This is a genomic window from Oceanicoccus sp. (assembly GCF_029238675.1).
Classification (GTDB): Bacteria; Pseudomonadota; Gammaproteobacteria; order Pseudomonadales; family Dasaniaceae; genus Oceanicoccus.
This window is the reverse complement of the sequence record NZ_JAQWFR010000022.1, coordinates 1-57,671: the sequence shown is the minus strand read 5'-3', so window position 1 is coordinate 57,671 and position 57,671 is coordinate 1. Positions and strand designations below refer to the sequence as shown.

55 protein-coding genes, 2 tRNA genes and 1 pseudogene (1 of these 58 running past the window's edge) are annotated in these 57,671 nt (G+C 48.2%); 24 read left to right on the top strand and 34 right to left on the bottom strand.

Going from position 1 to position 57,671, the window contains the following annotated elements:
* The 9 genes from ftsW to mraZ all read right to left on the bottom strand — a co-directional run.
* A protein-coding gene (gene ftsW / locus P8H32_RS07075) for a putative lipid II flippase FtsW (RefSeq protein WP_297290971.1) crosses the window boundary here: on the bottom strand, nt 1–159 show its 5' portion. The gene continues 1,113 nt to the left of window position 1, outside the view; the window shows 159 of its 1,272 coding nt (coding positions 1–159); the start codon lies at nt 157–159; the stop codon falls past the left edge of the window.
* Complete coding sequence (murD, locus tag P8H32_RS07070) at nt 159–1,520, bottom strand: UDP-N-acetylmuramoyl-L-alanine--D-glutamate ligase (protein ID WP_301088922.1); 1,362 nt, start codon at nt 1,518–1,520, stop codon at nt 159–161. Before murD ends, ftsW begins: the two co-directional genes overlap by 1 nt.
* Before the next feature lie 21 nt (nt 1,521–1,541).
* Nucleotides 1,542–2,624, bottom strand: coding sequence for a phospho-N-acetylmuramoyl-pentapeptide-transferase (gene mraY, locus P8H32_RS07065; RefSeq protein WP_297290969.1), 1,083 nt, complete (start codon nt 2,622–2,624; stop codon nt 1,542–1,544).
* Nucleotides 2,624–3,991 (bottom strand): UDP-N-acetylmuramoyl-tripeptide--D-alanyl-D-alanine ligase, encoded by a 1,368-nt coding sequence (gene murF / locus P8H32_RS07060; protein ID WP_297290968.1) that lies wholly within the window; start codon nt 3,989–3,991, stop codon nt 2,624–2,626. Before murF ends, mraY begins: the two co-directional genes overlap by 1 nt.
* Nucleotides 3,988–5,502 carry a UDP-N-acetylmuramoyl-L-alanyl-D-glutamate--2,6-diaminopimelate ligase gene (murE, locus tag P8H32_RS07055; RefSeq protein ID WP_301088918.1) on the bottom strand — a complete coding sequence of 505 codons (1,515 nt, stop codon included), beginning with the start codon at nt 5,500–5,502 and terminating at the stop codon, nt 3,988–3,990. Before murE ends, murF begins: the two co-directional genes overlap by 4 nt.
* A complete protein-coding gene (locus P8H32_RS07050) occupies nt 5,502–7,244 on the bottom strand; it encodes a penicillin-binding protein 2 (RefSeq protein ID WP_297290966.1) in 1,743 nt (580 codons plus the stop codon). The genes murE and P8H32_RS07050 overlap by 1 nt, the downstream gene beginning before the upstream one ends.
* Before the next feature lie 15 nt (nt 7,245–7,259).
* Entirely contained in the window at nt 7,260–7,553 is a 294-nt protein-coding gene (ftsL, locus tag P8H32_RS07045; protein WP_297290965.1) for a cell division protein FtsL, read from the bottom strand.
* A gap of 141 nt (nt 7,554–7,694) precedes the next feature.
* Nucleotides 7,695–8,618, bottom strand: coding sequence for a 16S rRNA (cytosine(1402)-N(4))-methyltransferase RsmH (gene rsmH, locus P8H32_RS07040; RefSeq protein ID WP_301088917.1), 924 nt, complete (start codon nt 8,616–8,618; stop codon nt 7,695–7,697).
* Between the two features lie 3 nt (nt 8,619–8,621).
* Nucleotides 8,622–9,068, bottom strand: coding sequence for a division/cell wall cluster transcriptional repressor MraZ (gene mraZ / locus P8H32_RS07035; RefSeq protein ID WP_297290963.1), 447 nt, complete (start codon nt 9,066–9,068; stop codon nt 8,622–8,624).
* Nucleotides 9,069–9,478: 410 nt separating this feature from the next.
* On the opposite strand from mraZ, the gene P8H32_RS07030 reads away from it, so the two are divergent.
* The 3 genes from P8H32_RS07030 to P8H32_RS07020 all read left to right on the top strand — a co-directional run bounded on the left by P8H32_RS07030 (nt 9,479) and on the right by P8H32_RS07020 (nt 12,235).
* Complete coding sequence (locus tag P8H32_RS07030; protein ID WP_301088914.1) at nt 9,479–10,225, top strand: DUF3581 family protein; 747 nt, start codon at nt 9,479–9,481, stop codon at nt 10,223–10,225.
* A gap of 221 nt (nt 10,226–10,446) precedes the next feature.
* Nucleotides 10,447–10,791 carry a PilZ domain-containing protein gene (locus P8H32_RS07025; RefSeq protein ID WP_297292744.1) on the top strand — a complete coding sequence of 115 codons (345 nt, stop codon included), beginning with the start codon at nt 10,447–10,449 and terminating at the stop codon, nt 10,789–10,791.
* A gap of 148 nt (nt 10,792–10,939) precedes the next feature.
* On the top strand, nt 10,940–12,235 hold the full coding sequence (locus P8H32_RS07020) for an aminotransferase class I/II-fold pyridoxal phosphate-dependent enzyme (RefSeq protein ID WP_301088911.1): 1,296 nt from the start codon (nt 10,940–10,942) through the stop codon (nt 12,233–12,235).
* Between the two features lie 192 nt (nt 12,236–12,427).
* Here P8H32_RS07020 and P8H32_RS07015 read toward each other — a convergent pair whose 3' ends face one another.
* A complete protein-coding gene (locus P8H32_RS07015) occupies nt 12,428–12,775 on the bottom strand; it encodes a DUF1820 family protein (RefSeq protein ID WP_297291295.1) in 348 nt (115 codons plus the stop codon).
* A gap of 184 nt (nt 12,776–12,959) precedes the next feature.
* Between P8H32_RS07015 and miaB the strand changes: the two genes are divergently transcribed.
* From miaB to holA, 9 genes are all read left to right on the top strand, one after another.
* On the top strand, nt 12,960–14,342 hold the full coding sequence (gene miaB, locus P8H32_RS07010; RefSeq protein WP_297291296.1) for a tRNA (N6-isopentenyl adenosine(37)-C2)-methylthiotransferase MiaB: 1,383 nt from the start codon (nt 12,960–12,962) through the stop codon (nt 14,340–14,342).
* Between the two features lie 220 nt (nt 14,343–14,562).
* Nucleotides 14,563–15,585, top strand: a complete 1,023-nt coding sequence (locus P8H32_RS07005) for a PhoH family protein (RefSeq protein WP_297291297.1) — start codon at nt 14,563–14,565, stop codon at nt 15,583–15,585.
* A complete protein-coding gene (gene ybeY, locus P8H32_RS07000) occupies nt 15,582–16,073 on the top strand; it encodes an rRNA maturation RNase YbeY (protein WP_297291298.1) in 492 nt (163 codons plus the stop codon). Before P8H32_RS07005 ends, ybeY begins: the two co-directional genes overlap by 4 nt.
* A 19-nt stretch (nt 16,074–16,092) precedes the next feature.
* Nucleotides 16,093–16,938, top strand: a complete 846-nt coding sequence (locus tag P8H32_RS06995; RefSeq protein ID WP_297291299.1) for an HlyC/CorC family transporter — start codon at nt 16,093–16,095, stop codon at nt 16,936–16,938.
* Between the two features lie 20 nt (nt 16,939–16,958).
* Nucleotides 16,959–18,455 (top strand): apolipoprotein N-acyltransferase, encoded by a 1,497-nt coding sequence (gene lnt, locus P8H32_RS06990; protein ID WP_301088907.1) that lies wholly within the window; start codon nt 16,959–16,961, stop codon nt 18,453–18,455.
* Nucleotides 18,456–18,583: 128 nt separating this feature from the next.
* Entirely contained in the window at nt 18,584–18,949 is a 366-nt protein-coding gene (locus P8H32_RS06985) for a MarR family transcriptional regulator (RefSeq protein WP_297291301.1), read from the top strand.
* A 121-nt stretch (nt 18,950–19,070) separates the two neighbouring features.
* Entirely contained in the window at nt 19,071–21,548 is a 2,478-nt protein-coding gene (leuS, locus tag P8H32_RS06980; RefSeq protein ID WP_301088904.1) for a leucine--tRNA ligase, read from the top strand.
* Between the two features lie 12 nt (nt 21,549–21,560).
* A complete protein-coding gene (lptE, locus tag P8H32_RS06975) occupies nt 21,561–22,082 on the top strand; it encodes an LPS assembly lipoprotein LptE (RefSeq protein ID WP_297291303.1) in 522 nt (173 codons plus the stop codon).
* Nucleotides 22,083–22,091: 9 nt separating this feature from the next.
* Nucleotides 22,092–23,138 carry a DNA polymerase III subunit delta gene (gene holA, locus P8H32_RS06970; protein ID WP_301088903.1) on the top strand — a complete coding sequence of 349 codons (1,047 nt, stop codon included), beginning with the start codon at nt 22,092–22,094 and terminating at the stop codon, nt 23,136–23,138.
* Here the strand turns inward: holA and P8H32_RS06965 are convergent.
* From P8H32_RS06965 to P8H32_RS06905, 13 genes are all read right to left on the bottom strand, one after another.
* A complete protein-coding gene (locus tag P8H32_RS06965) occupies nt 23,135–24,178 on the bottom strand; it encodes a CNNM domain-containing protein (RefSeq protein ID WP_297291305.1) in 1,044 nt (347 codons plus the stop codon). The genes holA and P8H32_RS06965 overlap by 4 nt on opposite strands.
* Nucleotides 24,179–24,216: 38 nt before the next feature.
* Nucleotides 24,217–25,215: a lipoyl synthase gene (lipA, locus tag P8H32_RS06960; protein WP_297291306.1), complete on the bottom strand. Its 999-nt coding sequence runs from the start codon at nt 25,213–25,215 to the stop codon at nt 24,217–24,219.
* 13 nt (nt 25,216–25,228) lie between these two features.
* Nucleotides 25,229–25,897, bottom strand: a complete 669-nt coding sequence (lipB, locus tag P8H32_RS06955) for a lipoyl(octanoyl) transferase LipB (RefSeq protein ID WP_301088899.1) — start codon at nt 25,895–25,897, stop codon at nt 25,229–25,231.
* Between the two features lies 1 nt (nt 25,898).
* Nucleotides 25,899–26,168, bottom strand: a complete 270-nt coding sequence (locus P8H32_RS06950; protein ID WP_297291308.1) for a DUF493 domain-containing protein — start codon at nt 26,166–26,168, stop codon at nt 25,899–25,901.
* A 111-nt stretch (nt 26,169–26,279) separates the two neighbouring features.
* On the bottom strand, nt 26,280–27,440 hold the full coding sequence (locus P8H32_RS06945; protein WP_297291309.1) for a D-alanyl-D-alanine carboxypeptidase family protein: 1,161 nt from the start codon (nt 27,438–27,440) through the stop codon (nt 26,280–26,282).
* A gap of 110 nt (nt 27,441–27,550) precedes the next feature.
* Nucleotides 27,551–28,381, bottom strand: coding sequence for a septal ring lytic transglycosylase RlpA family protein (locus P8H32_RS06940; RefSeq protein ID WP_297291310.1), 831 nt, complete (start codon nt 28,379–28,381; stop codon nt 27,551–27,553).
* Between the two features lie 152 nt (nt 28,382–28,533).
* A complete protein-coding gene (gene mltB / locus P8H32_RS06935; RefSeq protein ID WP_301088990.1) occupies nt 28,534–29,514 on the bottom strand; it encodes a lytic murein transglycosylase B in 981 nt (326 codons plus the stop codon).
* Nucleotides 29,515–29,632: 118 nt separating this feature from the next.
* Complete coding sequence (rodA, locus tag P8H32_RS06930; RefSeq protein ID WP_297291311.1) at nt 29,633–30,775, bottom strand: rod shape-determining protein RodA; 1,143 nt, start codon at nt 30,773–30,775, stop codon at nt 29,633–29,635.
* Nucleotides 30,772–32,673 (bottom strand): penicillin-binding protein 2, encoded by a 1,902-nt coding sequence (gene mrdA / locus P8H32_RS06925; protein WP_297291312.1) that lies wholly within the window; start codon nt 32,671–32,673, stop codon nt 30,772–30,774. The genes rodA and mrdA overlap by 4 nt, the downstream gene beginning before the upstream one ends.
* 21 nt (nt 32,674–32,694) lie before the next feature.
* Entirely contained in the window at nt 32,695–33,162 is a 468-nt protein-coding gene (rlmH, locus tag P8H32_RS06920) for a 23S rRNA (pseudouridine(1915)-N(3))-methyltransferase RlmH (protein WP_301088896.1), read from the bottom strand.
* Between the two features lie 24 nt (nt 33,163–33,186).
* Entirely contained in the window at nt 33,187–33,534 is a 348-nt protein-coding gene (gene rsfS, locus P8H32_RS06915) for a ribosome silencing factor (RefSeq protein ID WP_297291314.1), read from the bottom strand.
* A gap of 40 nt (nt 33,535–33,574) precedes the next feature.
* Entirely contained in the window at nt 33,575–34,228 is a 654-nt protein-coding gene (nadD, locus tag P8H32_RS06910; RefSeq protein WP_297291315.1) for a nicotinate-nucleotide adenylyltransferase, read from the bottom strand.
* Nucleotides 34,229–34,234: 6 nt separating this feature from the next.
* Entirely contained in the window at nt 34,235–35,491 is a 1,257-nt protein-coding gene (locus P8H32_RS06905; RefSeq protein WP_297291316.1) for a glutamate-5-semialdehyde dehydrogenase, read from the bottom strand.
* Between the two features lie 119 nt (nt 35,492–35,610).
* Between P8H32_RS06905 and P8H32_RS06900 the strand changes: the two genes are divergently transcribed.
* Nucleotides 35,611–35,820 carry a cysteine-rich CWC family protein gene (locus tag P8H32_RS06900; protein WP_297291317.1) on the top strand — a complete coding sequence of 70 codons (210 nt, stop codon included), beginning with the start codon at nt 35,611–35,613 and terminating at the stop codon, nt 35,818–35,820.
* 11 nt (nt 35,821–35,831) lie between these two features.
* Entirely contained in the window at nt 35,832–36,584 is a 753-nt protein-coding gene (gene cysZ / locus P8H32_RS06895; RefSeq protein WP_301088893.1) for a sulfate transporter CysZ, read from the top strand.
* 145 nt (nt 36,585–36,729) lie between these two features.
* Here cysZ and rhlB read toward each other — a convergent pair whose 3' ends face one another.
* On the bottom strand, nt 36,730–38,127 hold the full coding sequence (gene rhlB, locus P8H32_RS06890; RefSeq protein WP_301088891.1) for an ATP-dependent RNA helicase RhlB: 1,398 nt from the start codon (nt 38,125–38,127) through the stop codon (nt 36,730–36,732).
* A 173-nt stretch (nt 38,128–38,300) separates the two neighbouring features.
* Here rhlB and P8H32_RS06885 point away from each other — a divergent pair, with 173 nt between their 5' ends.
* On the top strand, nt 38,301–41,618 hold the full coding sequence (locus tag P8H32_RS06885) for an EAL domain-containing protein (protein WP_301088890.1): 3,318 nt from the start codon (nt 38,301–38,303) through the stop codon (nt 41,616–41,618).
* Between the two features lie 31 nt (nt 41,619–41,649).
* On the opposite strand, the gene P8H32_RS06880 is transcribed toward P8H32_RS06885, so the two are convergent.
* The 5 genes from P8H32_RS06880 to hemA all read right to left on the bottom strand — a co-directional run bounded on the left by P8H32_RS06880 (nt 41,650) and on the right by hemA (nt 46,441).
* Entirely contained in the window at nt 41,650–42,300 is a 651-nt protein-coding gene (locus P8H32_RS06880; RefSeq protein WP_367279173.1) for a DoxX family protein, read from the bottom strand.
* A 119-nt stretch (nt 42,301–42,419) separates the two neighbouring features.
* On the bottom strand, nt 42,420–43,172 hold the full coding sequence (locus tag P8H32_RS06875) for a molybdopterin-synthase adenylyltransferase MoeB (RefSeq protein WP_297291070.1): 753 nt from the start codon (nt 43,170–43,172) through the stop codon (nt 42,420–42,422).
* A gap of 4 nt (nt 43,173–43,176) precedes the next feature.
* On the bottom strand, nt 43,177–44,031 hold the full coding sequence (gene prmC / locus P8H32_RS06870; RefSeq protein ID WP_297291069.1) for a peptide chain release factor N(5)-glutamine methyltransferase: 855 nt from the start codon (nt 44,029–44,031) through the stop codon (nt 43,177–43,179).
* Nucleotides 44,032–44,035: 4 nt separating this feature from the next.
* Nucleotides 44,036–45,121, bottom strand: coding sequence for a peptide chain release factor 1 (gene prfA, locus P8H32_RS06865; protein ID WP_297291068.1), 1,086 nt, complete (start codon nt 45,119–45,121; stop codon nt 44,036–44,038).
* Between the two features lie 12 nt (nt 45,122–45,133).
* Entirely contained in the window at nt 45,134–46,441 is a 1,308-nt protein-coding gene (hemA, locus tag P8H32_RS06860; RefSeq protein ID WP_301088888.1) for a glutamyl-tRNA reductase, read from the bottom strand.
* Nucleotides 46,442–46,663: 222 nt separating this feature from the next.
* On the opposite strand from hemA, the gene P8H32_RS06855 reads away from it, so the two are divergent.
* The 9 genes from P8H32_RS06855 (at nt 46,664) to P8H32_RS06815 (ending at nt 54,153) form a co-directional block, all read left to right on the top strand.
* The gene (locus P8H32_RS06855) at nt 46,664–48,430 is read left to right on the top strand and encodes a tetratricopeptide repeat protein (RefSeq protein ID WP_301088883.1); all 1,767 of its coding nucleotides are present in this window, start codon (nt 46,664–46,666) and stop codon (nt 48,428–48,430) included.
* A complete protein-coding gene (gene lolB, locus P8H32_RS06850; RefSeq protein WP_301088880.1) occupies nt 48,430–49,047 on the top strand; it encodes a lipoprotein insertase outer membrane protein LolB in 618 nt (205 codons plus the stop codon). Before P8H32_RS06855 ends, lolB begins: the two co-directional genes overlap by 1 nt.
* The gene (ispE, locus tag P8H32_RS06845; RefSeq protein ID WP_301088876.1) at nt 49,044–49,904 is read left to right on the top strand and encodes a 4-(cytidine 5'-diphospho)-2-C-methyl-D-erythritol kinase; all 861 of its coding nucleotides are present in this window, start codon (nt 49,044–49,046) and stop codon (nt 49,902–49,904) included. Before lolB ends, ispE begins: the two co-directional genes overlap by 4 nt.
* Nucleotides 49,905–49,917: 13 nt before the next feature.
* Nucleotides 49,918–49,992 (top strand) — tRNA-Gln (locus P8H32_RS06840).
* Nucleotides 49,993–50,360: 368 nt separating this feature from the next.
* Entirely contained in the window at nt 50,361–51,293 is a 933-nt protein-coding gene (locus P8H32_RS06835) for a ribose-phosphate pyrophosphokinase (protein ID WP_297292344.1), read from the top strand.
* Between the two features lie 125 nt (nt 51,294–51,418).
* On the top strand, nt 51,419–52,081 hold the full coding sequence (locus tag P8H32_RS06830) for a 50S ribosomal protein L25/general stress protein Ctc (protein ID WP_301088875.1): 663 nt from the start codon (nt 51,419–51,421) through the stop codon (nt 52,079–52,081).
* Nucleotides 52,082–52,204: 123 nt separating this feature from the next.
* Nucleotides 52,205–52,789 carry an aminoacyl-tRNA hydrolase gene (pth, locus tag P8H32_RS06825; RefSeq protein ID WP_297292341.1) on the top strand — a complete coding sequence of 195 codons (585 nt, stop codon included), beginning with the start codon at nt 52,205–52,207 and terminating at the stop codon, nt 52,787–52,789.
* Nucleotides 52,790–52,871: 82 nt separating this feature from the next.
* Nucleotides 52,872–53,963: a redox-regulated ATPase YchF gene (gene ychF / locus P8H32_RS06820; protein WP_297292342.1), complete on the top strand. Its 1,092-nt coding sequence runs from the start codon at nt 52,872–52,874 to the stop codon at nt 53,961–53,963.
* 113 nt (nt 53,964–54,076) lie between these two features.
* Nucleotides 54,077–54,153: transfer RNA gene (locus tag P8H32_RS06815), tRNA-Met, on the top strand.
* A gap of 338 nt (nt 54,154–54,491) precedes the next feature.
* Here the strand turns inward: P8H32_RS06815 and P8H32_RS06810 are convergent.
* From P8H32_RS06810 to P8H32_RS06790, 5 genes and pseudogenes are all read right to left on the bottom strand, one after another.
* Nucleotides 54,492–55,064, bottom strand: coding sequence for a hypothetical protein (locus P8H32_RS06810; RefSeq protein ID WP_297292343.1), 573 nt, complete (start codon nt 55,062–55,064; stop codon nt 54,492–54,494).
* Between the two features lie 85 nt (nt 55,065–55,149).
* Entirely contained in the window at nt 55,150–56,085 is a 936-nt protein-coding gene (locus P8H32_RS06805) for a hypothetical protein (RefSeq protein ID WP_301088872.1), read from the bottom strand.
* 339 nt (nt 56,086–56,424) lie between these two features.
* Complete coding sequence (locus P8H32_RS06800) at nt 56,425–56,832, bottom strand: type II toxin-antitoxin system MqsA family antitoxin (protein WP_297291906.1); 408 nt, start codon at nt 56,830–56,832, stop codon at nt 56,425–56,427.
* A 29-nt stretch (nt 56,833–56,861) separates the two neighbouring features.
* Complete coding sequence (locus P8H32_RS06795) at nt 56,862–57,164, bottom strand: type II toxin-antitoxin system MqsR family toxin (RefSeq protein WP_297291905.1); 303 nt, start codon at nt 57,162–57,164, stop codon at nt 56,862–56,864.
* Nucleotides 57,165–57,445: 281 nt separating this feature from the next.
* Nucleotides 57,446–57,671 (bottom strand): annotated as a pseudogene (locus P8H32_RS06790) (tripartite tricarboxylate transporter protein TctA); the annotation flags it as partial.

Below are 57,671 nucleotides of genomic sequence, written 5' to 3'. Positions count from 1 at the left end.
CGCCACAAAACCAATAACGATTAAGGCCATCGACAAGATCGCCAGTGCCATATCCAGGCTATTGGTTTTCTCCGTCGCAAAATTAACTGCCGATAAAGGCTTTGTTGCCCTTTGTAGCAAAGAGCTATTTAGCTTGGTATCGATCGCTACCGCGCCCATTAGCTAGCACTCTCTGTTGATAATTGTTGTACTGCGGCCACAAATACATCACCGCGATGCTGGTAGTTATTAAACATATCGAAACTGGCGCAGGCCGGAGATAGCAGAACCACATCACCCTCCGTAGCCAGTGAAGCTGCTTTGTTGACGGCAGATTCCATGGAGTCTGCTTTTACAACCTGCAGAACTTCTTTGCATAAATCTGTTAAGACCTGCGCCGCATTGCCAATAACAACCATGACGCTGACTACGCCTTTTAAGACGGGTAATAGCGGCGCGAAATCTGCGCCCTTGGCATCACCGCCGGCAATTAAAACGATATTGTTGGCGCTGTCTTTCAAACCGTTAATAGAAGCGATAGCTGCGCCAACATTGGTACCTTTTGAATCGTTATAAAAGCGAACACCGCGATGCTCGCCAGCGTACTGGCAGCGATGCTCCAAACCGTTAAATTCACGCAGCACATCCAGCATGGGGCCAACTTCAATACCTACCGCTCTGCATAAGGCCATCGCCGCCAAGGCATTTTCTATATTGTGCCGACCAACCATTTTTAATGCTGACACGGGCATTAGCGGCTTAAACTGATAGGCCAGACTTTCAATACCTTCATCATTGATTAAACCGAAGCCATTAATATCTGAATCATTTAAACCAAAAGTAAACACATCCACTTCTTCCGCCAGTAGCGGTCTTGATAAAGGGTCTGCCCGATTAATCACGACTTTTTTACAGCCTCGGAAAATTCGGTGTTTGGCTTGATGATAACTCAGTAGATTTTTATAGCGATCCATATGGTCGGCGCTAACATTCAGCACAGTTGCCACATCCACTGCCAGTTTTTCTGACCGCTCCAATTGAAAGCTTGATAGTTCCAGCACATAAATATCGGGGGTTTCTTCTGCCAGTAAATCCAATGCTGGCGTACCGATATTGCCACCCACCGCTACCCTTTTACCGGAGCGTTTAATCATTTCACCCACCAGGGTGGTAACAGTTGATTTGCCGTTGGAACCAGTAATAGCAATAACCGGCACATCAACAGCCCGGCAAAACAAATCAATATCACCGCAAACGTGGGCGCCCTTTGCCACCGCTTTAACTATCGCCGGTTCATCAATGGCAACACCGGGGCTTACCACTAATTCATCGGCACCGGCCAATGAAGCTTCGGTTATATCACCCAGCGTTAAATTAATATCAGGAAATTCAGCTCTAAATGCCTCAAGGCCCGGAGGGTTTTCACGGCTATCAACCACTGAAAAAGGCTTATTGTTAGCCGCCAGATAACGCACACAGGAAAGCCCGGTAACACCGAGCCCTATAACTACCTGCTTATTATCTGTTGCTATTAATTGCACGACTTACCTTTAACCCTTTCCTTAACGTAGCTTTAATGTTGCCAAACCGAACAACACCAACATCACGGTAATAATCCAAAACCGCACAATCACACGCGGCTCTGGCCAACCTTTTAATTCAAAATGATGATGAATAGGCGCCATTCTAAAAATTCTTCGTCCGGTTAATTTGAATGAAGCTACCTGTAAAATAACCGAAACAGTTTCGAGGACGAAAATCCCGCCCATAATGAAAAAAACGATTTCATGGCGAGTAATAACCGCCACCGTACCCAAGGCTGCACCCAGCGCCAACGCGCCAACATCACCCATAAAAATTTGTGCGGGGTAGGTGTTAAACCACAGAAAACCCAAGCCGGCCCCAGCTAGCGCGCCACAGAACACCGCTAACTCACCACTGCCTGCGATATAGGGAATAAATAAGTAATTGGCAAAGGAAACATTACCTGCAAGGTAGGCAATAATACCCAGCGCTGAACCCACCATGACGGAAGGCATAATCGCCAGGCCATCAAGACCATCAGTAAGATTGACGGCATTACTTGAACCCACAATAACGAAGTAGGTCAATACGATATAAAACACGCCCAGATCCAGTGCAAAGTCTTTTAGGAAGGGCAAAAACAACTGCGTCTCTGCCGGAATACTTGCCTGCGAATAAAGAAATATAGCGGCACCCAAGCCACCAACTGATTGCCAAAAGTATTTCCAACGTGCCGGCAGCCCCCGTGAGTTTTTTTCAATCACTTTGCGGTAGTCATCTACCCAACCGACCGCACCAAAAATAATGGTCACGATTAAAACCGTCCAAACATAGGAATTCTGCAGGTCACCCCACAGTAAGGTACTCAGGATAATGGAGACTAAAATCAAAGTGCCGCCCATGGTGGGGGTGCCTGATTTACTTAAGTGAGACTCAGGGCCATCATCACGAATAGCCTGGCCAATCTGGTGGTAGTTCAAGCGATTGATCATATAGGGACCAAACACCAAGCAAATACCTAATGCCGTCATAATGCCCAGAATGCCGCGAAAAGTAAGGTACTGAAATACCTGAAACGCACTTATATACTGAGACAGAAAATCTGCCAATAACAGTAGCATTACTGTTGTCTCCCATTGGTTGCCAGCAGTGCTTCCACTACTCGCTCCATCCGCGCACTGCGCGAACCTTTTATTAATATTGTTGTTGCTTTAATAGTTTCTAACACTGGCAACAACTCACTCATATCGTTATGTGCTACACAGCCGTGGCCAAAAGTTTGCGCGACTATTTCGGCGTACTCTCCGACAGCTAATACCTGCTCAACACCTTTTTCTTTTGCATACTCCGCCACTTCCTTATGTGAGCTGACCGTCATATCACCCATCTCACCCATAGTGCCCATAATTAAGCAGCGCATACCGGCAAAACCGACAAGCACGTCTATAGCCGCTTTCATTGAACCAGGGCTTGCGTTATAGGTATCGTCGATGACCGTTTGGCCACCCTGTGAATAGGCTTTTAAACGACCTGTTACTGGCTGAACTTTTTCCAAGCCATTTTTAACGTTTTCCAAACTTGCGCCTGCGGCTACAGCGGCGGCCGCGGCGGCCAATGCATTCATAACATTGTGTTCGCCCAGTACTGACAAGCTAATAGAGATAGCTGCTGATGATGTATGCAACACAAAAGAGGTCAAACCGGCAGGCTGCAAAGTAATATCACTGGCATAAAAATCGGCTTCGGTATTATTTTTACTAAAGGTTGTTATCGAAGATGATCCTGCTTGAGCACACCATTGCTGATAGAACTGATCATCTAAATTGATAATCGCTGTACCAGTGTCCGCCAAACCTTCGAAGATTTCGCCCTTGGTTTGACCAATAGTTTCCAGGCTGCCAAAGAACTCTATATGCACCGGCATAGCATTGGTTAACACTGAGATAGTGGGCTCAACAAATTGCATCAAGTAAGCAATATCCCCTTTATTACTCGCGCCCATTTCTACCACGGCATAATCATGGCCCGGCTCAAGCTGCAATAAAGTCTGCGGCACACCAATTTCGTTATTTAAGTTGCCGCGCGTTGCCAATACGTTGCCCATTTCAGACAAAATGCTCGCTACCATTTCTTTGGTAGAAGTTTTACCGGCGCTGCCAGTTAATCCAACTAATGGCCCGGTAAATTGTTCGCGATTGGCTTTGGCAATTAAACCCAAAGCCAGACGTGAATCTTCGACCTGTAAACAAGGGATAGAAGCCTCTGTCGCATCACTGACTACAGCAGCTACTGCGCCACTATTAGCAGCCTCGTTGACAAATAAATTGCCGTTAAAATTTTCGCCACTTAATGCGACAAACAAATCGCCTTTTTTGATACTGCGGGTATCTGTACAAACCCTGGAAAACGTTACATCTTGTGTAACATTTTGTTTAACCTTGCCACCGGTTTGTGCTGCAATCGTTGCCAGGGATAATGCCGACATCATTCAGCCACCCCCGCACGTTCTGCCAACGCCAAACGGGCTTGTTTTATATCGCTAAAGGGAATGCGCAAGTCGCCAACCTGCTGATAATCTTCGTGACCTTTACCTGCGATAAGCACACAGTCACCGGCCTTGGCATTGCTAATAGCAAACTCAATCGCGATAGCACGATCTTCTTCCACCAGCGAAGGACAATCTATACCACCTAGAATTTCATTAATAATATCGCTGGCTTGTTCATGGCGCGGGTTGTCACTGGTGACTACAATATGATCCGCATAACGCTGAACCATTTCACCCATCTGCGGACGTTTGCCCTGGTCGCGATCACCGCCGCAACCAAATACACACCAGACATCACCATCACTGTGCTGGCGTATTGCTACCAGGGCTTTTTCCAAAGCGTCGGGAGTGTGGGCATAATCTACAACAACATTAATATCCGCTGTGGCAGAGATTTTTTCCATACGGCCTGCAATGGTGCCCAGGGCTTTAAGGCTTTCAATAACCGTAGCAACGGGATAACCCTGCGCCCCTAAGCCACTTACAGCTGCTACAACATTGCTTAAATTAAAATCACCTAATAAGGGACTGTGCAATTCGAACTCGCCCCAGGGCGAATGGAATTGAGCACTAACTCCATCAGGGTGATAGGAAATATTCTCTACCCAAACATCAATACGCTTGGCGGCATCTTTGGCAGCATCAACACTGTAGCGAATGACTTCTACATCATCTGCGATAATATTGAGCAATGTTTCAGAGAAGCTATCATCGATATTAATCACAGCGCGCTTTAGGCCGGGCTGTTTAAACAAACGTGCCTTAGCTTCGGCATAGGCCTGCATGGAGCCGTGATAGTCGAGATGGTCGCGACTTAAATTGGTAAATAAGGCCAACTCAAATTGCAGTGCCTGCACCCTGCCCTGCTCTAAGCCGTGGGACGATACTTCCATCGCTACTGTGGAGATACCTTGCGCCAACCAAGTGGCTAATAATTTTTGAATAGCAACCGCACTGGGTGTGGTATTGATACCGGCTTCCATTGCACCATCAGCGCCAGTACCCAGCGTGCCAATAACGGCACAACTTTTATTCATGGCATTAAGTAATTGCATTAATAACTGGGTGCAACTGGTTTTGCCATTGGTGCCGGTAACCGCCAGCACTGGCAATTGCTTTGATGGGTGATCAAAGAACTGACCGGCAATGCCGCTGATTTTTTGTGATAGATTTTCAACGACCAATACGGGAACACCGTTGCGCTCTGAATAATTGGCCCACTGGTCGTTCTGCTCTGCTAATACGGCTACAGCACCAGCGGCAATAGCCTGGTCAATATAATCACGGCCATCAACAGCAAAACCGGCACAGGCTAAAAACATATCACCAGCGCTTACCTGACGACTATCCAGCTCTACACCTGAAACCTGAATAGCCGCAAGGGTTTGATCGCTAACTTCGATCAATTCACCTAACGGCTTTTGGTTATTTGATTCAGTGGCTGCCATCATTAAGCCGATTTACGCCTCCCTTTTACAGGCTTGCCATTAACCAAGCGATTAACGGGGAGCGCTTTATCCGGTGTTACATCTAAAATTCTTAGGGCATCGGTAACCACCCTTGAGAATACCGGCGCCGCTGATTCGCCGCCGTGATACTTGTCCAAATTAGGTTCATCAATCATCACCACAGTGACAATACGAGGCTCGGAGGCAGGGGCAAGGCCGGCAAACACTGCCATATAACGGTTATCAGCATAGCCACCCTTGTCACTGACTTTATGCACGGTGCCGGTTTTACCGGCAACTGAGTAGGAGGCAACCCGGGCACGTTTGGCGGTTCCATCTTCACCGGTAACCGTTTTCAGCATGTCTACTAACTGGCCAGCCACTTTTTCGCTAATGATTTGCTCACCCTTTTCCACCTGTTCCTGACGCAATAAAGTCGCGGGGCGAAGTACACCGCCACTGGCAAATACTGAGTAAGCTTGCGCCAACTGCAATGGGGTTACCGTCAGACCATAACCAAAGGCAAAATTAACCCGCTCGATGGGGCGCCAATTGGGGCGCCCCGGTAATAGACCGGCACTTTCACCCGGAAAACTGCTGCCAGTGCTAACACCTAAGCCAAAACGGCTAAACACTTCCCAGACAGATTGCTCATCCAGGTCCAGGGCTATTTTGCTGGTACCTACCTGGCTGGACTTGGTTAAAATACTGGTGACATCAATAGAACCGTAATTAACCGGGTCCACTAAGGTTTTTTTACCGACACGGATATAACCCGGACTGGTATTGATCACGGTATTTGGCTGGTAACGGCCTGACTCTAACGCTGCTACTACGGTGAGTGGTTTGACCGTAGAGCCGGGCTCAAACATATCGGTCATGGCGCGGTTGCGCATATGGGCAGGCTTTAAGGCACGACGGTTATTGGGGTTAAAGGATGGCTGGTTCACCATCGCCAACACTTCACCGGTCTGGCTATCTAACATAACCACTGAGCCGGACTTGGCCTCAACGCGCTTCATGGCTGCCTTTAATTCGCGGTAGGCCAAATACTGCAAACGCATATCAATGCTTAACATCAGGTCTTTGCCAGAGCTAGCGGAAACACCCTGACCGATATCGCGAAATACATTGCCATGTAAATCTTTGAGCACTCGCTTGCTGCCTGACTCACCCTTAAGCCAGCTTTCAAAAGCCAGCTCCATACCTTCCTGGCCCTGATCATCAATATTGGTAAAGCCAACGATATGGGAGGCCACTTCACCGGCAGGGTAATAACGCTTGTATTCGCGCTGTACGTTAACGCCTTTGATACGAAGCGCTAAAATCTCATCCGCTAACTGCGGAGAAAGATGGCGCCGCAGGTAAACAAAACCACGCCGGCTATTTTGGATGATTTTTTCTTTAAGCTTTTGGCGACTCATGCCAAGCACGCCAGCCAACTCGGCCCAGCGGTCAGATTCAGAAATAATATGCTTTGGATTGATCCAGATTGAAGCTACCGGAGTACTAATAGCCAGAGGCTCGCCATTGCGATCAGAAATAACACCACGGTAGGCTGGAATATGTTCGGTACGAACGGTACGCGCATCACCCTGACCACGAAGAAACTCATGGCCGCGCTCGGTATCCAGCACCTGCAGTGACAGCACTCGCCAAATTAATAGCGACGCCAAACATGCCAGTAATAAAATCACCAGAATAAAGCGCCATGCAGGTACTACTTGTCGTGTGACCTTAGCCATTGTTACTCATCACAGTCATCGCTTTACTACAATGATTGTTTCTGGTGCAGGTACTACCATTTTTAACTCGGATTTCGCCAGACGCTCTATACGCGCATGGGAGGCCCAAGTACTCTGCTCCAACAACAACCGTCCCCAATCTTCTTCTAACCGCATTGCTTCTCTGTTCTGCTGTTGCACCTCACTAAATAGCTGGCGACTTTTATAGGAGCTATAAATCACTCCCAGTGCCGACACGACTACCAACAACAAAACCAATAGGCTCACCGCTAACATTCTGGCTTGCCCTGTCTTTATGGAAGCACTCACAGCCGCTTCGCCTTTACTTGTATTAATGTTTTAGTGTTACTCATCGCGACTCAGTTTCATTGTTATTATCAGTCTTACGATTTAAACGGTGTTTGTGCACCATCCCAAATAAGTTCTGTTATTTTTCTATCACCTGCTCACTCAAGCAATTTTTTCAGCAACCCGCATAATGGCGCTTCTTGAACGCACATTACTTTCTACTTCTGTGGCATCCGCTTTAACCGCTTTGCCAATATTTTTTAACCGTCGATTTAACTGATCAACCGTTACTGGCACACCGGGCGGTAAATCATCACCCTTTACATGGCGCTTGATAAAACGCTTTACCATCCTGTCTTCCAGCGAGTGGAAGCTGATGATCGCCAATCTGCCACTTACTTCCAGCATATCCAGCGACTGAGCCAAAAACTGCTCTAAATCACCTAACTCGTTATTGATAAAAATCCGTATAGCCTGAAACGTTTTTGTCGCCGGATTTTTACCTTTCTCCCATGCGGGATGTGCATCTTTAATCACTTTTGCCAAATGCAGGGTTGTGGTTATTGGCTTTTCAGCACGCTCCTCCACCACCGCATTGGCCAGGCGCTTAGCATAACGTTCTTCACCAAACTCTTTTAACACTTGAGCAATTTCGCCAGCCTGCGCTACTGCCAGCCATTCGGCGGCACTTTGTCCCGCCTGCGGATTCATTCGCATATCCAGCGGGCCGTCGCGCATAAAACTAAAACCGCGCTCAGACTGATCTAACTGCGGGGATGACACCCCCAAATCCAGCAGCAGACCATCAACCCTTTCTATACCTCTGTCCGCCAGGGCGGCCTTGGTATCGGCAAAACTGCCCTGAACAATCTGGAAGCGCGAATCCCGCTCGGCTAACGCTTCACCTGTGGCAATGGCCTGGGGGTCTTTATCCACCCCTAGCAAACGACCTTTTTTATCAAGGCGCTTTAAAATTTCTTCACTATGACCGCCACGCCCAAAAGTGCCATCCACATAGACTCCGTCGGTGCGTGTGATCAAGCTATCAACGGCTTCGTGCAACAGTACTGTTTCGTGTGCACTCATCCGTTATAAAGACAACGACAGTACTTCAGGGGGTATCTCATCTTCGTCCCCCGCAGCATCAAGGTATTTGGCCCACTCTTCTTCGCCCCAGAGCTCCAGCTTTTTGCCCTGGCCGACCAGCATTAATTTTTTCTCTAACCCAGCGTACTCGCGCAGAGTAGGCGGCAATAAAATCCGGCCATTGGCTTCATCAACCTCTAAATTGGTGGCATAGCCCAATAGCACACGCTGCATCTTGGCGGCTTTGCGATTAATATTGGGGAGGCTTTCAATTTGAGGGAGTAGTTGTTGCCACTGCTGCTCGGGATAGACCAACAGACAGCGCTCTTCGGTATGGGCGGTAACAACAATCCGACCACCGCAATCAGACAATAGCGCATCCCGGACTTTCGCCGGAATCGCCAGACGCCCCTTGGCATCCATACTGATTGCATTACTACCGAGATACATGTTTTTGCCACTTTTTAGTATTAGTTTTCAATTAAAGGAAAAAATATCCACAAAAAGGCACTTTTTCACACTTTTTTCCACTTTGGCAACTATAGAGACTCCCCCTATATTGATCAAGGCTAAAAACGAGAAATGGTGGGTAATTTCGGTAAAAAAAACAGGAACTTGCAGGCATCTACTAAGAAGTTGCAGAGGCACAAAACACTAAAAACAATAAATACAAGACACTAGCGTATAAACTTAAAGTGCTACTTTAAGTTAAAGGCCGTTTGTTCATATAGGGAGCTTTAAAAAAGGGCAGAAAGGTTATAATTGATCGTTTTTTGATCAGATGATGCCAAACCCCCTTGGCACTGTTAGAATGCCGCGCATCATTGACCACAGACACCGCTTTCGAGGCACTAACAAACATGCTTATTGACCAGTACTACAACAAAGCCGATAACCAAGTGAGCTTTACCCGTCAACAGGCCAGCGATTTTGCCAAACAAATCGCCAACGACTTCAACCCCCTGCACGATATCGTTTCAAAACGTTTCTGCGTGCCCGGTGATTTATTGTTTGCCCTGGTGCTGGCTCAATATGGCGCCTCCAGGCATATGCACTTTACCTTCTCCGGCATGGTAACGGATGAGGTGACTTTAGTGCTGCCAGAAGATTCCGCTTCACTAACACTAAAGGGCAACAATGATAAAGAGTATTTAAGTATCGAACATAGCGGTGACAACTCCACCAACGCCACCCTGATCGATAACCTGACACAAAGCTATGTCACTTTTTCAGGTCACACCTTCCCCCACATTCTTATCCCGCTCATGGAAGAAAAAGGCGTAATGATCAATCCCGCCCGCCCAATGGTAATGTACCAAAGTATGCTGATCGATCTTGAGCGTTTAGACCTGGAAGATGTAGAGCTGGAATTGGATAAAGAAAAAACCACCTTCGACTGCAATGGCAAGCGCGGCAATGTTTGCCTGGCATTTAATTTAATCGCCAGTGGTGAAAACATAGGCCGTGGAGAAAAACATATGGTGGTCGGTGGCCTTAAGCCGTTTGAAAAAGCCGCGATAGATGGGGTTATTACCGAATATAACCAATGGAAAAAAGAGTATCACAGCATATCGTCACACCAGGAAGCCAACCATCAGCGCAAGTGATCGACAGCATTCAACAACTGTCTGGCTCGCTACCTGCACACCCCCTTCCTCAAAATTGCCGTGATTGACCAGAACTTTTTTGACCACCCGGATGCCCGCCGCATTCACCTGGCAGAAAAACGCGCCATGCAGGCCGCACAAGGTGAGAACAAAATAAACCAGACTAATGGTCTACACTAACATCATATAGAAGAACAACAACAGGCAGTAACAGGCAAGCTATGAAAGATATGATCGAAAGAAAGCACGAGCGCAAAGAACTCAACCAGTCTATCCCCATCGTCGATATGATCAACGGCGGCGAATTTGGCGAACTGGTTAATGTCACCGTTGAAGGTATTATGGTTATCACGGATAAAGAAATCCCTACCCAATCTATATACCAGCTGGCCCTGCAATTGCCGATTGAAATAGCTGGCAGCAATACCGTGGAACTGGGCGCCGATTGCCTCTGGTGCCGCAAAGTCGAAAACTTTCACCGCTACTGGTCTGGCTTTCATATTATTGATGCCTCTGATACCGCCATAGCCCAGCTTGAAGAACTGATTAAACACTACAGCAAGTAAATAGTACCGATCCCAGTACCCACCTTGCGCCGGTTTCAGGTATAATCTTCGCGCAAGGCCAGACCCTGCATAAACGGCATCACTAACCTGTGAATCGCCATTGCTAACATGTTGACTAATCAGCTACTAACTTAAAGAGGGCATTACGTTGCGTCTCAATCAAGCAACTCCGGAACAACTGCGCGAGTGGGAAACTACCCTGAGTGAGCAGTACCAAGCCATCCAGCAAGCAGGCCTAAGCCTGGACCTGACCCGCGGCAAACCCAGCAGCGACCAACTGGATCTATCCAATGAGTTGGACGGTATTTTAAATGGTAAATATACCGACAGCGCCGGTACCGACCTGCGTAACTACGGCGGCCTGGATGGTATTCCCGAAGCCAAAACCCTATTTGCAAATATGGTCGGTGTTAAACCTGAAGAAGTGATGATTGGTGGTAACGGCAGTCTTTCTTTGATGTATTTCAGTGTGCAAACAGCACTGCACCAGGGTGTTAGTGATGCTGACAGCGCCTGGTCCAACGAGGTACAGGCAAACGAAGGCCAGCCGGTTAAATTTCTGGCGCCTGTCCCCGGATACGATCGCCACTTTTCGGTGTGCGAGCACCTTGGCGTAGAACTGATCCCGGTGGCCATGGATGAAAATGGCCCGGACATGGATCAGGTTGAGCAATTAGTTCAGGCCGACTCCAGTATTAAAGGTATCTGGTGTGTACCTCGCTTTTCTAATCCAACCGGTGTGGTTTATTCCGATGAAGTGGTACAGCGTATTGCCCGGCTTGGCAAAATTGCTGGCCCTAACTTCCGTGTATTTTGGGATAACGCTTACGCGGTGCATGTATTAAAAGACAATGCCCAAGAGCTACCCAACCTAATGGATTACTGCCGCCAGGAAGGTACTGAAGATAGCGTCTATATTTTTGGCTCTACCTCCAAGATAACCTTTGCCGGTGCCGGTGTTGCGTTTATGGCCAGCTCCCCGGCTAATTTAGCGGTACTTAAAAAACATATGGGCTTTACCTCTATAGGCCCGGATAAAGTTAACCAACTGCGCCATGTCGCCTTCCTTAAAGATAGCGCCACCCTCAGTGAACATATGAGTCGTCATGCTGCGATTATGCAGCCGCGTTTTGATGCCGTGCTGTCTTCACTGCGCTCAGAACTGGGTGATACCGATATGGGAAGCTGGACTGAGCCTGAAGGGGGTTACTTTATTTCCTTCGATTCTCGCCCCGGGCTTGCCAGGGAGATTATTGCCTTAGCTGCTGGTGCCGGTGTAAAACTGACACCTGCAGGTGCCACCTTCCCTTATGGCAATGATCCAGAAGATAAAAACATTCGCCTGGCCCCAAGCTTTCCCACCATCAGTGAGATCGAAAAGGCCATGGAAGTATTTATCACTTGCGTTAAGCTGGCTTCGGTTAAGCAGGCATTGGCCCAATAACCGTCATTCCCGCGAAGGCGGGGACCCAGCCTGCAGGCTTATGCTGTTATTTCCGCTAAAGCGGAAATCTACAGTACTGGATTCCCGCCTTCGCGGGAATGACGCCAGCCCGTAGGGTGGATTGCAATCCACCAACCGCACGCAAAAAAAACGCCAGCTTTTAGCTGGCGTTTTTTATAACAGTAACAAGGATCAATCCACATCACCCGACAAAGGCCTGGCACTACCCGGCAATGGAAACGACGCCACATTATTACCATTAGCAGAGGCGTCCAACACCTTGCCCACTCCCTCTTTCTCCACCTCATCGATACGCACAATAGAGTGCATCGGCACATAAGAGCGATTAACCCCGGCAAACTCAGTTTTTAGCTTCTCTTCACCCGGGTCGACAATCATCTGGCTGCGCTCACCAAAGACAAACTCCTCCACCTCAACAAAACCATACAGCTCGCTTTGGTAAATCGCCTTGGCATACACTTCATAAACCTTGTTCTGGTTAAGGAAAATAACTTTATAAATAGGAGTACTTTCTGACATAGATGTTTATATCACCTTTGAACGGATTTTGATAAAAACGGCCTCCAAGGCCAAATCTCGGAATATTAAGCCAGAGAATACTAACATAGTGGCAGCATGGTGTGGTCATGAAATACCCGTATCCTATATAATCACCCGCCCTGTTGCAGTGTGTTTCAGGTTTACTTTTTTCAGGTCAAAAGCAATGAACGACGTTATCGCCAGCGATAAGCCAGCCAGCCCTTCTTCCAGCAGCGACCTGCCGGTGAAAAAGCTCTATATCAAAACCCATGGCTGCCAAATGAATGAGTACGATTCAGATCGCCTGCAAGACCTGCTGGGGGTCAGCCATCATCTGGAACCCACTGAAAACCCCGAAGAAGCTGACGTTATTATGCTAAATACCTGCTCCATCCGCGAGAAAGCGCAGGAAAAGGTGTTCCACCAACTAGGCCGCTGGAAAAACCTCAAAGACCAAAACCCCGATCTGGTAATCGGTGTGGGCGGCTGTGTTGCCAGCCAGGAAGGGGATGCCATAGCCAAGCGCGCTCCCTTTGTGGATGTCATCTTTGGGCCTCAAACCCTGCACCGCGTGCCAGAAATGATTGATGCTGCCAAACCCAATGGCCCGGTGATGGTTGATGTCACCTTCCCTGAAATTGAAAAATTTGATGCCCTGCCTGAACCTACAGTAGATGGCCCCAGCGCCTTTGTCTCTATTATGGAAGGCTGCTCTAAATACTGTACCTTCTGCGTGGTGCCCTATACCCGCGGTGAAGAAGTCAGTCGTCCGTTTGATGATGTAATTGCTGAAATCGCCCACCTGGCCACCGAAGGTGTAAAAGAAGTCAACTTGCTGGGCCAGAACGTCAATGCCTACCGCGGAGAAAACCACGAAGGAGAGATTGTCGACTTTGCCGAACTATTATCCTTTGTCGCCGCGGTACCCGGCATTGAGCGTATCCGTTATACCACCTCCCATCCGGTTGAATTTAGCGACGCCTTAATAGAAGCCTATAAAGATATCCCGGAACTGGTTAGCCACCTGCACCTGCCGGTTCAAAGTGGCTCTGACCGCATTTTGACCGCCATGAAACGGGGCCATAACCGCGACGAATATATCGCCAAAATGCAGCGCCTGCAGGCTATTCGCCCAAATATCAGCTTCTCATCAGACTTTATTATCGGCTTCCCCGGCGAAACCGATGAAGACTTTAATGACACCATGGACTTAATCGAACAGATTGGCTTCGATTTATCCTTTAGCTTTATCTACAGCGCCCGCCCCGGCACACCAGCAGCAGAACTTAGCGATGACACCCCGGACGCAGTGAAAAAAGAGCGTCTGCAAAAGCTGCAACAGCGCATTAACTCCCAGGCCCAGCAAATTAGCCGCCAAATGGTGGGCAATCAGGAAAAAATTCTGGTAACCGGTGTCTCCAAAAAAGACCCCGGCCAACTACAGGGCCGCACCGAAAACAACCGCGTGGTGAATTTTTCCTCAGATAATCAATCACTTATCGGAAATTTCGTTGACGTAGAAGTCACCGAAGCCCTGCCCAACTCACTACGAGGCAAACTCCTTTAGCACCCATGCCATTCCCGCGAAGGCGGGAATCCAGCGCTGTAGATTTCCGCTTTAGCGGAAATAACAGCATAAGCATGCAGGCTGGATTCCCGCCTTCGCGGGAATGACGGTGATACCCCGAACCCCAATTATGCTACAAGAATATCTATTGACTCATACCCCCATTCATCCCTATGCTTACACCATCTTAGGTGCCGCCCAGCGGCTTATATAAAACACATTGAATAAACCAGCCACATCCAAACAGGCTCTAACACTAGAGCCCAATGACTCCCAAGCCCTAGCCAGCCTCTGCGGCCAATTTGACGAGCACCTGCGTCAGATAGAACAGCGTCTGTCTGTTGAGATTCGCAATCGCGGCAACCGCTTTGAAGTCAGCGGCAGTCATGCCATTGCCGCCAGTGCCGTGTTAAAAGACCTCTACAAAGATGCCTGCGAAGGCGTAACCCTAAGCGCCGAAACTATTCACTTAAGCTTGCAGCAAGCCGGTATTGAAACCTTACACGAAGCCGGCGACCACAGCGTAGAACCCATTACCCTGATCCACACCAAAAAGGCGACCATCAAGCCCCGCGGATCAAACCAACAGGGCTATGTGCGTTCAGTACTAAATAACGATATAAATTTTGGTATTGGCCCCGCCGGTACCGGCAAAACCTATTTAGCCGTAGCCTGTGCCGTACAAGCGCTAATGAATGAAGAAGTTCAGCGTATTTTATTAGTACGCCCTGCGGTAGAAGCGGGAGAAAAACTCGGCTTTTTACCCGGTGACCTGGCGCAAAAAATCGACCCTTATTTGCGCCCACTCTACGATGCCCTGTATGAAATGATTGGCGTTGAAACCGTTACCAAAATGATTGAGCGCAACATTATTGAGATCGCGCCATTGGCTTATATGCGTGGCCGCACCTTGAATGATTCATTTATCATTCTCGACGAAAGCCAAAATACCACCAAGGAGCAAATGAAAATGTTCCTGACCCGTATTGGCTTTGGTTCTACCGCTGTCATTACTGGCGATGCTACCCAAATTGATTTACCCCGCGGCACCCAATCCGGCCTGACTCATGTGATTAATATCCTGGACGGCGTCGACGGCATCAGCTTCACCTACTTCCAGTCCAAAGATGTGGTGCGCCATCCACTGGTACAAAAAATTGTAGATGCCTATGACCGCCTGGAAAATAGCACCAAGCCTATAGAAGCCAAAACCACACCGGCCGGTGAGAAAAAAACGCAATGAATATCAGCGTAGACTTGCAAATCGCCGTAGAAGACGAAGACCAACCTCCCCCGGAACACATACAACAGTGGGTGGCTGCAGCACTAACACAAGCTCAACAGGCCGACTCACTGACAGCACCCGAGCTTACTATTCGCATAGTCGATGAAGCAGAAATCACTGCTTTAAACCGCGATTACCGCAACAAAGACCAAGCTACCAACGTTTTATCCTTCCCCGCAGACTTGCCCGACCCTATCGACTTACCCCTACTGGGTGACTTGGTGGTTTGTGCTGCCGTGGTTAAACGTGAAGCCGAACAACAACATAAAAACCTCAATGATCACTGGGCCCATATGGTGATCCACGGCACCTTACATCTATTAGGTTACGACCATATAGAAGACGAAGAAGCCGAAATAATGGAAGGCTTGGAAATTGATGCACTGGCAACATTGCAAATTGCCAATCCTTACATTCTGGAAATTAATAATGCAGTAAACCTCTAGGAGGGTTGCACCCAAAACTATGAACGAAGACCGAATCTCCGAGCCAGAAGAAAAATCCTGGCTCGAAAAAATTGCCCACGCCTTTTCATCCGAACCAAAATCCCGGGATGATTTGCTGGATGTTTTAAAAGTGGCGCAACAGAACGAAGTGATTGATAGCGACGCCCTAAAAATCATCGATGGCGCTATGCAAGTCACCGAAATGCAGGTGCGAGAAATTATGGTGCCGCGCACACAAATGACGGTAATTAAAGCCGAAGACCCTTTGAGCGAACTACTGCCACAAATTATTCAAACCGCTCACTCGCGCTATCCAGTAATCGGTGAAAACACTGATGAAGTCCTCGGTATTTTATTGGCCAAAGACTTATTACCGCTAGTACTCGAAAATGAAGCCGGCACTATCGATATTACCAGTATGCTTCGCCCCGCTACCGTTGTACCGGAAAGCAAGCGCCTGAATGTATTGCTACGTGAATTCCGTGAAAACAGAAACCATATGGCTATTGTTATCGACGAATACGGCGGTGTTGCCGGTCTGGTAACCATTGAAGATGTGTTAGAGGAAATCGTCGGTGAAATTGAAGATGAACACGATGTAGAACCCGACAGCTATATTAAAAAGCTTGCCGAAAATGATTACATCGTTAAAGCCCTCACTCCCATCGACGATTTTAACCAAACCTTTGAAGCAGAATTTAGCGACGAAGAATTCGACACCATAGGCGGTATTATCTTAAAGCAATTTGGCCACCTGCCACGCCGCAATGAAGTAGCCACCGTGGACGGTTATGAATTTAAAGTAATAAATGCCGACAGCCGTCAAGTACATTTGCTGCGCATGTCAGAAATTACCGCCAGCTAAGTACAAGGACAAAAGCCCCGGTGAAATCCATTACTCAAGGTTGGACTGGACATCTGCTGGCAGTTATCGCCGGTGCTTTGGTTACGCCTTCGCTGGCGCCCTTTAATCTTTGGCCTTTGGGCATTGCCAGTACTGCTTTACTGGTTTGGCTATTATCCGATCTCACCCCCAAACAAGCGGCCAGCCGCGGCTGGTTTTACGGTTTTGGCTTATTTGGTGTGGGCACCTCCTGGGTGTATGTCAGCATTCATGTTTACGGTTATGCCCCCATCCCCCTCGCCGCTTTTCTGACTTTAATTTTTAGTGCCGGCCTGGGTATTTTTACCAGCGTCACCTTTTATTGCTATGCCCGCTGGGTGCGTGATTGCGACAGTGGTCAACTGTTAGGCTTTGCCGCTGTATTTGTATTGGGTGAATGGTGGCGCAGCTGGTTTTTAACCGGCTTCCCCTGGCTGTATATGGGTTATGGCCATATCGATACCCCACTGGCAGGCTGGGCACCGGTTGGTGGTATTTATGCGCTGGGCTTTGTTGTTGCCCTTACTGGTGCAGTGATTAGTTATGGGCTGCAACGCCAAAAAATCATCCTAAGTCATCTTTTAATGGTGGCTGCATTATGGCTGGGCGGTTTTTTACTGAACACCATTAACTGGACTACACCCACCGACCAACCCGCCATTAAAGTCGCCATGGTACAGGCCAATATTCCGCAGGAAGTTAAATGGCGCCAGGATCAATACCAGGCCACCTTAAAACTTTACCGGGAAACCAGCGCCGCACTATGGGCAGAAAACGATATTGTTATCTGGCCAGAAGCTGCCATCCCTGCCTATTACCAATCCGCCAAACCGTTTCTTGGTTTAATGAGTAACAAAGCCAAACAACATAACACCACCCTGATTACCGGTATCCCTTTCCGCGAAAAAGACCCTGCAGGCAATACCCATCGCTATAACAGCATTATGGCCTTTGGTGCCGGCGACGGCCTTTATCACAAACAGCGCCTGGTACCTTTTGGTGAATACGTACCGCTGGAAAATAGTCTGCGTGGCTTGATTCAGTTTTTTGATATGCCTATGTCTAATTTTTCTGCTGGCGCGCAGTGGCAGGCAGGCATTAAAGCTGGCGACCTTACCCTGGCACCTTTTATCTGTTATGAAATTGTTTACCCGGGGCTGGTAACGCAATGGCTACCTAAAGCCGATATGCTTATCACCATCAGTAACGATGCCTGGTTTGGTCGCTCTATTGGGCCTCTGCAACATTTGGAAATGGCACAAATGAGAGCCCTGGAAAGTGGGCGCTATTTATTACGCGCCACCGGCAGCGGTGTTAGTGCCATTATTAACCAACGTGGTAAGATCCTCGCACGCGGTGACCAGTTTACCCGAGAGGTTATCTCCGGAGAGGCACTGGTATTTGGTGGGGCAACACCTTTTGCTATCACAGGGAGCTGGCCAGTATTAATTCTTTGTATGGCAATTATTGTTTTGGCTCGGTCACCACGACCGCAATAGGCCCTATTATTTTTTAATAAGCCACTGGCCAACATATCACTAGATGATATATCACAAGGACGCAACTATGGATAAAGCAATCAATGTAGATCAACCCAATCCATAGGGCATCAATAAGGAGATCAAACATGACCAAACTCGTCATAGGCATAGCATCCAGCGAATATATCAGGCAGCGTACAGTAGATATTGCAGCAGGCCGCTTAATCCCTAAAAAAACAGATCCAAAAATATGGGTAAGCTCCATGGAGTCCATCGGGCGGCTACTCAACAAAGATAACTGCGCCATGATAGAGGCCATCCGCCGGCATCATCCACAGACGGTTTCTGAACTGGCAAAGCTGGTGGGTCGCGAGCAGAGCAATGTATCCCGTACCCTGTCACGAATGGCTGACTTTCATCTGGTTGAGTTGGTGAAAGCCAACGGCAAAAAGCAGCCCCTGGTGAAATGGGATGAAATTAGGATTATTCCCGCGATAATTGCCGGGACCTAGCCCGCTATCGCTTAAACAATACCCCGCTACCGGTATCAGTCTGCCGCCAATTTCTGCTAAAATGCGCGCCTGATTTTCCTCTATAAATTCAAACCGATAAACCCAAAAACTGAAGCTGACAATGCAAGAGCAATACAACCCCAAAGAGATCGAACAACAGGCGCAACAATACTGGGCTGACAACGAGAGTTTTGTCGCCACCGTAGATACCGAAAAGGACAAATACTACTGCCTGGCCATGTTCCCCTACCCCAGCGGCAAGCTGCATATGGGCCATGTGCGCAACTACACCATTGCCGACGTGATCTCCCGCTACCAGCGCATGCTGGGCAAGAATGTGCTTCAGCCTATGGGGTGGGATGCCTTTGGCCTGCCGGCGGAAAATGCTGCAGTAAAAAATAACAGCGCCCCCGCCAAGTGGACCGATAGCAATATTGACTATATGCGCAAACAACTAAAACAGCTGGGCTTTGCCTACGATTGGTCCAAGGAACTGGCTACCTGCAAGCCGGACTACTACCGCTGGGAGCAATGGTTTTTTACCCGCCTGTATGAAAAAGGCCTGGTCTATAAAAAAATGTCCAGCGTTAACTGGGACCCGGTAGACCAAACCGTATTGGCCAATGAGCAGGTTATTGACGGCCGCGGCTGGCGTTCAGGCGCCTTAGTAGAACGCAAAGAAATCCCCCAGTGGTTTATTAAAATCACCGAGTATGCAGACCAACTGCTGGATGACCTGGACCAGCTGGACGGCTGGCCCGAGCAAGTTAAAACCATGCAGCGCAACTGGATTGGCCGCAGCCAGGGCGTGGAAATGCGCTTTGACCTGGCCGAAACCGTTGCCGGTATCGACAGCTTTGAGGTCTATACCACTCGCCCTGATACCTTAATGGGCGCCACTTACGTTAGCCTGGCCGCCGAGCACCCTATCAGCCTGGCACTGGCAGAGAATAACCCTGAGCTAAAAGATTTTATCGCTGAATGCAAAGCCAGTTCGGTTGCCGAAGCCGATATGGCCACCATGGAGAAAAAGGGTGTCTTTGCCGGTATCAATGCGGTTCACCCTATCACCGGTGAATCGGTACCCGTCTGGGTCGCTAACTATGTATTGATGGATTATGGCTCTGGCGCAGTGATGGCCGTACCTTCACACGATGAGCGCGACTTTGCCTTTGCCAATAAATACGACCTGCCTATTGTGCAAGTCATTGCCAGTAACGATAGCAACGATGAAGCCTTCGATAACAGCAACTGGCAGGACTGGTATGCCCGTAAAGGCAATACCACCACCATTAACTCTGGCGAGTTTGACGGTCTGGATTTTGAAACCGCTTTTGATGCCATTGCCGCCAAACTGGAAACACTGGACAAAGGCCGTAAAACCACTAATTACCGCCTGCGTGACTGGGGGGTTTCCCGTCAGCGCTACTGGGGTGCACCTATTCCTATTTTCAATTTACCGGATGGCGGTGAAATTGCGGTACCTGCTGACCGCCTGCCAATGCTATTACCGGAAGACGTTGAAATGGACGGCGTTACCTCGCCGATTAAAAGCGACCCTGAGTGGCGTAAAGATGAACTGAATGGCCAGGCGGTAGAGCGTGAAACCGATACCTTCGATACCTTTATGGAATCCTCCTGGTACTACGCCCGCTTTACCAGCGCCAATTATGAAGACGGCATGCTGGATAGCGATGCCGCCAATTACTGGCTACCGGTGGACCAATATGTTGGCGGTATTGAGCACGCCATACTGCACCTGTTATACGCCCGCTTCTTCCACAAATTAATGCGCGACGAAGGGCTAATTAATTGTGACGAGCCTTTTGACCAGTTGCTTTGTCAGGGCATGGTATTAAAAGACGGCACTAAAATGTCCAAGTCCAAGGGCAATACCGTTGACCCGCAGATGATGATCGAACAATACGGCGCCGATACTGTACGTTTATTTATTATGTTTGCCGCTCCTCCCGAACAATCGCTGGAGTGGTCGGACTCAGCCGTAGGTGGCGCGCATAAATTTTTAAATCGTTTATGGAATCGTATCCATAATCATTTACAGCAGGAGCAAGTTCCGGCACTGGATAAAGCCAAACTCAATAAAGAACAGCAAAACCTGCGCCGCAAATTACATGAAACCATTGGTAAAATCAGCGACGACTACGGCCGCCGCCTGACCTTTAATACCGCCATTGCTGCCATCATGGAATTGACTAACGATATTGCCAAGCTGCCGAATGATAACGAGCAAAGCCTTGCCGTTGAACGTGAAGCCTTACAAGCGATTGTGATTATGCTGTCGCCTATTGCCCCGCACTTCTGTCATGAACTCTGGGGAGTTCTGGGTAACAAAGGCGCAATGATTGATGCCGCATGGCCAACCATTGACGAAGCAGCCCTGGTGCGCGACTCAATTGAACTGGTAGTACAGGTCAATGGTAAAGTACGGGGTAAAATTGAAGTAGCCGCAGACGCTTCCCAGGAAGCTATTTTGGAATTGGCTTTTGCCGATGTTAATGTGCAAAAGTTTATTGAAGACAAAGAAATAAAAATGAGTAAAGTGATTCCCGGCAAGTTGGTTACCATCGCTGTTAAATAATCAGGATTTTACATGCTTAAAAAAACGTTTTTTCTGCCTTTACTACTAATCATGATGATTAGCGCAGGCTGCGGTTTTCAATTACGGGGCAAAGTAGAACTACCCGAAGGTGTAGAACCATTATTAATTGGCGGCATTCAATCCAGCGATCAATTGGCGATAGAGTTGCGTAACTTATTGGGTGCCTATGGTGTTGAGCTAACTGAAAACGCCAGCGCAGCCAACTTCCAAATTCATATACTGCAACAGAAAAAAGATAAGCGCAGTGCCACCCTTGGGCAGAAAGCCAAAGTAGCGGAATACCAACTCACAGAAGAAATCAGCTTTGAACTGCGTAACGCCAAAGGTCAGCGAGTACTAGGCCCCAACAGACTGACCGAACGCAAAATTATGCCAAACGACCCGAACAAAGTCGTCAGCACTCGCGACGAAGAAAATCTTTTGCGCCGTGAAATGTTGCAAAACCTCGCTGCAAAAATTGCCCGACAATTGCGTAACTTTGATTACGCATCACAGCCCGTTACCGAGCAATAAACCACTCTTATGCGCCTTCGCCCCGACCAGTTACAGCAGAATTTAAGCCAAGGCCTGCTACCGCTTTATATAGTTAGTGGCGATGAAAGTTTACTGGTTCAGGAATGCTGTGATGCTATTCGGCTCAATTGTCGCAAGCAGGGTTTTAGTCGCGAAGTGCTACATGTTGAAACCGGTTTTGACTGGAGCGAATTATTAGCCTCCGCCGCTGCTATGTCATTGTTTTCTGAACGCAAACTGATTGAGCTACGGATGCCAACCGGCAAACCCGGCGACGCGGGTGGTAAAGCCTTAACCGAATATGCCGCCAATGCTTCCCCCGATAATGTACTGCTAATTATTTGCAACAAACTCGAAGGCTCTTCAACTCGCACCAAATGGTATAAAAATGTAGAAGCCGCCGGCGCATCCATACAGTGCTGGCCGATTGATGCCAAACAACTCCCCCGCTGGATTAGCAACCGACTTAATAGTGTAGGTTTAAAAGCCGACAATGAAGCCATTCAAATGTTGGCCGAACGCGTTGAAGGTAATCTGTTAGCCGCTGTGCAGGAAATAGAAAAACTTCGCCTTTATACCAACGCCGATGTGATTGATGCTGACACAATTACTGCTGCGGTTGCTGACAACGCCCGTTACGATGTCTTTGGTCTGGTAGACCGCGCTCTTGAGGGCGATATCAAAGGCAGCCTGAGAATGCTGCAGGGCCTAAAAGCCGAAGGCACTGAGCCGCCGGTTTTACTGTGGGCACTCAGCCGTGAATTACGCACCCTATGCCAGTGCGCTGAACAAATTGAACAAGGCAATGGTATAGACAGGGTTTTACAAAACCAGCGGGTATGGGATAAGCGTAAGGCAGTGACGAGGAATGCCCTGCAACGACTAAGAAGCAAGCAGCTACAGCAGTTGATTAAAATCGCCAACCATATTGATCAGTCAGTCAAAGGCATGCGCAAAGATAATAGCTGGGATTTACTGGAGCAGCTGGTTGCGACTATGGCGGGTGCAAAGCTCGCCACCCTCACCCAGGGCAAGACCACAAGCGCTTCAGACTAACTATCAATCCCCATACGCTGGGCACGCTGCTTCCAGAGCTTACGAGCCTCTTCCTGCATATCGACAGCATCATCTTTTTCGTCGACAATCTCCAGGCCCAATAAAGTTTCCAGAATATCTTCCAGCGTCACAATACCTTCAATGCCACCATACTCATCCACCACCAGCAACATATGCATCCGCAGCTCAAGGAAATTATTAAAGGCAGTGGAGAGCGTGGTAGTCTCTGGTATAGCGGTAAGCTCACGGCGGTACTTTGATAAGGGCTTGCTATCATTACCGCGAGCTTTGGCTAGCAACAGATCACTGCGGAAAACAAAGCCGGTAATATTTTCCTGCTCACCCTGGTACACCGGGATACGGGAAAAAGGGATGTGGTCATATTTATGGAAAAACTCTTCTACGGTTACCGCATCAGACAAGGAAAACACCACGGTACGAGGCGTCATTGCCGCCGTGACTGCCGTAGCCCGTAGTAAAAATATATTTTTCAGTATGCGCGATTCCTGTTCGGCAATCTGTCCTTCCTGGCTGCTTAAATCTGCCATGGCCGCAAATTCCTGCCGACTAAAACCAGCCAGTGTTGGTCCATGGGTCAATCCACCCATTAGGGACTCTGACAATTTAACAAAGGGGTATAACACAATCACCAGGTACTTCAGCATATAAGCTGTGACCGGTGCTAGCTGACGCCAGTAATGAGCGCCCAATGTTTTAGGAATAATTTCAGAGAAGACTAAAATCAATAAAGTGAGTACCGCAGAGGCAACACCGACATAGGCACTACCAAACACCACCGCCGCCTGGGCACCGGCACCCGCCGCACCAATGGTATGGGCAATAGTATTTAAGGTAAGAATGGCGGCCAGTGGTTTATTGACATCCTCTTTCATCTTCCTGAGCAGCTCGCCAGCCTTTTTTTGCTGCTGCTCCATCAAGGCGATATGGGCATTACTCACACTGAGTAATACCGCTTCCGCTATAGAACAAAGAAAGGAAAAGCCCAGTGCTATAAAAACATAGCTAATCAGTAACCACATGGTTTACAACCCTTGGGGATTATTATCAGGTAATAACACTATTTCAACAGACTTAAGTCAACTTGCTTATCCGCATGATAGGAAGAGCGTACCAATGGGCCACTGGCCACGGATTTAAAACCCAGCTCTTGCGCTATACGGCCATACTCATCAAATTCTTCCGGAGTGACAAAACGCTCTACCGCTAAATGGTCACGGCTGGGTTGCAGGTACTGGCCCAGGGTAATCATATCGATATTATGCTGGCGCATATCCTTCATCACTTGAATCAGTTCTTCACGGGTTTCACCCAGGCCCAGCATCAAGCCGGATTTGGTCAGTACATCCGGACGACGCTCTTTGTATTTTTTTAACAGGTCCAGTGACCACTGGTAATCAGAACCGGGACGAATTTTTTTGTAGAGACTGGGCACAGATTCAAGGTTGTGGTTAAACACATCCGGTGCTTCATCCATCAAAATATCCAGCGCAATATCCATACGGCCACGGAAGTCAGGGACTAAGACTTCCACTTTAATTTCAGGGCTTAAGAGTCGAGTTTCACGGATACAGTCGGCGAAGTGCTGGGCACCACCGTCTTTTAAATCATCGCGGTCAACAGAAGTGACCACCACATATTTCAAACCCATATCGGCAATAGCTATAGCCAGTTCCCGGGGCTCGTTTTCATCCAGCGCATTGGGGCGACCGTGGGCCACATCACAGAACGGGCAACGGCGGGTACAGATTTCACCCATAATCATAAAGGTGGCAGTACCACCGCTAAAGCACTCGCCTAAGTTAGGGCACTGGGCTTCTTCACAGACTGAGGCCAGCTTATGCTTACGCAAGGTTTTTTTAATACGGGTAACTTCAGGACTAATGGGCATTTTTACCCGAATCCAGTCCGGCTTTTTAGGTAGCTCAACCGTGGGGATTACTTTTACCGGAATACGGGCTACTTTATCCGCGCCACGGAGCTTTTCGCCTTGCACCACTTTTTTGGGGCGGCGTTTTTCCGGTGCTGGGGTAGAGGTAAGGGTAGGGGTATCACTCATTACTATCTCTGCTTCATAGATGTTGCGTTAGCCCTGGCTGGCCATCGCTTATAGTCCGGCACTCAGTATACCCGAGATCACTGGCTAACTGCTCGATCAATTGCCCGGATAATTGCTCGTAGCTGGGGGGCTCAGCCAATTCAAGATGCATACTGGTGACCTCCATACCGGCATAACCACAGGGGTTGATACGCTGGAAGGGCTCCATGTCCATATCGCGATTAAGGCTAAGGCCATGAAAACTACAGCCTTTGCGCACCCGTAAACCCAATTGTGCAATTTTGGCGCCCTGCCCGGCCTGCACATAGACACCAGGGGCATCGGCCCTTGGGGCGGCTTCAATCTGGTACCCAGCCAATACGCTGGCAATGGCCTCTTCAATGGCAGTAACCAGATTTCTAACTCCCATGCCACTGCGACGCAAGTCGATCATCAAATAAGCGACCAGCTGGCCGGGGCCGTGATAAGTGACCTGGCCACCGCGGTCAACCTGGATAACCGGGATGCTACCGGGGGCTAGTATATGCTCGGCTTTGCCAGCCTGCCCCTGGGTAAATACAGCGGGATGTTCCAGCAGCCAAATTTCATCGGCGGTGGTTTCATCGCGGTTATCGGTAAAGTGTTGCATGGCTTGCCATACCGGCTCGTAAGCAGCCAAACCCAGGTCGCGAATAATAAGCAACTTATAACACCATCTGTACGACGCCGGTGGCTTTTAAGTCTTCAAAGATGGCATCGAGTTGAGGTTTGCCCGTGGCAGTAATGGTGACGGTAATAGACACAAAAGTACCTTTGCCGCTGGCGCGGTCTTTAATTTGCGCGTCACTAATATCGCCTGCGTGTTTACGCATAACCTCCAGTACAACTTCTTTAAAAGTAGGAGATTGCCGCCCCATAATTTTAATCGGGTATTCGCAGGGGAATTCTATTTTAGGGGGTTCTTGTTCGCTCATAGTGCGCTTCAATTTCCTATCGTGAGCCGTTAGCACCGGCAACAGGCTTCGGCAGCAATAACCCCCGTCATTCCCGCCTTCGCGGGAATGACGGGGGTTTACGATAATTATTTAAATATTAATCAACGAGGTAAAAAATAACACGATCGCATCCCACAGGCGTTTAAATAAACCTCCCTGCTCTACAGACTGTAAGGCTAATAGAGGCTCACGTAATAACTCTTCGCCATCAAGAGTAACCACTAACTCACCATACTCTTTGCCCTTGGTAACCGGCGCCTTAATCACTTCATTCAGGTTCATCACCGCTTTAATATCTTTATGCTTGCCCCGGGGAATCGTTAAATGAATGTCCCGCTCAACACCCAACCTGACCTGGTCAGCGGTGCCGGCCCACACTTTGGCATCGGTTAATTCATCACCCATAGAATAAAGCTGATGGGTTTCATAATAACGGAAACCGTAAGCTAATAATTTTTGCGTTTCTATTTCACGGCCTAACTGACTCTTGGCGCCCATCACCACAGAGATTAAACGCATACCATTTTTCTTGGCAGAGGCTACCAAACAGTAGCCGGCCTCTTTGGTATAGCCGGTTTTTAAACCGTCGATACTGTCATCTTTCCATAGCAGACGGTTGCGGTTGGTTTGGCGGATATTGTTGTAGGTAAAATCCGGCTCACTATAAAGCGCATACTCATCGGGATATTTCAAAATGGCTTTGGATAAGGTCGCAAGGTCGCGGGCTGTCATATAGTGATCAGTATCCGGAAGGCCATGTGAATTAACAAAGTGTGAATCATTCATCCCTAACACTTGCGCATGCTGGTTCATCACATCGGCAAAGGCGCTTTCGCTGCCGGCCAAATGCTCTGCTACTGCTACAGTGGCGTCATTGCCTGATGAAATAACAACACCCAAGTGCAGGTCGTGCAAATTGACTTGTTTGCCCACCTCAATCCACATTAAAGAGGAACCGGCAAAAACCGGGTTTTGCGCCCAGGCATTTTTACTGATGGTGACCATATCATCATTGGAGACATTGCCCTCTTCCAACTCAACCGACAGCACATAGCTGGTCATCAACTTGGTTAAGCTTGCTGGTGGCAGGCGCTCATCGGCATTTTTGGAGGTTATTACTTCACCGCTATCAGCATCGATCAATATATAACCACTAGCTGCAATAGCGGGTGGAGATGGGATAATTGCGGGGGCCGCAGTAGCTAAGGAGGAAACCAACAGGGAAAACAGAACAACCAAATATGTACGCATAAGTAGCAAACTTGTTAAAGGTAAGAAAAGTGTCGCAAATGGTAACGGATGTAGCGCTGAAAACAAGTACTTGGTAGCTCCCAAGCCATTAATCTCAATGGCTAACGAGCTTATTCAGCGATAATTCGCGGCTGGCTGATATTAAACTCCAATAACTGCTCGCTAAGCTGTTTGACCTCATTCATGGAATTCAAAGGTCCCAGCTGTACACGGTAGTAACCGGCGGGTTCTGTGGGGCGAATATTGACCTCCTGACTGGTGCCCAAAATCAGCTCAGCCCTTAGCTTGGCCGCCGATTGCAGGCTCTTAAAGGCACCCACTTGCAGGATATATTGCCGGGGATTCTCAGCATCAGCCAGCTCTGTGTCATAGCTATTGGGTTCTATGGTCTCAATCAATACCCTGGCGGTACCCTGCTCCTCATAACCCAGCTTGACCGCCGCCGCGTAGGATAAATCAATAACCCGGTCCGCATGAAAGGGGCCACGGTCATTCACCCGCACAACTGCGGTACGATTATTGGCCAAATTAGTGACTTTGACATAGGCGGGGATGGGCAGGGTTTTATGGGCTGCGGTCATACCATAGAGGCTATAAGGCTCACCATTGGCCGTAGGCCTACCGTGAAACTTGGTGCCATACCAAGAGGCGATACCCTCTTCTTTGTAGCCTTTGCTGGTTGGCAAAAGGTGATAGGTTTTACCCAAAACGGTATAGGGGTTTTTATTGCCGGCACGGGTAATTAAATCTTCACGGGGCACGGCATCTTTGATGGTTGACGGGTCAACGGTGCGTCGGGGGGCGCTGTCTTGTTCTTCAAACAGCCCTTTGGTTGCGTTGCAGCTTACTAGTATCAGGGGTACTAATAGGCAATGTAATAGACGGTAATTCAATAGGGTAGCTCTGCATTTTTCCGTCGTCCCCACCACCAGGCCCATCATTCCGACCTACCCCGTCATTCCCGCGAAGGCGGGAATCCAGCGCTGTAGATTTCCGCTTTAGCGGAAATAACAGCATAAGCATGCAGGCTGGATTCCCGCCTTCGCGGGAATGACGTTCCTGGGAATGACGTTCCTTTAAGGGGATAACGCTGTTACTTTAATTCTTCACTCAACTGATAAACAGCCATAGCGTAAAGCTTGCTGTGGTTGTATCGCGTGATTACGTAAAAATTCTTCAGGCCCAGCCAGTGCTCAATACCGTCATCACCCTCAAGGCGCATAGCTGTTGCCATCTGCTCGCCCTCTATAACCACCGTTGACTGATAGCCCTCGGCTTCAAGTTCGGCAACAGTAAACTTGGGCTTTAACTTTTGATTAGCAATATCCGCATTGTGATCGGCGGTTACCATCGCGGTATAAGTTACTGGCTCACCGGGCTGCCAGCCGTGGGCTTTAAAATAATTGGCCACACTACCGATGGCATCGACCGGGTTATTAATAATATCGGCAACGCCGTCACCATCGAAATCAATCGCATAGTGACGATAGCTGCTGGAAATAAACTGACCGTAACCCATAGCGCCGGCATAAGAGCCTTTTATCTGCGTTGGGTCAAATTTTTGCTCCCTGACCAGCAGTAAATACTCTTCTAACTCTCTGGTGAAAAACTTACCCCTTTTCGGATAATCAAAACCCAGGGTTGCCAATGAATCCAGTACCCTGTAGCTACCGGTATTGCGACCGTAACGGGTTTCTACACCAATAATTGAGCTAATTACCTCCGCTGGCACACCAAAGTCACGCTCGGCACGGGCCAGTGTTTTGGCGTGCTTTTGCATAAATTCTTTACCCTGACGGGTACGGGTTTTGGTGACAAAAATTTTCCGATACTGACCCCAGGTTTTGGTTTTTTCTGCGGGGCGAGAAATCGCATCAAGAATAGATTGTTTGCGTACAGCGCCATTAATTAACTGTTGCACGTAAGCGCGTTTAAAACCGTGCTCTGTCACCATCTTATCAACAAAAGCTTTGGCTTGGGGATGGTTGCTATAATCAGACGCCAGGACGAAAGGCGCAGAAAAACAAACAACCAGTAAGGCTAACAAGGTCACCAGGGTTTTACTTGAAAATATTTTCACAACAGCATCCATTTTTTATTCAGTGATTGTTTACAAGCTACGTCATCAGCCCCAGTGTAACTAACTGCCCACTAAATGCCACTCCCGCGGGCCCTACCCGCAAAAAATATAGCTACTGCTCCATCATTCGCTTCTCAGTGCTAATGGCCATTAACAAACCAAAGCCCGCTAACAGGGTCACCAGCGATGTACCCCCCTGGCTCACTAACGGCAGAGGCACCCCCACCACCGGCAACAGTCCGGACACCATTCCCATATTCACAAACACATACACAAAAAAGGTTAAGGTAATACTACCGGCCAACAAACGTCCAAAACTGTGCTGGGCATTCATACCAATCCATAAACCGCGAATAATAATGGCGAGATAAATTAGCAACAGGGCAATCACTCCTTGCAAACCCCACTCTTCAGCCAGTACCGCAATAATAAAATCAGTATGGCTTTCCGGTAAAAAATCTAATTGTGATTGCGTGCCATTAAGCCAGCCTTTGCCGTCCCAACCACCGGAACCGATAGCCGTCTTCGACTGGATAATATTCCAGCCTGCCCCCAACTTATCACTTTCAGGGTTAAGCAGTGTCAGAATGCGGGTTTTTTGATAATCATGTAATACTAATTGCCACATCGGGTAGGCCGATATGACTAACAAACCTGCGGCACCAAAAATAAAACGCCAACCAATACCCGCCAAAAACAAAGCAAACAAACCGGAAGCCGCAATAAGAATGGAGGTACCCAAATCAGGTTGCCGGGCAATTAACAAAGTCGGCACAGCAATCATTATCAAGCTGGCAATAATATGTTCAACCCTGGGCGGCAAGGCTCTACCCGCAAAATACCAGGCCACTGCCATAGGTACTACCAGTTTCATTACCTCCGAGGGCTGGAAGCGGAAACCACCTAAACTCAACCAGCGCTGGGCACCTTTTGCACCTACCCCGACTAAGGGAACCGCAATCAGCAAGGCGATACCCACTAAATAAGCCAGCGGCGCAAGGCGTTTAATGCGCTCCACATCTAACTGCGCCACCACTAACATACCAATATAGGCGATAATCAAAAAGCGCCCCTGGCGCATCATTGTGCCAGCACTTTGGCCAGCGGCACTGTATAAAACCGCGAGGCCAAAAGCCGTAAGCATTAGCAATAATATCAACATCAAAGGATCAATATGCACCCGCTGCCAAAAGCCCATTGGGCGGGCAAGGTCCGATGAGCGGTCTGGCATTTGCCGAACAAAATCCTGGCTCATAGGCCTGCGCCCTCCAGTGTGGTTTCGGCGATCAGGCCAGAAGAGCTCTCGTTAGCCAACTCGCCCTGATCCAATAAGTAGGCATCAAATACTTTGCGAGCAATAGGTGACACCCAGGAACCGTGAGCGCCATTTTCAACAATAATAGCCACCACTATTTTGGGGTTGTCGGCGGGGGCATAAGCTACAAATAAACCGTGGTCTTTTTTGCGTTTGGCGACCTGTTTTTCATCATAGATTTCATCCTGGCCAATACCGATAATTTGGGCGCTGCCGGTTTTACCGGCTATACGGTACTTTAAGTCACGGTTAATTCGGTTGGCGGTTCCCTTTCTGCCGTGTACTACTTCTTCCATCGCATGGCTGACGGCATTCCAATGTTCTGCCTCGACTTTTACCGTTGGTAACTTTGGCACCGGTAATTCTTCATCGCCCATGCGTTTAAGAAAACGGGGTGAAAAATGCTTGCCGCGATTAGCCATGGTAACCATGGCGCTGGCCAACTGCATAGGGGTTGCCAGTAAATAACCCTGGCCAATACCTACACTTAAGGTTTCACCGTGAAACCAGGCACTGCGTTTATAAATACGCTTCCAGTCTTTTGAAGGTAATAAGCCGCTGCGCTCATTCGTATTATCAACACCGGTTTTTCTGCCAAAACCAAAAGGCTGCATAAAATCGTGGATGCGATCAATACCCATGTTATAGGCCAGATCATAAAAGTAAGTATCGCAGGACTCGACGATAGACTGCTCCAAATCAACAAAGGCGCCATGGCCAGATTTTTTCTTTTGCCAGGTCCAGTCGCGGTACATACGCTCATCATTGGGCAATTTATACCAGCCGGGATCGCGGACTTTGCTTTGCGGGGTGATAACGCCGTAGTGCAGGCCGGCCAAACCATAGAGAGGTTTTACGGTTGAGGCAGGAGGATATTGGCCCTGCAAGGCGCGGTTAAATAACGGCAGGTCAATCGAGTCACGCAGGCGGCTATAGTCTTTGGTGCTAATACCCCCCACAAATAAATTGGCATCGAAACTTGGGGTGCTGGCCATGGCGATAATACCGCCGGTTCTGGGGTCGATGGCAACGACTGCGCCGCGCTCATCACCCAGGGCTTGATGAGCAACTTTTTGTACATGGGCATCAAGATGCAAAGTTAAGTCGGCACCGGGCTCGGGGTTGGTGCGCTCTAAAATCCTCAATACCCGGCCACGGGCGTTGGTCTCTACATTTTGATAACCTACTTTGCCATGCAGTACATCTTCGTAATATTTTTCTAAACCGATTTTGCCAATTTCATTAGTACCACTGTAATTCACCTCATCGATTTCCAGCTGCTCGGTTTCGCTGATGCGACCTACATAGCCCAGCACATGAGCAAATAATTCACCTTGTGGATAATGGCGAGCTAGTTGTGCATCAACATCCACTCCCGGCAAGCGATAGCGGTTTACAGAAATAATCGCAATTTCTTCAGGGGTCAGTTTAAGTTTTAACGGCACTGCAGCATAAGGTCTACTGCGCTTAACCAGACGGCGATATTTTTTAATCCGGTCATCATCAATATCAATCAGTTGCTGCAATAGCTCGATGGTTTCGCCTAAATCTTCAACCCTTTCTTTGATAATGGTGAGCCTATAGCTGGCGCGGTTTTCTGCTAACAGCACACCGTTGCGGTCATAGATCAGGCCACGCTTGGGGGGCACCGGTTGTAGTTGAACGCGGTTGCGGTCAGATTGGGTGCGGTAGGTTTCGTGCTCGGTAATTTGCAGGGAGAAATAGCGGATCATTAATAGGAAAAGCAAGGCAAACACCACTAGCGCGGCAAATACCGTGCGCGCACCGTAAATACGTTTCTCGGTATAGGGATCTTTTAAGGCGACCTGCTCTGCCATTAATAGTTGACCGTTCTATGTCTAGCGATGATAAGGATGACGACTATTGATCGTCCAGGCGCGATAAAGTTGCTCAGCCAGCACAATTCTTACTAACGGATGCGGTAAGGTTAAGGCCGACAGTGACCAACGCTGGCTGGCACGCTGCAAGCACTCCGCTGCCAGGCCATCGGGCCCACCGACTAACAGACTGATATTGTCGCCTTCCAGTTGCCAGTTTTGCAACTCGCCCGCCAGCTTTTCTGTGGGCCAGGGTTTGCCCAGTACATCCAGCGCAATCACCCGGTCGTACTGGCCAATAGCCGCCAGCATTTGCTGGCCTTCGCTATGAATGGCGCGTTGGATATCCGCCCCTTTGCCGCGTTTGCCCAGAGCTATTTCTTTAAATTCCAGTTTGAGTTCAGGGGGCAGGCGCCTGGTGTATTCATCTACACCCTGCTCTACCCATTTGGGCATCTTAGTGCCCACTGCGATGACTCGTATACGCATCTTATTATTATCTATTGATGCGCATTATTCGGCTTCGGCTTCTTCGGGCGGTGTTGACCAGAGGCGTTCAAGGTCATAAAAGTCCCGTGTTTCTGGCAGCATGATATGCACAACCACATCACCAAAGTCGACCAGTGCCCACTCTGCTGAATGGTCTACACCTTCAATACTCAGGGCTAACAGGCCACGTTTTTTCAGTTCAATGGCTACATTGTCAGCCAGTGATTTTACGTGGCGGCTGGAGGTACCGGTACAAATCACCATATAGTCGGTGATATCAGTCATGGGTTTTACATCCAGGGTGACGGCATCTCGGCCTTTTAAATCATCTAACGCTTCCAGGGCGATCTCTTTAATTTCATCAGCATTCATAAACTGTGTTGGTTTCCTCAGTTGAGTGACATCGGCCAGGCTAGGGTTGATAGCCGTAAAGCTGATGCGTTTGGATATAGTGTAGTACGGCCTCGGCCATTGTATTTTCAAGCTTAACACTTGCTGCTTGCTGGCGGCTTAGTGCAGCTCTGATTTCTGTGGCCGACACCGGGTAAGGTGTCAGGCTTTCAAACCGGATAGTACCCGCGGGCTGCTGGTGCAGTACCTCTGCGGAATCAGTGCGGTGTTGTGCTATCAACTCTGCTACGGGGCCGGTTTCTGGTAACACTTCGTTGGGGCGCTTCATCACGATTAGATGCGCCACGGTTAAAAAATCCTGCCAGCGATGCCAGCGGTCGAAGGCGGCGAAGGCGTCGGTGCCCATAACCCAGCTTAGTGAGACTTTGTCACCTAACTCGCTGCGCAGGGACTCTAAAGTATCAATACTGTATGAGAGGCTATCCCGGTGTAGCTCGCGGTCATCCACTTGCAAGCCAGTATTGGCTATGGCCAATTCCACCATCGCCAGACGCTGCCGGGAAGAACAACCTGGGGTCGCCCGGTGCGGTGGCAGATGACAAGGCACTAACCTCAACTCATCCAGCGCTAAACGCTGCTTTAATTCAATCGCCGATTGCACATGCCCCTGGTGAATAGGGTCAAAGGTACCGCCAAATAGTGCAATGCTCTTCATAGAGCCTTAAGTACGCACATGGCCATCGCCCAGTACCACATATTTCTGTGAGGTCAGGCCCTCTAGCCCGACAGGCCCACGGGCATGGATTTTATCGGTGGAGATACCAATCTCCGCACCCAGGCCATATTCAAAGCCATCGGCAAAACGGGTGGAGGCATTAATCATTACCGAGCTGGAATCCACTTCGCGAATAAAACGACGACCGCGGGTGTAGTTCTCTGAGACGATGGTATCGGTATGCTGGGAGCTGTATTGGTTGATATGCTCAATCGCCTGATCCAGACCCGGCACCACTTTAATAGACAGTACAGGCGCCAAATATTCGGTATTCCAGTCTTCTTCGGTAGCAGCAACCGCATCGGTAATAATGGCACGGGTTTGCTCGCAGCCGCGTAACTCAACACCGGCTTGCTGATAGCCTTCCGCCAGACGCGGCAATATAGAAGCAGCCACCGCTTCGGCAACTAACAGAGTTTCCATGGTGTTGCAGGTGCCATAACGGTGAGTCTTGGAATTCATGGCAATGGCATAGGCTTTATCAAGGTCAGCTTGATCGTCTATATAGACATGACAAATACCGTCCAGATGCTTAATCACGGTTACCGTGGCATCTTTGGAAATACGTTCAATCAAGCCCTTGCCGCCGCGAGGTACGACCACGTCGACAAATTCAGGCATGGTAATTAACTCACCCACCGCTGCACGGTCTGTGGTTTCAATCACCTGCACGGCTTCGGCAGGTAGTGAGACAGCTTTTAACCCCTGCTCAATACAGGCGGCAATGGCCTGGTTGGAATGGATAGCTTCAGAGCCACCACGCAAAATAGTCGCATTACCCGATTTCAGGCACAGGCTGGCCGCCTCGACAGTAACGTTAGGGCGGGACTCATAAATAATACCGATAACGCCCAAAGGTACGCGCATAGAGCCCACCTGAATACCGCTAGGACGATAGCTTAAATCAGTGATTTCACCGACGGGGTCGGTTAGGGAGGCAACCTGGTGCAGACCTTCAATCATGGTATCGATACGGGCATCGGTAAGCTCAAGACGATCCAACAATGCAGCATCAAGGCCATTGGCTACGCCATTGTCCATATCTTGCTTATTGGCCGCTATTAATGCCGCCCGGGAAGACTCAATCGCAGCAGCCGTTGCCAGCAGCGCCTGGTTTTTAACCCCAGTATCAGCTGCCGCCATTGCCCTGGAAGCCTGCCTGGCTTTACGCCCGACATCTGCCATATATTGCTTTACGTCCATCACTACCAAACCTGATTATTGATTAATGGCAGGCATTATACCTGAAGGGATGGCGGGCCATAACCCGTAATAGTAGCGGGGTATCGACAGGCACGGTAAAACCCCTACAATAGCGAGCTATGACCCTATCTGCACAACAAAGCTGCCCGATCTGTGGCGAAGCCAATGGCTGCGCTATCGCCAATAATGCCGAAGCCAGCAACTGCTGGTGTATGGAAGTCAACATACCTGAAGAGCTGATAGAACAAGCCAACCAGCGTGGCGATATGAAGCGCTGTATTTGCCAAGCCTGCGCCGAAAGCGTCAATTCACTTGCTAAAGAACTTTAAAAGGAATAGCCATGAAAGGTAACCCAGTTACTGGCTTTAATTATTTAATCGAGGGCTTTAAGTTAATTACCCAACCGGGATTAAGGCTATTTGTGTTAATACCGCTGGCGATTAATAGTGTGATTTTTTCGGTGCTAATTACTCTGACAATTGCGCAATTTAGTGGCTGGATTGAAGCGGCTATGGAATGGGTGCCGGATTGGTTGTCGTTTATTCGCTGGGTGCTTTGGCCCTTGGTGTTGATTCTGATTTTAACGGTGGTGATGTATACCTTTAGTGTGATCGCTAATATTCTTGCCTCACCTTTTAATGCTTTGCTGGCGGAGAAAACCGAGGAGTTTTTAACCGGTAAAGAGGTGCCCGGCTTTGAAACAATCGGGCAGGCGCTGTTATCGTTCCCTAAAAGTATTGGCCGTGAATTGGCCAAGCTTATTTATTATATTCCCCTGGCATTGCTAGTGTTGATTATTAGTTTTATTCCCTTGATTAATGCACTGGCGCCGATGCTTTGGTTTTTATTAGGCTCTTGGATGATGGTGATTCAGTATTGTGATTACCCGATGGATAATCATCAGGTGAGTTTTAGGGATATGAAACAGCGGATTAAGTTGATGCGACTGACATCAGCCGGCTTTGGTGCCAGTGTGATGGTGGGGACGATGATTCCGTTGGTGAATTTAATTATTATGCCGGCGGCGGTTTGCGGTGCGACTGCTTACTGGGCGAGGGAAATGAAAAAGGACACAGCTCCCGCGGCCCTATAGCCGTCATTCCCGCGAAGGCGGGGATCCGCTGTCATTCCCGCGAAGGCGGGGATCCAGACTGCATGGTTATGCTGTTATTTCCGCTAAGGCGGAAATTGACAGCACTGGATTCCCGCCTTCGCGGGAATGACGGAGGGGGGGGTAGTTAGCTGAGTAATTCTACTGGCGGTTGTTCACAAGGTAGTTTATTACCTAACATTTCTTCTAAGGGTGCCAGTAAAAAGGCATCGTCTTCACAGGCGAAGCTGATTGAAGTACCCGTAGCGCCTGCGCGGCCGGTGCGACCAATGCGGTGAACATAATCTTCCGGGTCTTCTGGTAAGGTGTAATTGACGACATGGCTGATACCATCGACATGTATACCACGCCCCGCTACATCAGTTGCCACCAGTACCTGAATACCACCTTCTTTAAAACGCGCCAGCGTTTGGGAGCGTTTATTTTGTGGGATTTCTCCCGATAAAATACCGCATTTTACGCCGTCTTTGCGCAAGCCTTCATAGAGCTTGCGAGTTTGATCACGGCGATTGGCAAATACAATGACGCTTTTCGCTTCCGGTAATTTAATAATATTTTTCAGCAACGCCAGTTTTTCATCGGCGGCGACGATATAGACTTTTTGGTCAACGGTATCGGTGGCGACACTTTCAGGTTCTATTTCTAATGAGAAAGGCTGATAGGTCCACTGCTCAGTTAAGCTTAATACTTCCGGAGTAAAGGTGGCACTAAACAACAGGGTTTGACGATGATCTTTGTTGGGCGTGCTACGCACGATGCGGCGCACTTGTGGAATAAAGCCCATATCCAACATCCGGTCGGCTTCATCGATAACCAAAATTTCTACCTGGTCTAAAAATAAATCGCGGCGACTTTGAAAATCCAGTAAACGCCCCGGGGTAGCTACCACAATATCAACCAGCTCACCTTTTAACTGATTGAGCTGTTTGTTGTAATCCATGCCGCCAATTAATGTGGCTACGTTAAGGCCAGCGTGCTTGGTTAAGTTTTTTGCGTCGTCGCCAATTTGCACCACTAATTCCCTGGTGGGTGCGATAACCAGCGCTCGAGGTTCACCGGCATAGCGTTCGTCAGTAATTGGATTGGAGAGCAGATCCTGGATAATGGTCACCAAAAACGCAGCAGTTTTACCGGTACCGGTTTGCGCCTTACCTATTGCATCCTGACCTTGTAAGGTTTGCGGCAGTACGCCCGCCTGAATGGGTGAGCAGTATTCAAAACCCAAGTCGGCAATACCATGCATCAGGCGATCATCAAGGTCCAAATCATGAAAACGGGTTTTGCCCTCCATCTCAGGAACGGGAAACTGATCAATCGTCCACTGGGGAGCCGCTGGTTTGGCCTTTCTCTTACGGTGGTTGCTACGGGCGGTTTTTTGCTGATTCCCGGATTTTTGATGCCCTGGTTTTGCAGATTTTCCCGACTTGTTGGACGCCGGTGATTTGCCCCCGGACTTACGTTCTGTCGAGGCTGAATCACCATGGGTGGCGGGGGTTTTCTTCTTGCCAAAAAGCTTGCCTATCAATGCTTTAATCTCTCATATTCAATGTGGGCCGCATTCTAACACCATTCTCCATAAGAAGATGCAATCAGGCCAAAATGCCCCCCAGGCGCACTATTTATCTGAATTGCCTGCCGCCCAGGAACTCAGGCCCCACCATTACAGGATAAAACGCAACTATCTGCTATCTTTAATGAATGGGTAATTGGCTAAGCCACTGCGTACACCGCATTTTCAAAACCAATAAGTTACGCATGTGGCTGGTAGCCCTTGGCCTGATATTGCACAGCCTGTTCGCTTCAAGCCAGGCTACGGTTGAAATCAACAACGACCCTAACACCTATCTTCTGTTACTGCCGCACACCAAAGTGTTAACGGATATTGATCGACAACTCTCCTTGAATGAAGTTGTTTCGCGGATTTCCAGTGATGACTTTGAAGCATTGGCGGAGGACGGAAAACGGTTCAACCGCACATCCGGCAGTTACTGGTTTAGCTTTTCATTAACAAACACCTCAGATGAAAGGCTTAACTTATGGTTAGAGTGTGATAATGCCCGGCTTAATAATATCGAGCTGTACACTGACAACAACAATATTTCCAGCAATCTTGAATACACCCTGATAGACCGCAGCGGAGACCAATATATCAACAGCAGCCGGGATAGGCAGCAAAGAATCAATTTACTTCAGTTTAATGTTGCAGCAAATGCAACACAAAACTTCTTACTCAAAGTTGATAATAATTCAAGCGTGCACTTTTCTGCCAGGCTGTACAGCGACCATAGCCAAACCATTTATTTGGGTGACCTTAATAGGCAGCTGGGCATTATTTACGGTATTTTACTGGCTCTGTTTATTTATACCCTGAATATTTATTTCACGCTAAAAGATCGCACCTTTCTATATTTTCTTGGGGTGCTGGTGGCGGTAACCCTACAGATCGCCTGCAATCAGGGCACTATTAAAGTGTTACTCCCGGGCACTAGTGAACTGGTCGACTTTTTAACAATCTTTGGCTCCTCTTTAAATATTATTGCCAGTGCCTTTTTTATTCATAATTTCCTGATGTTAAAGCAGCACAATCCTTCGCTGGATAAAATCTTACTCGCTACTGCCGTTCTCGCTTTAGCCGTAATCCCTATGTATTCATGGTCACAAGCAGCAGCCGAACACGCAACAATATTGGCTGGATATATTGCAACTATTATCATTATCCTGGCCTCCGCCATTCGCCTGCATAGCGGCTATACCCCTGCTGTATTCCCATTGGCAGGCAGCTTGTTTATTCTTTTGCCTGTGATGGCGGCTGCCGTTCTACCTGAAAGCTCTATGCCGACATTGACAGCCAGTAATCTATTGAACTTATGTGTCGTGTTTAAAATGATTGCCTGGGGCAGTGGCATGACATCGAGCATTGATAATATTAACAAGCAGCTCAGCATGGAAGTTGATAATAGAAAACGGCGCGAGCAACAATTAACCCAGGCACAAAGCATTGCTCATTATGGTGATTGGTCATGGAATACAGAAACTAACGAATTTCTTTTTTCAGAAAGTGCACAAAAAATTCTTCCGGAGTTACCTAAGAATTCTGGCAATAGTTTTGACCAGTTATTGCAACTGGCCTCACCGGAAGAACAAGAGCAGCTTAAGCTATCGTTTGGCTCGGGCAAAGCTCATGCTGAAGCGTTTCAATCTGAATTTAAATTGCAGCACCCCGACGGTAGCATCCGCTACTACTTAGCCGAAGCCGATTTCCATAGAAATCGACAGGGCGAAAAAACGCCTATGATAATCGGTACACTGCATGATATTACTGATAAAAGAATGGCTGACTTCGCCTATCAGGAAAATGAACGACGTTGGCGCGATTTGGCAGACTCGACCTTTGAAGCCATTTTAATTTTCCAGGATTGTATTATCATTGATGCCAACCAGGTCTGCACCCAATTATTAGGTGTCGCGCCGGCAGACCTGATTGGTAGTAGCGGCGAGTCTTTTATGGCAAAGAATGACCTGCCTGATTTGTTAAAGCATATCTCTAATGCTGATAATAACGCGATTGAATTTTCTATACCCAGAAAGGATGGCACTGCCATAACGGTAGAAATTCGCAGCAAAAATGGTTCATTCAGCCAGCAAGCCGCACAGATTGTTGCAATCAGGGACATATCAGAAAGAAAAGAATATGAACATAAACTGCGCCAACTGGGTTACTACGACAGCCTGACCGGACTGGCAAACCGCACGCTATTCCAGCAGCGTTTGCAACATGCTATTGGCAAATCCAAACGCACCAATGAAAAACATGCATTGCTGTTTATTGACCTTGACCAGTTTAAGAATATTAATGATTCACTGGGGCATGATATCGGTGACCAGTTACTGATTGAGGTGGGTAAGCGATTAAAACTGCGAACCAGAAAAATGGATACTGTTGCCCGGCTGGGTGGTGATGAATTTGCAATTTTAGTAGAAGATATTCCAGCCCCCTACTCTGCAGCTAAAGTGGCCGACGAGTTGTTAAAGGTGATGTCGGAACATATTACTGTTGATGACTATAAGCTGCTGGTTACCCCCAGCATTGGCATTGCTCTTTATCCCAGTGACGGCGACAGCAGCGGTGAATTACTGCGTAAAGCCGATACCGCCATGTACCACGCAAAAAGCAAAGGGCGCAATAACTATCAGTTTTATACTGAACAATTGAATGAAAAGATTGTTCGCCGTATGGACCTGGAATCTGAACTACGGGCAGCAATTGAAAGAAACGAGCTATTTCTTAATTACCAACCCAAGGTCAATTTACAAACTGGTAAAATTGTAGGCGCGGAAGCTTTGCTACGCTGGAATTCTGAAAAATACGGTATGGTATCCCCCGCCGAGTTTGTTCCTATTGCGGAAGAAACCGGTATTATCTGGCAGATTGGCGAGTTTGTTTTAGAGCAGGCCTGTAAGCAAGCAGGTAAGTGGATAGCTGCATATCCTTCCTTTGAAAGTATTGCGGTTAATATTTCTGGCATTCAGTTTAACCATAGCGATTTGGTAGATACCATTTCTGCAGTACTGGATAGCGGCAAAATACCACCACAAAACCTTGAGCTGGAAATCACTGAAGGGGCCATTATTGATAATGCCGAAGAGGCGATTAATACCATGCAGCGATTAAAGTCGCTGGGGGTTAAATTATCGCTGGATGATTTTGGCACGGGTTATTCTTCCTTGAGTTATTTAAAACGCTTCCCGGTAGATAGTCTGAAAATAGACCAATCTTTTGTCGCTGAAATTGTGTCTGATAAGACCGATTTAAAAATTGCCGGTAATATTGTAAAACTGGCCCACGATTTATCGCTGAATGTAGTGGCAGAAGGTGTTGAAACGGAAGAACAGCTTACTATGATAAAAGCATTAGGTTGTGACGAGTTGCAGGGTTATATTTTCAGTAAGCCCCTAAGCGGGGCTGACTTTAATAGTCTGTTCCTGGAACAGAAGCGATTGTATGGTCACCATTAACCGTCATTCTCGCGCAGGCGGGAATCCACGTTTACTGGGTTCCCGCCTGCGCGGGAATGACGGAGGGTTTAAAGCGGCGGCTCAGCCAATAGTCGATACTGGTATATCGACCACCACCGGTAAATAGCAAAGCAAACAACATAACAAAATAAGTGGCGGCAAACTCGATACCACTATTTAAAATCACCACCGAGCCACTACTGGTTAGCCAATCGTAATTACCATGTTCACGCAAAATGGATTTGGCGGCGGCCAACTTATCCGCGGACTCCATCACTCTCTCATTGGCAAACGGTGCGCCAGCATCAGCAATAGCCTGCCAGCCAAATTCCCAGTGGGCAGTAAAGGCAGCCACCAGCATGGTGACCATTAGCGGTATAGATATCCAGCGAACAGCAAAACCACCGGCCAGAAAAATAGCGCCCAGTATTTCAGTCCAGCCCGCCATAAACGCCATTAAAGTTGGCAGCGGCAGCCCCAGACCCCACTCGGGATTACCAAACCAGGCCACGGTATTTTCAAAAGGCATTAGCGTGGTTAAATCAATCTTGTGGGTTCCTGCCATCCACAAAACTGGAATAAGGTATAAGCGTAGTAATAAAGGGGCAAAGCCCTCAAGCAGGTTAAGCCGACCAAACACCTGTTGGTGCAACCCGTTATAGGTGGTAATTAATGACATCATAATGACACTCCGATCCATTCCAAAAAGTGTTAGCTAATGATTATTAGCTAAGATTTATACATAAGGCTGATTGCGGACTAGGACAAATACTATGGTTCAAAGTTGCAAACAGCAGGTGCTTATTTGCTGGCACCACAAACGGGGCATTCAGGGTTTTGGGGGACTTTAAGCTTACGCCACTCCATAACTTTGGCGTCAAACACTTGCAATTGACCGGTTAGTGAATCGCCAAAACCACTGAGCAATTTAACCGCCTCCAGTGCCTGCATGGAACCAATCACTCCCACTAGTGGAGCCAACACACCACTTTCTGAACAGCTAAGATTTTCATCGCCGCTGCTATCGTCGTATAAACAGCGGTAGCAGGGGCTATGTTCCTGACGGCTATCAAACACGATGACCTGTCCTTCACTGCGAATGGCGGCGCCGGAAACCAGCGGTGTTTTGTTAGCGACACAAGCACGGTTGATTTCAAACCGAGTGGTAAAGTTATCACTGGCATCAACCACCAGATCAACACTGGCTACAGCATCTTGCAAAAATTGCCCTGTCAGTTTTTCACTAATGCAGGAGGTTCTGGCTTCAGGGTTGATTGCTGCAATCGCCTCACTGGTGGATATGACTTTGGGGCGATCAATATCGGCCATGGTATGGGCTATTTGTCGTTGCAGATTACTGATTTCTACAATATCAAAATCAGCCAACCATAATTCACCCACTCCGGCCGCGGCCAGATATAAGGCAACGGGGCAGCCAAGGCCACCCAAACCAACAATCAGGACTTTGGCGTCGAGTAAACGCTGCTGGCCCTGGATATCAAAATCTTCCAGCATAATCTGGCGGCTATAGCGCAGTAGCTGATCGTCATTCATGAGCTTATGCTCCACCCTTTTTGACGGTATAGCAAGCTCCGGTGACGCGGTCGACACCAGCCAGGTCTTGTTCAGTAAAGACCTGGTCAAAACCTGCTTTAATCAATAAGGCCTGTACTGAGGCAGCCTGGTCATAACCATGTTCAAACAACAGCCAGGCTTTATCGTTAAGATAGGCTGACGCCTGTTGAATAATGGTTTCGATATCGGCCAGGCCTTTGTTATCCGCCACCAACGCTGAGCGCGGCTCAAAACGCACATCGCCCTGCTGTAAATGTTGGTCATCGGGATCAATATAGGGAGGATTACTAACTATCAAATCAAACTGTTGGCCGTTAACCGCAGCAAACCAATCTGACTGAAATACCTCGACATTACTTAAGCCGTATTTTTTGCGATTACTTTCCGCCAACGCAACAGCACCCTCTTCTACATCACAGGCTTTCACCTCACAATCACTACGTTCAGACGCTAACGAAAGTGCTATAGCTCCGGTGCCGGTACCTAGATCGAGAATTTTAGCCGAGGGTTTGTCCGATATTTTAGCCAGTGCTAATTCAACCAGCAATTCAGTTTCCGGGCGGGGTATTAAGGTAGAGGGGTTAACCTGTAAATCCAACGACCAAAAGCCGCGCTCGCCAATCAGATAAGCGACTGGCTCTCCGGCTATACGTCGTTGTACCAAGGCTTGAAATTGTTGCTCGGTTTGTTCTGGTACTTCTGCTTCGGGCCACGCCCGTAGGTAGCTGCTCTGTTTTTGCAAACAATGGCAGAGTAGTATTTCTATATCTAACGCTGGGCTATCACTAGTAGCCAGTAATTGCTGGCGCTGTGATAGCAACTCCGCCACGGTTGCCATGGTGTTAGTCGTCTGCCATGGCCGCTAGCTGGTCGGCCTGATATTCATTACGCAATGGATCAACCACTTCACCTAAAGAACCTTCCATCACTTCTGACAGTTTATATAAGGTTAAGTTAATACGGTGATCGGTCACTCGACCCTGCGGGTAGTTATAGGTTCGGATGCGCTCAGAGCGATCACCACTACCCACCAGGTTGCGGCGCTCATCCGCCTGCTCTTGCTGTTGTTTATCTTGAATTCCAGTAAGAATTCTTGATTGTAATAACGACATCGCTCGCGCTTTATTTTTATGCTGTGAACGTTCGTCCTGACACTCCACCACAATACCGGTGGGTATATGGGTTAGACGAATAGCGGAATCAGTTTTGTTAACATGCTGACCACCGGCACCGGAAGCGCGAAAGGTATCGACTCGCAAATCGTTTTTATTAATTTCTATTTCATTTACGCTATCAATTTCAGGCATGATCGCTACGGTGCAGGCTGAAGTATGTACCCGCCCTTGTGATTCTGTTTCTGGTACGCGCTGTACGCGATGAGCACCGGACTCAAACTTTAAATGGGCATAAACATCTTTACCGGTAACGCGGGCAATAACTTCTTTATAACCACCGTGATCACCTTCGCGCTCAGAGATCGGCTCGATCTTCCAGCCCTGGTTTTCCGCATAACGGGTATACATTCGGTATAAATCACCTGAGAAAATAGCCGCCTCATCACCCCCGGTACCCGCACGTACTTCTAAAAAGACATTATTAGAATCGTTGGGATCCCTGGGGAGTAATAATTTTTGTAGTTCGGCTTCCATTTCATCGCGGCGACTTTGAGCGTCGGAAAGCTCTTCCTGCGCCATCTCACGCATATCCGCATCGCCATCTTTTAATAACAATTGGGCTTCTTCAATATCATCCAGAGTTTGCCGATAGTGGTTGTAGCTTTTAACGACAGGCTCAACTTCGGCATACTCTTGAGATAAGGGCCTGAATTTATCCTGATCGCTAATAATCTCACTATCACTCAGCAACGCGCCCAGTTCTTCATAGCGATCTATCAGGTTATCTAATTTATTAACTATCGAGTCTTTCATGGTGTCTCTTTTTTAGTCTGATTCTTTAGGCTCTTTATCAACATCAACATCAACATCAACATGCAGCCCAAATAATTGATGCGCCCAGCCTACTTTATCTTCGCGACCATCGGCACTGGCTTTTTTCATTTCTATACTTGGCCTATGCATAAACTTATTGGTTAGGCTACGGGCAAGCTGTGTGACTACCTGCTCTGCACTTTCACCTTTAGCCAATTGTTTTAACGCCCTTTCTAACTCTATATCGCGGGTTTGTTCCGACAGTTGACGATAAGCCTTTAGGGTTGAAACCACATCAAGGGATCGCAACTGCTGCAAATAATTGTCTACACCTTGATCAATCAGCTTATCCGCTTTGCGGGCTTCTGACTCGCGGTTGCGTTTATTCTCATCAACAATTTCAGTCAGGTCATCAACGGTATATAAATAAATATCGCTTAACTCACCCACCTGTTCTTCTATATCTCTGGGCACCGCGATATCGACCATTAAAATAGGACGATGCTTGCGCAGTTTTAAAGCATGCTCCACTGCCCCTTTACCCAAAATAGGCAACTGACTGGCGGTGGAAGAAATCACAATATCCGCATTAACCAACTGTTCAGGAATTTCAGATAACAGCACCGCCTCTGCGCCAAAACGATGGGCCAACTCCCTTGCCCGTCCCAGGGTACGATTGGCGACCACAATACTTTTAACGCCATTTTCTGACAGATGCCGGGCCACCAGTTCAATGGTTTCACCGGCACCAATCAATAAAGCGTGGGTCTCAGTCAGGTCAGAAAATATATGATGGGATAAATTCACCGCCGCATAAGCCACCGACACCGGGTTTTTACCAATGGCGGTATCAGTGCGCACTTTTTTTGCCACGGAAAAGACATGGGGGAAAATACGCGACAACTCGCTATCAACTGACCCCGCTTCCTGGGCTACCGCAAAAGCCGATTTCATTTGCCCAAAAATTTGTGGTTCACCCAGCACCATCGAGTCCAGGCCACTGGTGACCTGAATAATATGCCGCAGCGCATTTTGATCACTGTAAGAGTAATAACAGCTCTCCAGGTCAGATAAAGGGATATGGTGATAGGCGCCCAGCCAAGCCAGTGCCCGCTGCTCCCCGCCCTCAACGTGCTCATCCGCCACAATGGCAAATAGCTCGGTACGATTACAGGTCGACAAGATCACCACTTCCGCCAATAGAGCATCAGCCAAGGCGTCCTGCAGCGCCTCAGCCATTTGCTCAGGCGCAAACGCCACGCGCTCGCGCAGAGCGATATTGGCAGATTTGTGATTAATGCCCAGTGCGATCAAGCCCATACAGCGGTGTTGAATCCTCAGTCAGAAAGTATAAAAAGTGGCGGCAAGCCAAATAATCAATGATGGTAAGAGGGCATTATCGCACCCCTCACTACAAAAAAGCGCACAATTCTAACAAGTTAGCGATCAAAAGTGGATTCACAGTGCTACTTATATAATAGTTATATGGATTAGAGGCCGCTTTATGTCATCATAGCGGCCTAATAAAAGGACTCATGTTCTATGACCCAGGTTTGTACCACCACTGTAAAAGTACTCGCGGTATTACTCTTGCCAGCCCTGCTTGGCGCTTGTAGCAGCACCTCCGAACAACCAACCCCACTTCCTGCTGAGGCGGCTACCACGGTAGCAGAGCCCGAAGAGGAAGAGGTAGCAGCAGAAATCCCCGCCAGACCCTTCCCCGCCGACAGCTTTCATGACCTGCTAGTCGCTGAATTTGCCGTCAGGCGTAATCGCTATGACCTGGCTTTAGGTAACTATCTACAACAAGCTCACCAAACCCGTGACCCCGGTGTTACTGCAAGGGCAACCCGGCTAGCGCAATTTCTCGGTGCCGATAAAGCAACCTTGGATGCCGCCCAGCTATGGATAGAACTGGAACCAGAAAACCCCGAAGCCCTGTACACCGTCGCCACCATGCTGGCCAAAAATAAGCGTCCACTTGAAGCCCTGGACCATATGGCCATCGTACTGAAGCAAGGTGGCAACACTAATTTTGCCGCGATTGCCGCCAGCACCCTATCGCTGCCGGAGGCCACACGCAATGCTGCGCAAATCCGTGTCGACGAGCTTTTGGTGACTTATCCCAATAATACCCAGCTACTGACGTCCAAGGCTCTAATAACCCAACAGCGTGGAGAAACTGAAGAAGCTCTCGATATTATTCGCGCTGTACTCGAGATTGATGATCAAGACATACACGCTGTTGTGGTAGAAGCCAGATTACTACAGCAATTAAACCGTGTAGAAGAAGCCTATGTTCGACTGGAAAAAGTGGTGGCCTCAAACCCCAATAATCGCCGTTTGCGCCTGCAATATGCCCGCATGCTTATGGCTAAGAATATTGAAAAGGCCAAACAGCAGTTTGAGATCTTATTATCTTTCTCACCCAAAGACCCTGACCTGCTGCTCTCACTGGGCCTGATTAGCAAAGAAACCCAACAAACTGAAGATGCCCAAAGCTACTTTCAGCGTCTATTAAACACGGGCAGCCGAACCACCGAGGCAAACTTTTACCTGGGGCAACTGGCAGAGCTGGATCAAGACTGGGAGACCGCTATTGATTACTACCAGCAAATCCCCCCGGGTACTGACTTTTTGGCGGCTATCAATCGCATTGTTAGCATCTACGCTATGCAGGGGCGAGTCGATACCGCCCGGGAACACCTGCAAGGTATCTACCAGCAATACCCGCAACACTCCGTGCACCTATACCTGCTGGAGTCAGAGCTGTTACTCAATAACAGCCGCGTTGAAGAAGCCCATGCTCTATTAACCGAGGCCTTGTTAATCAGCCCCGAACAGCCCCGCCTGCTATACGCCCGCTCAATGCTGAGTGAACGCCTCGATAAGCTGGACTTGATGGAGCAGGATTTACTAAAGATTATTGCCCAGGACAATAACAACGCCACTGCGCTAAATGCATTGGGCTATGTATTGGCTAATCGCAGCGAACGGCTGGAGGAAGCCTATGGCTATATTAGCCGAGCTTTGGCCGCCAAACCCGGAGACCCCGCCATACAGGATAGTCTGGGCTGGGTACAGTACCGCCGTGGCAACCTTGATGAAGCATTAAAATATCTGACCGAAGCCTATAAGGGCTTCCCGGACCATGAAGTAGCTGCCCATCTTGGCGAAGCCTTATGGCAGTCCGGTGATAAAGAAGGTGCCATGCAGGTTTGGCAAAATGGCCTGAAAACCAAACCCAATAGCAGCTACATCAAAGAAACCATGCAACGCCTTAACGCTGAACAGCAAGCGACAGAATAATGTCCTTCTATATAAAGTTGCTACAGGTTCTGGCCATACTCTCACTGACCGCCTGTAGCCAATGGCAACAACAACCCACTGAACCCGCCAATACTCTGGATACATTGGCCAATAACAACAGCATTCAGCAGTGGTCAGTGCGCGGCAAAATAGGGCTACGCAATGAAACACAAGCCCATAGCGCCTACCTGAACTGGAACCAATGCGGCGATGACTTTGATATCCGCCTCAGTGGACCACTGGGCCAGGGGGCAGCCCATTTGGTGGGCAATGCCGAGCAGGTACATTTAGCCACCAGCAATCAACAACACTACAGTGCCAGCAGTGCCGGCCAACTATTAGAACAACAGCTAGGCTGGTCGCTGCCGGTGGAACAACTACGCCACTGGCTTCGGGCAATCCCGGACCCGGATTTTGCTTATCGAGCCAACCAGCCAAACCAGGTATTGGGGTTTAGCCAAGAAGGCTGGCGACTAAGCTACCCCCGACTAACCCAACAGGATAAATACCAATTACCCGCTAGAATTATCGCCGAACAAGCGCCATTAAAAGTCACCCTGGTGATCAAAGCGTGGCAGCTAAACCCTGACTGCCCCAAGCAAACCACTGCACCATGAATACATTAAGCCTACTATCCCCTGCCAAATTGAACCTGATGCTGCATATTACCGGGCAGCAAAATGATGGCTACCACCAACTACAGACACTATTTCAGCTGCTGGACTACGGCGATACGCTGCACTACCAAACCCGGAATGATAATAAACTGCAGCTAAGCCCGGCCATAGACGGTGTGGCCCAGCAAGATAACCTGATTATTCGCGCAGCTCGCCTGCTGCAACAGCAAGACCCAACCAAGACCATGGGTGCTGATATCAAACTGGAAAAAATCCTCCCCATGGGAGGTGGCATTGGCGGTGGCAGTTCTAATGCGGCAACCACTCTTCTAGCCTTAAATCAGCTCTGGAAATTGGACTTATCCATTGACCAACTGGCTGATTTAGGCCTGCAATTAGGAGCCGATGTGCCGGTATTTATCAGGGGCCACTCGGCCTGGGCTGAAGGTGTCGGCGAACAACTGCAAGCTATTGATATTCCTGAATCCTGGTACTTTGTGGCAAAGCCTGACTGCGAGGTCTCAACGGCGGAAATTTTTTCCCATAAACGGTTGACTCGTAACACCTCTCCCATCACAATAGCCGCCGTTTTGAAGCAGGGTGGTCACAATGACTGCGAAACGGTAGTCAGGGCATGTTATCCAGCAGTGGACAACGCCATGACATGGTTAGATTCACTAGACCAAACTACCGATACGAACCCAGCTCGACTCACAGGTACTGGTGCCTGTGTTTTTGCTCAATGCCCTGACCGCGAGTCAGCTGAGCAAATTCTTCATCAGTTACCTAAAGGATTACAGGGCTTTATTGCCAAAGGGGTGAATATTTCCCCTACGTATCAAGCACTTAGCCTGTAACCTAACGCTTTATTGGGGCGTCGCCAAGCGGCAAGGCACCAGGTTTTGATCCTGGCATTCAGAGGTTCGAATCCTCTCGCCCCAGCCATTTTTATAATTCTCGTACGGGAATTACTACGCAAACTCTAAATATAGAGTGCGAAGTCCCCCCGAGAGGATTTGAACCGTTAGAGGTTCGACAAAATGCAAAGCATTTTGGACGCCCGCTTTATCAGGGCGCCCCGAAGGGGTAGTTAATGCCCTCAGGCTTTAACTATCACTAAATGCGTAGCATTTTGGACGGAGCCAGAGGCGACGGGGCGAAGCCCCAAGGGCCGAAAGGCCCGCTGTCAATCCTCCTCCCGAATGCAGCAATTTAGCAATACACAGTAAAAAAGTGTGACAAACGCTCTCCAAAGCCATGTCACCCTCAACACAACTCGCAATCAAGACAGGAAAACAACCGTGTCCAAATTGATGGTTTTTACCGGCAACGCCAACCCTGAACTCGCAGAACAGGTAGCCGCCCAACTCCACCTTCCTTTAGGTGAAGCCGACGTAGGCCAATTCAGCGACGGTGAAGTAGCTGTTGAGATACAAGAAAACGTGCGCGGTGCGGATGTATTTATCATCCAATCTACCTGCCAGCCCACCAATGACAACCTCATGGAATTGATCGTAATGATCGACGCCATGCGCCGCTCTTCAGCCGGCCGCATAACCGCCGTAGTGCCCTACTTCGGTTACGCCCGCCAGGATCGTCGCGTACGCTCATCACGGGTGCCCATTAGCGCCAAAGTAGTAGCCGATATGATGACCGGCGTTGGTGTAGACAGAGTACTAACCGTTGATCTGCACGCAGAACAGATTCAGGGCTTTTTTGATGTACCGGTTGATAACGTTTACGGCTCACCAGTTCTGTTAGACGATATCAACACACAGGAATACCCCAATATGGTGGTGGTATCCCCAGATATCGGTGGTGTTGTTCGCGCTCGCGCTGTAGCAAAACAATTAGATGATTGTGACTTGGCAATTATCGATAAGCGTCGCCCACAGGCTAACGAAGCTCAGGTGATGCATATTATTGGTGAAGTAGAAGGCCGCACCTGTGTACTCGTCGACGATATGGTCGACACGGCTGGCACCTTATGTAAAGCCGCCGCCGCACTAAAAGAAAATGGTGCCACCAAAGTAGTTGCCTACTGTACCCACCCGGTACTGTCTGGTAAGGCACTGGATAATATCAATGGCTCGCAATTAGATGAGCTAGTTGTGACTGACACGATTCCTTTAACGGAAGCAGCCAAAGCCTGCAGTAAAATTCGCACGCTCACCATGGCAAACCTGTTAGCCGAATCAGTACGTCGAGTCAGCAACGAAGAATCTATTAGCGCACTTTTCCGTTAAGGAAAGTCGCTAGTACTAACGGAGCGATCAAACGGCCATTATTAATGTGCCAATGATCAATCCATAATCCCACCCATTACTGGTCGCAGGTAATGGGTGTTTTCGCTAACTATAGGAGACTTATTATGTCTGGCGAATTTACTTTAAATGCAGAGACCAGAACTGACTTGGGGAAAGGTGCGAGCCGCCGCCTACGTCGTCTGGAAAACCGTGTGCTTGGTATCGTTTATGGCGGTAAAAACAAGCCCGCACCCGTCACCGTGGCAATGAATGAAATCATTAAGCTTGCTGAAAACGAAGCGTTTTTCACCAGCCTGGTTGATCTTTCAATCGATGGTAAAGCACAGCAAGTTGTTGTTAAAGATATGCAACGCCACCCTGCTAAAAACACCATCATGCACGTTGATTTCTTACGCGTTAGCGCTAAGACCAAACTGACTATGCAGGTTCCTCTTCACTTTATTAATGAAGATACTTGTCACGGTGTTAAGATTGAAGGCGGTACTATTTCCCACGCACTTAATGACATCGAAGTTAGCTGTTTACCAAAAGACTTACCTGAGTATATCGAAGTTGATATGGCTGAGCTTAAAGTCGGTGAAAACATCCACCTTTCAGACCTTGCTCTACCCGAAGGTGTTGAAAGTGTTGCCTTGTCTCACGGTGCTGACCATGACTTGCTGGTATCAGCAGTTAATGTCACTAAAGGTGGCGGCGATGAAGAAGAAGCTGCAGCAGATGAAGGTGAAGCTGAAGCTGAAGGCGAAGAAGAAAGCGGCGAAGAGTAATCTTGTTCCGCAAAGGGCATTGCTTGCGATGCCCTGCTCGCATATAAAAATGGGGACTTTGTCCCCATTTTGTTTTTTACAATATGCCATTTATTTGTACGGAATTGCTGAAGGACACTGACAGTGAGCACGATTAAACTTATCGTAGGTTTAGGTAACCCCGGCCGTGAATACGAACAGACCCGCCACAATGCCGGCGCTCTATTTGTAGAAGAGCTTGCCCGTCAGCAGAGTGCGCCCCTGAAAGAAGAAAGCAAATTCTTTGGACTGACTAGCCGCATTAACCTGGATGGCCATGATATACGCCTGGTCATTCCAACCACCTTCATGAATCGTAGCGGTCAAGCCGTCGCGTCCATGTGCAACTTTTATAAAGTTGCCATAGAAGAAGTGTTAGTCGCCCACGATGAACTGGATATTGATGTTGGCACTGCCCGCTTTAAACAGGGTGGCGGTCACGGCGGCCATAATGGTCTTAGAGATATTATTGCCAAATGCGGCAACAACAAAAATTTTCACCGCTTACGTATTGGTATTGGCCACCCAGGCTCCGCCGATAAAGTTAGCGGCTATGTTTTAAGCAAAGCACCACAGTCTGACCATCAAAAAATGCTGGATGCGATTGATGAATCAGTACGCGCCCTGCCCGATGCCATCAGTGGCGACTGGGCAAAAGCGATGAATTATTTACACACCTTTAAAGGCTAAAATGTAGGGTGGATTATAATCCACCAAAGCCTATCATCTGGAAAACCGGTGGATTGTAATCCACCCCACAAGAGACATTGTTATGGGATTTAATTGCGGAATCGTCGGCCTACCTAATGTCGGTAAATCCACGTTATTTAATGCACTGACTAAAGCCGGAATCGATGCGGAAAACTTTCCGTTTTGTACCATTGAGCCCAACTCCGGTATCGTACCCATCCCCGACCCTCGTCAGGATAAACTCGCCGAGATTGTAAAACCTGAAAAAGTGGTAGCAACCACCATGGAGTTTGTGGATATTGCAGGCCTGGTTGAAGGCGCCTCTAAAGGTGAAGGTCTTGGCAACCAGTTTCTCGCCAATATTCGCGAGACCGATGCCATTGCCCATGTAGTCCGTTGCTTTGAAAACGACAATGTTATCCACGTTGCCAACGCCATCAACCCCGCCAACGATATTGAAATCATCAACATGGAACTGGCACTGGCGGATTTGGAAAGCGTTGAGAAGCAACTGCAAAAAGTTACCCGCACCGCCAAAGGCGGCGATAAAGAATCTATCGCGCAGAAAGCCTTAATCGAGAAAATGATCCCTCACCTTTCCGAAGGCTTGCCCGTTCGCTCGCTGGAGTTAAGCGAGGCCGAGCAAGAAGTATTGCCCGGACTGCACCTGCTAACCACCAAGCCCACCATGTATATCGCCAATGTCGATGAAGATGGCTTTGAGGATAATCCCTTGCTGGATATCGTTCGTGGTATCGCCGAATCAGAGGGCGCTATCCTTGTCCCCATTTGCAATAAACTCGAAGCCGAAATTGCCGAACTGGACGATGAAGAAAAAACTGAATTCCTGGAAGACCTGGGTATGGAAGAAGCCGGCCTAAACCGGGTAATTCGCGCCGGCTATGAGCTTTTAGGCCTACACACCTACTTTACCGCCGGTGTTCAGGAAGTCCGCGCCTGGACTATTCCTTTGGGTGCCACAGCCCCAGAAGCTGCCGGTGTAATCCACACCGACTTCCAGCGCGGTTTTATCAAGGCTGAAATTATGTCCTATGAGCACTTTGTAGAATTTAACGGCGAACAAGGGGCCAAAGAGGCAGGTAAATTACGCCTGGAAGGCAAAGATTATATCGTTCAGGACGGCGACGTAATCCACTTTAAATTTAACGTGTAAATCCGGCAAACAGAGCCCTTTCTCACTTGACAGCAAGGGCCCAAATCGCCAGAATACGCGCCTCTTAAAAGTCGGCAACAGCCCACAAGGCCTACCCCGACCAGACAAGTTTTGGCGAGATAGCTCAGCTGGTTAGAGCACATCACTCATAATGATGGGGTCGGCAGTTCAAATCTGCCTCTCGCTACCAATATCCCCATAAGTATCAAAGACTTATGGAAACATAAAGGCCGCTTATCAGCGGCCTTTTTTGTGCCCGGATTAAATAGCCAGCAAATAGCCATCAGCAGAATAGTTTTCACCACTCCGAAGAGATAAATCAGAAGCTCAAATAGTTGATAGATACACCGAGCCATCTACGGCAACTATTACCCACATTGCAGACATGAAAAAGCCCCGAGGTTAGTCGAGGCTTAGGGGCGGTTGTGTGCCAGGAACGGACGCCGATGGTTTCTTGTTCTTGCCAGGAGCAGACATTAACGCCCTAAGCAGCGGGCGCCACTTTGCGGCGTCCGTTGCCTTAGCTTGTTAACTGTTTCTCGTATTACGCTCGATTGCCAACATGACGAGTATTAAACTCATGAGGGCAATAAAAATAACTAAACCAAAAACAACTGAATATAGCGCAGCCTTTTGCCCTAGTTCTTTATATTCGGCCATTTCGCCTTTGTTAAGCTTGGAGATTTTTAATGTTTTATAGTTGTTGATTACGTTGATAACTTCTACTTTTTTACTTTCAGCATCAGATATAACTTCAGACATGTTTGTTAGGAAGTCTTGTTTATTCTCATGGCCATTAATGCCATCTAGCCAACCTTGCAATATTTTCTCGTTATCACCTGAGAGATATGTTTTTACATTATCCGGTGTTTTTAATTGTTTTTTAGGTTTTGCAGATGCTTCTTCCACTGTATTGTTTTTGGTGCTTTCTTTGGTATTTATGTCTTCAAGCGCGACATAGGTACTCTCCCCCGAGCCAAGCAAATTAATAACTAGCAGAGCAATAGCAATAAGGCCAATAACAGATCCACCTATTGCAAATATCCTTGTAAATCCAAATAGGAAGGTTTCTAACTTTGAAGATTTTGATTGGTTTTCCATATTTCACCCCTTTGTGATTTTTGGTTGAGACAGTTAAAGCCACCAACAGCTTTAGATTTGATGAAGCTGATATGCACTTGGTTCATTACAACGACTCTGAGAGTTCTATTTTGGTTTCAGGATTCAGGTCTTCCCGAGGATCTGTCAAATGCCCAGCAGGAAAAAAGACTGATTTGGGAACACCGGCAACGTCCAGGCAAAGTTCGTGATTATTATCACCATCCCCTAAATCACCAAGCGCAAAAGGCGTCACTTCCAGTTCACGACCATGGTCTTGAATAATAGTCACTTTATAATGTTGCCACTCTAAATTATTAATTTCGCCTCCACCCGGCTTAGTAACTCCGCCGGCCCATGTAGCGCGAACCACTTGTTTAGTTGTTATCGGGCATCCACTACCACCGCCAAACAAAAACGGCGAAGCAAGCTTCCCTAACTCCCACTCTTGTTCTGGAACAACTTCTGCCAATACAAGAGAGGGCCCTTTTTCAAGTGCGGTGACAGCAACACTGACACCTTTGAAATTCACAGTATTATCTTTAGAAAGCAAGTTACCAACAACTTCCACCAGGGCGGGTTGATCATTAATAGTCCCGTAATGACCTGTGAGCAAGACCGTTCTATGCTCGCCATCATCATCGGCCGGTGCCAATGTAATACATGTTATTTCGCCGATGCTACCGGACTGCGTGGTCACCTTGAAATCCCCTGCCTGCAACGTACTAAAGTCGATTTCGTGGGAAAAAATAACCGGCATGCCGTCTTTGCCACCGGCTCCATCACAAATAACAAAATTTGAAAGTCCGGGCAATGCATCATCAAGACCGAAAAAAGCCGAAAGCAGCCTTGCAGGCCGTCCTTTATTATCTCGATTTGCAGTTACATCAGTGAGTGTTGTATCCGAGGGAGATGCATCGTCTAATATGATTTCATGATTCGCTAATAGGTATAGGTTTCTAGCTTGATCACAGCCGGTCATGAACACACATAGCATAAGGACAGGTAAGATAAAAGGCTTCATTGATTGCTCCAGTTTTTCTTTAAAATATTTTTGCTGACGCCCATTATAATGTTATTTGAGGTACAGAAATAACTGTTAATTCAGCATGACATCGCCAGTTTAACAGCCGTTGAACCCATCTACACTCCCGGATCAATTGATTACTTTTTTATTGAAACCTGTAACACAGATTTCGAGTTGCATCGTGGTCGATAAATTTTTCAGGAAAACGGATACAGACTGCAACAGATTTAACGCCCTGTTTATCGACAGCGGCCCTCTATTTCTGGAGTTTTGATTAGTGTCATTTTTTCTCGATATTGGGGTGTAAAATTTCGGCACCGTAGCCAGATCAAGAACTCAAGCGCCCGTTGAAACCAAGTCCAGTAAGGACTTATCAGCCATTAATAAGGTCAGCAAATTACTGGCGGCACGGGGAATCAGTATCTCCCCTGACTCATAACGGGAAAAAGCATTTTTTCCGCCGCCACAAATTTTGGCGGCCTCGCCCTGATTTAACCTAAGCGCTTTGCGTGCCGCTTTGATTTCGTCAGGGGTTAACAACTTATCGATGGTGGCTTTAAATGCCGCCAACTCTTTGCGAGTGGCCTTAAGGTCGCTTGGGTCCAATATTGACTCATCGCATGCATCGCAATACGCACCTGGCTGCTGAACAACTATGCTGTGGTTTTTGTAATGATAGGACATGGCTTGAGTCCTGCGACTCATGGCCACCGCACCGCAAAGGGGGCATACTTCTTTAGCCATAATAATTACTCCTCTTGCTCTTGCCTGGCTCACCTGGCTTTAAATGACAACAATAATTGACCGTCAGGTAGTAGCTGAAACTTGATATAGAGATCCACACCCCTAAAACGGGATTTGTACACGTCCTGCATGGCTGTAAAACCCGCCGTCTTTGGTGACATGGACTTGTAGAAATCAGCCCGGGTTAACGCCTGTATGGCAGCAACCACCTTTTCATCACTAAACCCCAGTTCAAAAGCGCCCCGGCGGGCACTGCCGGTCATTCTCAGGGCAGAAACATCACTAAAGGCCCGTTTGATGGCATTAAGATCATAGCTAGGTGTAGATGACATCCTTGTCCTCACTTACCCTTAAAGGGGTACATAATCACCCTTTAAGGGTAATTATTGGTTATTTCATCGGTTTTGTAAACACTAAATAGCGCCAACATAGCACCAACCACCCGATATCCGTCTGTTTATGGCGGCCGACGTTTGCAGGCATTTAGCTGGCAGGCTGAAAATTGGGACAAACGTGCCGAATACGAACTCTCCAATAACAACAAAACTTCGACCGAAGCATTCACCGATGGTGCTAACCTATAGATTAACCCCGGGTTCGCTTGCGGCGCGCATTATATTGTCGGTTTTATTATGCGACGGTCTCGTAACGAAGAGATTAGCGGCAGGATTAGCGTTAGCAAAGTAATCACCATAATCGTCGCTGTAATTGGCCGCTCCCACAGGAATGCCCAGGAACCATCCCAAATTAATAACGCCCTCCTCAAATTATCTTCCAACATACCGCCGAGGATAAAGCCGAGCAGCAGTGGAGCCAGAGGGAAATCCAGTACGCGAAAC

Excerpts from the sequence above, each read along its gene's own strand:
- mraY (WP_297290969.1), bottom strand. The coding sequence starts at position 2,624 with ATGCTACTGTTATTGGCAGATTTTCTGTCTCAGTATATAAGTGCGTTT.
- murF (WP_297290968.1), bottom strand. The coding sequence starts at position 3,991 with ATGATGTCGGCATTATCCCTGGCAACGATTGCAGCACAAACCGGTGGC.
- murE (WP_301088918.1), bottom strand. The coding sequence starts at position 5,502 with ATGATGGCAGCCACTGAATCAAATAACCAAAAGCCGTTAGGTGAATTG.
- P8H32_RS07050 (WP_297290966.1), bottom strand. The coding sequence starts at position 7,244 with ATGGCTAAGGTCACACGACAAGTAGTACCTGCATGGCGCTTTATTCTG.
- rsmH (WP_301088917.1), bottom strand. The coding sequence starts at position 8,618 with ATGAGTGCACACGAAACAGTACTGTTGCACGAAGCCGTTGATAGCTTG.
- mraZ (WP_297290963.1), bottom strand. The coding sequence starts at position 9,068 with ATGTATCTCGGTAGTAATGCAATCAGTATGGATGCCAAGGGGCGTCTG.
- P8H32_RS07030 (WP_301088914.1), top strand. The coding sequence starts at position 9,479 with ATGCTTATTGACCAGTACTACAACAAAGCCGATAACCAAGTGAGCTTT.
- P8H32_RS07025 (WP_297292744.1), top strand. The coding sequence starts at position 10,447 with ATGAAAGATATGATCGAAAGAAAGCACGAGCGCAAAGAACTCAACCAG.
- P8H32_RS07015 (WP_297291295.1), bottom strand. The coding sequence starts at position 12,775 with ATGTCAGAAAGTACTCCTATTTATAAAGTTATTTTCCTTAACCAGAAC.
- miaB (WP_297291296.1), top strand. The coding sequence starts at position 12,960 with ATGAACGACGTTATCGCCAGCGATAAGCCAGCCAGCCCTTCTTCCAGC.
- ybeY (WP_297291298.1), top strand. The coding sequence starts at position 15,582 with ATGAATATCAGCGTAGACTTGCAAATCGCCGTAGAAGACGAAGACCAA.
- P8H32_RS06995 (WP_297291299.1), top strand. The coding sequence starts at position 16,093 with ATGAACGAAGACCGAATCTCCGAGCCAGAAGAAAAATCCTGGCTCGAA.
- P8H32_RS06985 (WP_297291301.1), top strand. The coding sequence starts at position 18,584 with ATGACCAAACTCGTCATAGGCATAGCATCCAGCGAATATATCAGGCAG.
- leuS (WP_301088904.1), top strand. The coding sequence starts at position 19,071 with ATGCAAGAGCAATACAACCCCAAAGAGATCGAACAACAGGCGCAACAA.
- lptE (WP_297291303.1), top strand. The coding sequence starts at position 21,561 with ATGCTTAAAAAAACGTTTTTTCTGCCTTTACTACTAATCATGATGATT.
- holA (WP_301088903.1), top strand. The coding sequence starts at position 22,092 with ATGCGCCTTCGCCCCGACCAGTTACAGCAGAATTTAAGCCAAGGCCTG.
- P8H32_RS06965 (WP_297291305.1), bottom strand. The coding sequence starts at position 24,178 with ATGTGGTTACTGATTAGCTATGTTTTTATAGCACTGGGCTTTTCCTTT.
- lipA (WP_297291306.1), bottom strand. The coding sequence starts at position 25,215 with ATGAGTGATACCCCTACCCTTACCTCTACCCCAGCACCGGAAAAACGC.
- P8H32_RS06950 (WP_297291308.1), bottom strand. The coding sequence starts at position 26,168 with ATGAGCGAACAAGAACCCCCTAAAATAGAATTCCCCTGCGAATACCCG.
- P8H32_RS06945 (WP_297291309.1), bottom strand. The coding sequence starts at position 27,440 with ATGCGTACATATTTGGTTGTTCTGTTTTCCCTGTTGGTTTCCTCCTTA.
- P8H32_RS06940 (WP_297291310.1), bottom strand. The coding sequence starts at position 28,381 with ATGATGGGCCTGGTGGTGGGGACGACGGAAAAATGCAGAGCTACCCTA.
- rodA (WP_297291311.1), bottom strand. The coding sequence starts at position 30,775 with ATGAGCCAGGATTTTGTTCGGCAAATGCCAGACCGCTCATCGGACCTT.
- mrdA (WP_297291312.1), bottom strand. The coding sequence starts at position 32,673 with ATGGCAGAGCAGGTCGCCTTAAAAGATCCCTATACCGAGAAACGTATT.
- rlmH (WP_301088896.1), bottom strand. The coding sequence starts at position 33,162 with ATGCGTATACGAGTCATCGCAGTGGGCACTAAGATGCCCAAATGGGTA.
- rsfS (WP_297291314.1), bottom strand. The coding sequence starts at position 33,534 with ATGAATGCTGATGAAATTAAAGAGATCGCCCTGGAAGCGTTAGATGAT.
- nadD (WP_297291315.1), bottom strand. The coding sequence starts at position 34,228 with ATGAAGAGCATTGCACTATTTGGCGGTACCTTTGACCCTATTCACCAG.
- P8H32_RS06905 (WP_297291316.1), bottom strand. The coding sequence starts at position 35,491 with ATGGACGTAAAGCAATATATGGCAGATGTCGGGCGTAAAGCCAGGCAG.
- P8H32_RS06900 (WP_297291317.1), top strand. The coding sequence starts at position 35,611 with ATGACCCTATCTGCACAACAAAGCTGCCCGATCTGTGGCGAAGCCAAT.
- cysZ (WP_301088893.1), top strand. The coding sequence starts at position 35,832 with ATGAAAGGTAACCCAGTTACTGGCTTTAATTATTTAATCGAGGGCTTT.
- P8H32_RS06885 (WP_301088890.1), top strand. The coding sequence starts at position 38,301 with ATGGGTAATTGGCTAAGCCACTGCGTACACCGCATTTTCAAAACCAAT.
- P8H32_RS06880 (WP_367279173.1), bottom strand. The coding sequence starts at position 42,300 with ATGATGTCATTAATTACCACCTATAACGGGTTGCACCAACAGGTGTTT.
- P8H32_RS06875 (WP_297291070.1), bottom strand. The coding sequence starts at position 43,172 with ATGAATGACGATCAGCTACTGCGCTATAGCCGCCAGATTATGCTGGAA.
- prmC (WP_297291069.1), bottom strand. The coding sequence starts at position 44,031 with ATGGCAACCGTGGCGGAGTTGCTATCACAGCGCCAGCAATTACTGGCT.
- prfA (WP_297291068.1), bottom strand. The coding sequence starts at position 45,121 with ATGAAAGACTCGATAGTTAATAAATTAGATAACCTGATAGATCGCTAT.
- hemA (WP_301088888.1), bottom strand. The coding sequence starts at position 46,441 with ATGGGCTTGATCGCACTGGGCATTAATCACAAATCTGCCAATATCGCT.
- P8H32_RS06855 (WP_301088883.1), top strand. The coding sequence starts at position 46,664 with ATGACCCAGGTTTGTACCACCACTGTAAAAGTACTCGCGGTATTACTC.
- lolB (WP_301088880.1), top strand. The coding sequence starts at position 48,430 with ATGTCCTTCTATATAAAGTTGCTACAGGTTCTGGCCATACTCTCACTG.
- ispE (WP_301088876.1), top strand. The coding sequence starts at position 49,044 with ATGAATACATTAAGCCTACTATCCCCTGCCAAATTGAACCTGATGCTG.
- P8H32_RS06835 (WP_297292344.1), top strand. The coding sequence starts at position 50,361 with ATGGTTTTTACCGGCAACGCCAACCCTGAACTCGCAGAACAGGTAGCC.
- P8H32_RS06830 (WP_301088875.1), top strand. The coding sequence starts at position 51,419 with ATGTCTGGCGAATTTACTTTAAATGCAGAGACCAGAACTGACTTGGGG.
- ychF (WP_297292342.1), top strand. The coding sequence starts at position 52,872 with ATGGGATTTAATTGCGGAATCGTCGGCCTACCTAATGTCGGTAAATCC.
- P8H32_RS06810 (WP_297292343.1), bottom strand. The coding sequence starts at position 55,064 with ATGGAAAACCAATCAAAATCTTCAAAGTTAGAAACCTTCCTATTTGGA.
- P8H32_RS06805 (WP_301088872.1), bottom strand. The coding sequence starts at position 56,085 with ATGAAGCCTTTTATCTTACCTGTCCTTATGCTATGTGTGTTCATGACC.
- P8H32_RS06800 (WP_297291906.1), bottom strand. The coding sequence starts at position 56,832 with ATGGCTAAAGAAGTATGCCCCCTTTGCGGTGCGGTGGCCATGAGTCGC.
- P8H32_RS06795 (WP_297291905.1), bottom strand. The coding sequence starts at position 57,164 with ATGTCATCTACACCTAGCTATGATCTTAATGCCATCAAACGGGCCTTT.